45 protein-coding genes and 1 pseudogene (1 of these 46 only partly in view) are annotated in these 53161 nt (G+C 42.0%); 11 read left to right on the plus strand and 35 right to left on the minus strand.

Features of this window, described 5'->3' with window-relative positions:
• Together Q1W14_RS18000 and Q1W14_RS18005 are read left to right on the plus strand one after the other, a co-directional pair.
• Positions 1-102: the 3' end of an ATP-binding protein gene (locus Q1W14_RS18000; RefSeq protein WP_300703929.1), read on the plus strand. It extends 1074 nt beyond the left edge of the window; 102 of the gene's 1176 nt are visible here — the last part of the coding sequence; its start codon lies beyond the left edge, outside the window; it ends in the stop codon at positions 100-102.
• Positions 103-107: 5 nt separating this feature from the next.
• On the plus strand, positions 108-3218 hold the full coding sequence (locus tag Q1W14_RS18005) for an ATP-binding protein (protein WP_300703932.1): 3111 nt from the start codon (positions 108-110) through the stop codon (positions 3216-3218).
• Between the two features lie 121 nt (positions 3219-3339).
• Here Q1W14_RS18005 and Q1W14_RS18010 read toward each other — a convergent pair whose 3' ends face one another.
• The 22 genes from Q1W14_RS18010 to Q1W14_RS18115 form a co-directional block, all read right to left on the minus strand.
• Positions 3340-3435 carry a smalltalk protein gene (locus tag Q1W14_RS18010; protein ID WP_300703934.1) on the minus strand — a complete coding sequence of 32 codons (96 nt, stop codon included), beginning with the start codon at positions 3433-3435 and terminating at the stop codon, positions 3340-3342.
• A gap of 32 nt (positions 3436-3467) precedes the next feature.
• Positions 3468-3968, minus strand: coding sequence for an HU family DNA-binding protein (locus Q1W14_RS18015; RefSeq protein ID WP_300703935.1), 501 nt, complete (start codon positions 3966-3968; stop codon positions 3468-3470).
• A 279-nt stretch (positions 3969-4247) separates the two neighbouring features.
• On the minus strand, positions 4248-6410 hold the full coding sequence (locus tag Q1W14_RS18020; protein WP_300703937.1) for a DUF4906 domain-containing protein: 2163 nt from the start codon (positions 6408-6410) through the stop codon (positions 4248-4250).
• A complete protein-coding gene (locus Q1W14_RS18025; RefSeq protein ID WP_300703940.1) occupies positions 6379-6612 on the minus strand; it encodes a hypothetical protein in 234 nt (77 codons plus the stop codon). Before Q1W14_RS18025 ends, Q1W14_RS18020 begins: the two co-directional genes overlap by 32 nt.
• A gap of 129 nt (positions 6613-6741) precedes the next feature.
• Positions 6742-8301 carry an ATP-binding protein gene (locus Q1W14_RS18030; protein WP_300703943.1) on the minus strand — a complete coding sequence of 520 codons (1560 nt, stop codon included), beginning with the start codon at positions 8299-8301 and terminating at the stop codon, positions 6742-6744.
• Positions 8302-8391: 90 nt separating this feature from the next.
• Positions 8392-10707, minus strand: a complete 2316-nt coding sequence (locus Q1W14_RS18035) for a DUF4906 domain-containing protein (RefSeq protein ID WP_300703945.1) — start codon at positions 10705-10707, stop codon at positions 8392-8394.
• A complete protein-coding gene (locus Q1W14_RS18040; RefSeq protein WP_300703946.1) occupies positions 10601-10861 on the minus strand; it encodes a hypothetical protein in 261 nt (86 codons plus the stop codon). The genes Q1W14_RS18035 and Q1W14_RS18040 overlap by 107 nt, the downstream gene beginning before the upstream one ends.
• Positions 10862-10985: 124 nt before the next feature.
• Positions 10986-11171 carry an HTH domain-containing protein gene (locus Q1W14_RS18045; protein WP_300703949.1) on the minus strand — a complete coding sequence of 62 codons (186 nt, stop codon included), beginning with the start codon at positions 11169-11171 and terminating at the stop codon, positions 10986-10988.
• Between the two features lie 168 nt (positions 11172-11339).
• Complete coding sequence (locus Q1W14_RS18050; RefSeq protein WP_300703950.1) at positions 11340-13850, minus strand: DUF4906 domain-containing protein; 2511 nt, start codon at positions 13848-13850, stop codon at positions 11340-11342.
• Between the two features lie 23 nt (positions 13851-13873).
• Entirely contained in the window at positions 13874-14989 is a 1116-nt protein-coding gene (locus Q1W14_RS18055; protein WP_300703952.1) for a DUF4906 domain-containing protein, read from the minus strand.
• A 17-nt stretch (positions 14990-15006) separates the two neighbouring features.
• Positions 15007-16059 carry a hypothetical protein gene (locus Q1W14_RS18060; RefSeq protein WP_300703957.1) on the minus strand — a complete coding sequence of 351 codons (1053 nt, stop codon included), beginning with the start codon at positions 16057-16059 and terminating at the stop codon, positions 15007-15009.
• 15 nt (positions 16060-16074) lie between these two features.
• Positions 16075-17112, minus strand: coding sequence for a fimbrillin family protein (locus tag Q1W14_RS18065; RefSeq protein ID WP_300703958.1), 1038 nt, complete (start codon positions 17110-17112; stop codon positions 16075-16077).
• Positions 17113-17130: 18 nt separating this feature from the next.
• Entirely contained in the window at positions 17131-17937 is an 807-nt protein-coding gene (locus Q1W14_RS18070; protein WP_300703961.1) for a fimbrillin family protein, read from the minus strand.
• A 16-nt stretch (positions 17938-17953) separates the two neighbouring features.
• On the minus strand, positions 17954-18793 hold the full coding sequence (locus tag Q1W14_RS18075) for a fimbrillin family protein (protein WP_300703963.1): 840 nt from the start codon (positions 18791-18793) through the stop codon (positions 17954-17956).
• A gap of 23 nt (positions 18794-18816) precedes the next feature.
• A complete protein-coding gene (locus Q1W14_RS18080) occupies positions 18817-19887 on the minus strand; it encodes a fimbrillin family protein (RefSeq protein WP_300703964.1) in 1071 nt (356 codons plus the stop codon).
• Position 19888: 1 nt separating this feature from the next.
• Positions 19889-20911 carry a fimbrillin family protein gene (locus Q1W14_RS18085; RefSeq protein ID WP_300703966.1) on the minus strand — a complete coding sequence of 341 codons (1023 nt, stop codon included), beginning with the start codon at positions 20909-20911 and terminating at the stop codon, positions 19889-19891.
• Between the two features lie 21 nt (positions 20912-20932).
• Entirely contained in the window at positions 20933-21919 is a 987-nt protein-coding gene (locus Q1W14_RS18090; RefSeq protein ID WP_300703969.1) for a fimbrillin family protein, read from the minus strand.
• 24 nt (positions 21920-21943) lie between these two features.
• Positions 21944-22954 carry a fimbrillin family protein gene (locus Q1W14_RS18095; RefSeq protein ID WP_300703971.1) on the minus strand — a complete coding sequence of 337 codons (1011 nt, stop codon included), beginning with the start codon at positions 22952-22954 and terminating at the stop codon, positions 21944-21946.
• Positions 22955-22998: 44 nt separating this feature from the next.
• Positions 22999-23961 (minus strand): fimbrillin family protein, encoded by a 963-nt coding sequence (locus tag Q1W14_RS18100; protein ID WP_300703974.1) that lies wholly within the window; start codon positions 23959-23961, stop codon positions 22999-23001.
• A 9-nt stretch (positions 23962-23970) separates the two neighbouring features.
• Positions 23971-25275, minus strand: coding sequence for a DUF3575 domain-containing protein (locus Q1W14_RS18105; RefSeq protein WP_300703976.1), 1305 nt, complete (start codon positions 25273-25275; stop codon positions 23971-23973).
• A 22-nt stretch (positions 25276-25297) separates the two neighbouring features.
• On the minus strand, positions 25298-25672 hold the full coding sequence (locus Q1W14_RS18110; RefSeq protein WP_300703978.1) for a hypothetical protein: 375 nt from the start codon (positions 25670-25672) through the stop codon (positions 25298-25300).
• Positions 25673-26077: 405 nt separating this feature from the next.
• A complete protein-coding gene (locus Q1W14_RS18115; RefSeq protein ID WP_300703981.1) occupies positions 26078-27088 on the minus strand; it encodes a site-specific integrase in 1011 nt (336 codons plus the stop codon).
• Positions 27089-27651: 563 nt separating this feature from the next.
• Between Q1W14_RS18115 and Q1W14_RS18120 the strand changes: the two genes are divergently transcribed.
• The 3 genes from Q1W14_RS18120 to Q1W14_RS18130 all read left to right on the plus strand — a co-directional run bounded on the left by Q1W14_RS18120 (position 27652) and on the right by Q1W14_RS18130 (position 29952).
• Positions 27652-27936, plus strand: coding sequence for a hypothetical protein (locus Q1W14_RS18120; RefSeq protein ID WP_300703984.1), 285 nt, complete (start codon positions 27652-27654; stop codon positions 27934-27936).
• Positions 27937-28323: 387 nt separating this feature from the next.
• Entirely contained in the window at positions 28324-29457 is a 1134-nt protein-coding gene (locus Q1W14_RS18125) for an AAA family ATPase (RefSeq protein WP_300703987.1), read from the plus strand.
• Positions 29458-29544: 87 nt separating this feature from the next.
• Positions 29545-29952 (plus strand): HsmA family protein, encoded by a 408-nt coding sequence (locus Q1W14_RS18130; RefSeq protein WP_300703989.1) that lies wholly within the window; start codon positions 29545-29547, stop codon positions 29950-29952.
• 7 nt (positions 29953-29959) lie between these two features.
• Here Q1W14_RS18130 and Q1W14_RS18135 read toward each other — a convergent pair whose 3' ends face one another.
• A complete protein-coding gene (locus Q1W14_RS18135) occupies positions 29960-30334 on the minus strand; it encodes a YccF domain-containing protein (protein ID WP_300703992.1) in 375 nt (124 codons plus the stop codon).
• 121 nt (positions 30335-30455) lie between these two features.
• On the opposite strand from Q1W14_RS18135, the gene Q1W14_RS18140 reads away from it, so the two are divergent.
• Complete coding sequence (locus tag Q1W14_RS18140) at positions 30456-31430, plus strand: alpha/beta fold hydrolase (RefSeq protein ID WP_300703993.1); 975 nt, start codon at positions 30456-30458, stop codon at positions 31428-31430.
• Here the strand turns inward: Q1W14_RS18140 and dinB are convergent.
• The 5 genes and pseudogenes from dinB to Q1W14_RS22020 all read right to left on the minus strand — a co-directional run.
• Positions 31425-32519 (minus strand): DNA polymerase IV, encoded by a 1095-nt coding sequence (dinB, locus tag Q1W14_RS18145; protein WP_300703996.1) that lies wholly within the window; start codon positions 32517-32519, stop codon positions 31425-31427. The genes Q1W14_RS18140 and dinB overlap by 6 nt on opposite strands.
• Before the next feature lie 29 nt (positions 32520-32548).
• The gene (locus Q1W14_RS18150) at positions 32549-33895 is read right to left on the minus strand and encodes an MATE family efflux transporter (RefSeq protein WP_300703999.1); all 1347 of its coding nucleotides are present in this window, start codon (positions 33893-33895) and stop codon (positions 32549-32551) included.
• 47 nt (positions 33896-33942) lie between these two features.
• Positions 33943-34659 (minus strand): murein L,D-transpeptidase catalytic domain family protein, encoded by a 717-nt coding sequence (locus Q1W14_RS18155; protein ID WP_300704000.1) that lies wholly within the window; start codon positions 34657-34659, stop codon positions 33943-33945.
• 84 nt (positions 34660-34743) lie between these two features.
• Positions 34744-35787, minus strand: coding sequence for a L,D-transpeptidase (locus Q1W14_RS18160; protein ID WP_300704003.1), 1044 nt, complete (start codon positions 35785-35787; stop codon positions 34744-34746).
• A 114-nt stretch (positions 35788-35901) separates the two neighbouring features.
• Positions 35902-35961, minus strand: a pseudogene (locus Q1W14_RS22020) (AraC family transcriptional regulator); the annotation flags it as partial.
• A gap of 106 nt (positions 35962-36067) precedes the next feature.
• Between Q1W14_RS22020 and Q1W14_RS18165 the strand changes: the two are divergent.
• Together Q1W14_RS18165 and Q1W14_RS18170 are read left to right on the plus strand one after the other, a co-directional pair.
• Positions 36068-37714 (plus strand): alpha-L-fucosidase, encoded by a 1647-nt coding sequence (locus Q1W14_RS18165; protein WP_300704005.1) that lies wholly within the window; start codon positions 36068-36070, stop codon positions 37712-37714.
• A gap of 20 nt (positions 37715-37734) precedes the next feature.
• The gene (locus Q1W14_RS18170) at positions 37735-38118 is read left to right on the plus strand and encodes an L-rhamnose mutarotase (RefSeq protein ID WP_300704008.1); all 384 of its coding nucleotides are present in this window, start codon (positions 37735-37737) and stop codon (positions 38116-38118) included.
• A gap of 66 nt (positions 38119-38184) precedes the next feature.
• On the opposite strand, the gene Q1W14_RS18175 is transcribed toward Q1W14_RS18170, so the two are convergent.
• Complete coding sequence (locus Q1W14_RS18175; protein WP_300704010.1) at positions 38185-39273, minus strand: 2-aminoethylphosphonate--pyruvate transaminase; 1089 nt, start codon at positions 39271-39273, stop codon at positions 38185-38187.
• 30 nt (positions 39274-39303) lie between these two features.
• Complete coding sequence (gene phnX, locus Q1W14_RS18180) at positions 39304-40095, minus strand: phosphonoacetaldehyde hydrolase (RefSeq protein ID WP_300704012.1); 792 nt, start codon at positions 40093-40095, stop codon at positions 39304-39306.
• Between the two features lie 197 nt (positions 40096-40292).
• Here phnX and Q1W14_RS18185 point away from each other — a divergent pair, with 197 nt between their 5' ends.
• The 3 genes from Q1W14_RS18185 to Q1W14_RS18195 all read left to right on the plus strand — a co-directional run bounded on the left by Q1W14_RS18185 (position 40293) and on the right by Q1W14_RS18195 (position 43624).
• Positions 40293-41174: a hypothetical protein gene (locus tag Q1W14_RS18185; protein WP_300704014.1), complete on the plus strand. Its 882-nt coding sequence runs from the start codon at positions 40293-40295 to the stop codon at positions 41172-41174.
• A 76-nt stretch (positions 41175-41250) separates the two neighbouring features.
• Positions 41251-43197, plus strand: coding sequence for a heavy metal translocating P-type ATPase (locus Q1W14_RS18190; RefSeq protein WP_300704016.1), 1947 nt, complete (start codon positions 41251-41253; stop codon positions 43195-43197).
• A 7-nt stretch (positions 43198-43204) separates the two neighbouring features.
• Positions 43205-43624, plus strand: coding sequence for a transcriptional repressor (locus Q1W14_RS18195; RefSeq protein ID WP_300704019.1), 420 nt, complete (start codon positions 43205-43207; stop codon positions 43622-43624).
• Positions 43625-43633: 9 nt separating this feature from the next.
• Here the strand turns inward: Q1W14_RS18195 and Q1W14_RS18200 are convergent, their stop codons facing one another.
• The 5 genes from Q1W14_RS18200 to Q1W14_RS18220 all read right to left on the minus strand — a co-directional run.
• A complete protein-coding gene (locus Q1W14_RS18200; RefSeq protein ID WP_300704020.1) occupies positions 43634-44623 on the minus strand; it encodes a serine hydrolase in 990 nt (329 codons plus the stop codon).
• A gap of 234 nt (positions 44624-44857) precedes the next feature.
• Positions 44858-46972, minus strand: coding sequence for a glycoside hydrolase family 3 C-terminal domain-containing protein (locus Q1W14_RS18205; protein WP_300704034.1), 2115 nt, complete (start codon positions 46970-46972; stop codon positions 44858-44860).
• Positions 46973-47248: 276 nt separating this feature from the next.
• On the minus strand, positions 47249-48994 hold the full coding sequence (locus tag Q1W14_RS18210) for a RagB/SusD family nutrient uptake outer membrane protein (RefSeq protein ID WP_300704023.1): 1746 nt from the start codon (positions 48992-48994) through the stop codon (positions 47249-47251).
• 12 nt (positions 48995-49006) lie between these two features.
• Entirely contained in the window at positions 49007-52285 is a 3279-nt protein-coding gene (locus Q1W14_RS18215; protein ID WP_300704026.1) for a SusC/RagA family TonB-linked outer membrane protein, read from the minus strand.
• 150 nt (positions 52286-52435) lie between these two features.
• Positions 52436-53161: FecR family protein (locus Q1W14_RS18220; RefSeq protein ID WP_300704029.1), on the minus strand; the 726-nt coding region annotated here is incomplete at its 5' end.

The following is a 53161-nucleotide window of genomic DNA, read 5'->3' on the forward strand; positions in this document are numbered from 1 at the left end:
CTTAGTAACGACGGATATATAATACGAAATAAGGAAACAAATAAATATCAATTTCGTTCTTTCCTTTTAAGAGATTTTTGGTATAACAAATTTATAGCCTGATATTTATGAATATGGATAAACTTACTTTGACCCAAATTGGATTGTACAACACTCAAAGAGTAACGGACGAACAAGCAAAGAAGCTATTTATAGCTAGAAAAAAGCAGTTTGAAATAATCATGGATACGCTTGATCGTACTCAAGAAGATGACATGCCACAACATCAGCTCATTATTGCTCAAAGGGGAATGGGCAAAACTACTCTGTTGAAACGAATTGAAGTGGAACTTCGTACCGGCCCATGGAATAAGAGATTCATTCCATTACTTTTTCCGGAAGAACAATATAATGTAAGAAACCTATCTGAGTTTTGGCTCAATTGTATTGACGCTTTGGCTGATGTAATAGAGTTAGAACATAAAAAAGAAATGGTCAGTGAAATAGATCAGGTGGTAGGCAATTTGGCAGGTATCACCGATGATAACGAAAGAGCTAACGAAGCATATGGATTTTTGATTGCTGCTGCAAAAAGATTAAACAGAAGACCAGTTTTGCTTATAGATAATCTCAGTTTAATTTTTGACCGAATGGACATAAAGGAGCAGCATACTCTACGATCCTTAATGAGCGCAAATGGTGCACCCCTTATTATAGGTGCCAGTTCTATTATGATGGAAGGAACTACCGACTATCAAGCACCATTTTATGATGCATTCCGTATTCATCATTTAAATAAACTCAAAATAGAAGAGTTAACTGAAATACTTATAAACTTAGCTAATATAACTCACGAATCTCGTGTTATTCCCTCTATTCATCTACATGCCGCCCGATTAAGAGCGCTATATCAACTTACTGGAGGCAACCCACGCACCGCAGTAATGCTATTCAGGCTTATTCTCAAAGGTTTCTCTTCCGATATCAACGATGATCTTGAAGCCTTACTGGACGAAATTACTCCTATCTATAAAGCTCGCTTCGAAGAATTGTCCGATCAGATGCAAATCATTCTCGATGCTATAGCAATGAATTGGGAACCAATTACATTAGAACAATTAAGAGAAACGACTCGATATGAAAACAGCCAACTTTCTCCACAACTTAAGAGACTAGTTGATTCCGGTTGGATAGAGAAACCAACGAATAGGCAAGGTAAAAATGGTGCTTATGAGATAAGTGAACGAATATTCAATATTTGGTTTCTAATGAGAAGAAGCAGTAGAAGGCAAAAAAGAAGTGTCTTCTGTCTATCGAAGTTTATGGAAGCTTATTATGGAGAAGAAATAAAGGAAATAGCAGAACGCTGCCTTACATCTTCTTTTACTTGTACTAAACAAGTTATTGAAGCATTAGCCGCAGCTAAACTAACTCCGGATAAAAAGACTAGTGAGCAGCTTTATATGAAATCTAGAAAATTCATCTTCGATCATTTTCAAAAACAGCCAGAGCTATTAGATATCTTCGATCAAAGTGATCTATATGAAAAGAGTGATTTATCCTCCCTATTTAATGAATTAAAGGATAAGATTGACAATAAAGATTGGACTACATCTGAATTCTTAGCAGAAACTCTTATAAACAGGATCAAAAATCCTAAACTAAAAGCCAGCATATGTCTCTTAATTGCTGATAGTCTGATAATTTCAGAAGAATTTGATACTGCAGAAAAATGGTCTAAAAAAGCTTTAAAGCTAGATAATAATAATGTAGAATCATATATCAATCTTGCAATAATTAGCCACGATCATAAAAAAGATTATAATGAAGTTGAAAAGTGGTGCAAAAAAGCACTAACAGCCAATCCCTCCAATCCAATGGGAGCTTACTTTTTGGGGAAATTATATCATGAAAACTTAGGCAATATTCAGATGGCAGAGAAAATGTTTTTAAAGGCTATTGAGCTAAAACCGGATGATATAGAGTTCTACAATTCACTTGGATTTGTGTACTTTGAGAATCACAACTATGAAAAAGCACAAAAAGCATACAGTCAAGCACTTTTAATAAATTCCAACAATCCGATTTCTCTTTTCTATTCAGCCTATATTTATCATGATATTGGAAACACATCCAAAGCTATCGAATTTTACAAAAAAATAATCAAAAAAGATCCACATGATGAAATAGTGCTTTATAATCTTGCAACAATTTATAAAAATCTAAAAGAATATAATAAAGCGGAGAAACTGTACAAAAAAGTTATCAAGATTAATCCAAATGACAGTGATGCATATTATAATTTAGGAGACTTATATGAATTAACTGAATGCAATGAAAAAGCTATCAAAATATACGAAAAAATCATTGAATCAAATCCTCAAGAAATTGATGCATACATCAATTTAGGAGCACTTTATATAGTTAGCAATGACTTCTCTAAATCAGAGATAATACTCAAAAAGGTCATCGAAATAGATTCAACTAATGTACAGGCGTTAATAGGACTGGGAATAATAAGCGAACAAAAAAAGGATATTGAAAAAGCTATTAAGTGGTATGAACAATCAATAAACAACACACCTAGTTCACTAGCTTACTTGTCTTTAGCCAATTTATATGAGAATAATCAAGAATATTCGAATGCAGAGAAATATTATCTAAGTGCATTAGATTTAGAACCAGATAGAGCTGATATATGGGAACAATTTGGAGATTTATATCAATATCATATATCAAACTTTGCAAAAGCAGAAGAAGCCTATTTAAAAGCGCAAGTAATAGAAAACAGCAATTCGCTCAAATATAGTCTGATTGATTTATATCGTGATAGGATGAACCGAATAAAAGAAGCAGAAGAGATCTTCTTGAGTATAGATAAAGAAGAATTTCATAACTATATATATATTCTCAATCAAGTACTATTTGAACTTTACAATAAAAATGAAGGGAGTGCAGGTGACCTTTTATCTACATTACTGAAAAAGGAAAATGCAACCAACATAACAAACGAATTAGATAATTGGATTTATTTCGCTGGACAAGTTTATAAATTGGGATACGCAGATTTTCTATTAAATCATTTAAGTCAAAATGAGTATAACATAAGCATGGCTCCTTATTTTTATGCCATTAAAGCTTTGACAACAAAAGAACCTCTTCTTTATCTTGATACAGTAGCAGCGGAGGTTCGTGATATATCTATAGATATTGTAAATAAAATCAGATTAAAATTATAGTACTTCATACAAGAAAATGCTTGAACCTCCTTTTCCGAGCTTCAAGCATTTTCTTTTTTTCATACCCAGTTATAAACAAGTTCGTTACTTAATTCCGGGTTTAGCACATTTACTTCTTAATTCATTTCATCGTATTTACGCCAAGTGCTCCTAAAACAGCAGTGGCTACGGCGACTAAGACTTTCAGGATATTAGTCCAAATTGTTTTTTTCTTCATTATAATTCATGCTTTAATGATTCACTAATCTTTTATCCAAGAGGATGATCATTTTCATCACCACCACTACCTGAGTTACCACCATTTTGATCATCATTCGAAGGAGAATCATTATTACCAAGACGGTCGAGATCTTTAAAGGTAAGACCATCGGAACGAGTAGTGCCGGAAGTATGAATACGAATGTCATTATTTGCACGAAAACAGATACGAAGTCCATTGATGTTACTTACAGTGAAATCTTCAAATTTATCCGTGCCCTCACTACTGGCAGCAAGATAGAAATATCCTAAGCCGTCAATATTTACCGAACGACCGGAAAGAAGATTTTTCTTCAACAAAGTACGAAAGTCTTTGAGAACACTAATCGTTTCACCTTCACTAACTCCTGATTGAGTACTAATTTCATTAGCTACTTCTTTCAAGGTTGCCGGGTTATCATACTTGTACACTAATTGAGCATAATACTTCTTTCCCGAATTGGGATTGCCTAAATCAAATAGGCGGTTTACTCTTCTAAATCGAATTGCCATAATTTTACGATTTTGTTAATTAATTGAATGGTTAATAATCTCTTTGTCAACGTTAACGCTGCAAAGATGGGACAACTCGTAAAAAAGTGAAAGGACACAAATATTTATGCATATTTTTGTCCTTTACAATATTCGGAGAAGGAGTAGAACAACAATTTACAGTACAAAAGAGGCCAATCGAGTTAAATAAAGGACAAAAGGCAGGTGACTATAGCTGTGTTTTTGTTACTCCAGCATTTCAAAGATCGAAAAATCTATCTCCACAACTCACCTGTAGTATCAGTCAGTACGTTCCTGAATGCAACGAACCGTATGGGCATCACTTTTATACATACTGGGAGCTTCATACACTTTATCTGTATCCAGTCTTGTAGCATAACCGCTATCTATATTATACTGATTACAAGACCAAACAGTGCATAAGCTACCAATAGACACAAACGTATTGAAATATCTGCCATATCCTGTAAAACGGAAATAAGAAGTGTGACCACTGCCTTGTGCTTCATAATAGATCAGATAACCTCCGTCTTTACTTTTCGTGGCGTCATTGCTTACATTCTTCCCCTTGTTGACCACGGCCCCCATCTCTGCTTTCGATGCTATCCGCCACCCGGCAGGACAGGGGTCCGACAGTGTTTTGGTATTACCCCATGTGGCAGCACTCATTTCATTAGTCCATGCCGGACCAACACCCATACCTACATATGCACCGGTACCTTCTTTGGCATAAAATACGGTAGGATTCCGACAAGTGTATTGTATGTTTCCAAGGCTCATACTACCTCCGTTTACTATATAAGTCATTCCATTAGCTCCATAACGGTTCAGCATACCCTCAGGTGGCGTTGTTGAATTCTTATTATCAATAGTAGAAATATCTTTCTCCGTATAGCTACTAGGAAATGGATCTTTGCGTCCCCATTGGTAATGCAGCCCATTTGTTTTCGACTTTTCCAGATAAGTGGCCGGAGCTGCATCCACATATCCTGCCATCGCTCCCAAATTACGGTCCATCATAGGATACATACCGTTATTGCCCAAAGTAAAGCGTAATTTACGCTTATTGACAGGCTCTAATATCTGTTCTGTTCCATTTGTGTCCGGATTATAGTCAGTTATCCATACATGCCAGCTCCATATTATGTTGCCCGTACCATTCGGTCCGTCATACGCTGCAATCGCTCCGTTACCGCCCGAAGTATTTGCCGCCACACGGCAATATATCAGGCACTGCCCCTTACTATTAGCAGGAGAGACAGTTATATCACTGCCATCCATCCGCCTGATATCCACAATATTCGTGTGGTCGTTATCAGAGTTCGCAAGTCCCATCACCGGATCACCCACATCGCCATTCTCACGGGTTTGCCAAAGCAATTTCACAGACTTTATTCCTGTACCGGCAGTGCTATACCAACTAGTCATCCGTGAATTGGTAATTTCCGAACCATTTTGCTGAAACGCAAACGGGTCGAAACAGAATGCCCCACCCGGTGCCACCATAAAGCAGTTGGCAGTAGAAATTAAATTATTATTATTCTCCGAAGCCGGAATAGGGTCTATATAGGTCACGCGGCGGTCGCCCGTAGGAATACCTACATGATTAAAATTCACTTCATAAACGTAATCCTTATTCCGGTACATATTGAAGTCATTTGATGCACCGGAGCCGATATGGACTCGGTAATCCAGTTTCTTTTTAGCATCTGATGTGTTCACTGCTACAAAATTCAGAAAAGCGCTACCTGTCGGGGCATTTGCTTTCGTACGCTGTATATCCGATGTAGCAGCAGCACTTTCACCTCTTACATTAGCCGGAACCCAATAAGAATAACTACCTTTTGCTGCATTAGTATCGCTGACCGGGATTTCCAATGTAGTGAATTGTGATAGTAATGAAGGATAAGTTCCATCACTTTCCTGCTTGTCTACCACCGCATAATTCAGTGGAATACTTTGTAACAAGAGTTGCTTCAATTTATATCCCGACACATTGTATTCCCAATTCACTGTCAGTCTTGTAGCAAGCCGTTTCAGTAGCAAACGGATATCATAACTGCCTTCTTTACTCTGGATAACGGGATTACCGCCAACCACAGCCACTTTTACATGTTCCAGATGAAGCACATAAGGCATCGCATTCATACTTCCTCTTACAGAAGGGTCTATTCCGTTCATAATCGACGTACTCACTGTCATACTCTGCACATCTTCTAAAGACTTACTGCCTAAAGCAGCTACCGCTCCACCACTTCCACGTGCCACAAGTACCAGCTGGCAATCACTACGTTCTACCAGATTAACACTCAAATGTTCTCCGATTCCTACATCGCCAAAGTCATTCCCCGTTCCTGCTATATAATCTCCATTTGGCTCATATTGCCTGATTTCAAGGTTATAAAGTTTATCAGGCGTATCCGTAGATGCACGTGTTAACACAGGGGATACGAGGCTCGCGTTGCGGCGAGCCGTTGCGGTACAACCCATCATCATTATCTTCTGCAAAACCAAAGTTCAGCGACACCGCCACCAATTTTTCACCCGTTGATGGAGATACAGGTTCATCAATCCGTTCCTCACACCCTGTCAGTCCAATGAAAATAACAAACAAACTCAAAAAGTTCAATAAAATCCATTTCATATCATTATTATATTTATATCATTCATTTATATCTATCGGAACAACAGAAAACAATCCGTCCCGCCTCATACACATTACAATGCACGAAGCGGGACGGAAAACAATTAAATTAAATAAGAAAAAATATATTTATAGCAACCAGCGACCCACATTACGAGTTTCAGCGCTGAACTCAACGCCGACCTTCACTACTTCGCGACTGTCAGTCTGATAAGGTATCAGATAACCTTTCTCATCAATCTGCTGCAAAGCTTGTTCGGCAGTACCGTTCAGTTTGAATTCGAATATATAAATGTATTTGGGAGTCTTCACCACGGCATCTGCACGACCACGCGCACTGCGAACTTCAGCATCCGTAAATTGCCCCATCAGCTTGAAAACTAAGTAGAACACCACCTGATAATGACGCTCAGTTTGGTCATTCAGTTCGTAAGGAATATCCGCAAAGAAAGCTTGAAGACGTGTGAGGAAAGAATCAACATCACCTGCACGAAGCTCTTGAACGAACTTACCGATATAGAAATTCTGATCATTATCTTTCAATGAAGTATAGTAAGGAATCACAAAGTTCATAAAACCATAACGTACCTCATCGTTAGGAAAAGCCAACCAATAATTGTCAAACTCTTTATCGTATCCCTTAATCGTCAGATACCCGCTCTGATAAATAAGAGGAATCGGATTCATCACATTCATGCGATATTCCATAAAGGAAGAAGCAGGAGCTTCGATGCCATCAAGTAGAGTGCGCAAATCATAATCGCTCTGTTTAAGCAACTCCACCAAAAAAGTCGGGGTACCGGTTTGAAACCAATAACTGCCCAATTCCTTTTTACTGAAAGCATTCAGTACGCTGAACGGGTTGAAAACCCCGTCGCCTTTGGGATGGAAATGATAACCGTCATAATTCCGTTCCATAGCAGCCACCGTTTCTTCAGGAGTTAACTGGTTAACTTTACCAAAAGATTCAATTTCAGGTACAAAAGTATCCTGTAACTCTTGTCGGGTAATCCCACAAAGGGTGGCATAAGAATAGTCAAGACTGATGTCGTTCAACTGGTTCAAATCGCTGAACACGCTCACCTGTGCAAACTTTGTCACCCCCGTAAGGAATGCGAAACGCAAGTAGCGGTCAGAGCTTTTCAGTACACCGTAGAAAGCTTTCAACGTCTGGCGATAATCTTCCAGCAAAGGTAAATTAGTCAGACTCTGTAACAGTGGTTTATCGTATTCGTCCACAAGAACCACAACTTGGCAACCCGTCTGCTCGTAAGCACGTTGCAACACATAAGCAAAGCGTTCTTCCGGACTTCGACCTTTCTTTTCATCACCGTACAACATCTCCCATTTCTCCAGATGCTGATTCAACATTGCTACCAAATCTGCCGGAGTTTCGTACTTTTTCGCATTCAAATCCAAATGAAGCACCGGATGCTGCTTCCATTCCGTTTCCAACCGTTCTACGGCAAGCCCCTTGAACAACTCCTTCTTCCCGAGAAAATAAGACTCGAAAGTAGAGAGTAGTAGGCTCTTACCAAAACGGCGCGGACGGCTCAGAAAGTAGGGTTTACCTGTATTGGCTATCTGCCACATCAGAGCAGTCTTATCCACATACAAATAATTACCCTTTCGGATATCCTCAAAAGTCTGTATGCCTATAGGTAATTTACGAAGCAACATTGAATCCATAGCTTATTTCTTTGTATCGTTAGTGACACAAAGATAGCAATTGTTTTCCGTTATTCCAACATGTCAAAGATCAAAAATTATCTGTCATAATTAGTTCTGCACACATCGTACGCTGAAGCCGTATGCTTTGTCTACCGTTCCATAATCACTTCCGGGAGGAGCGTATTTAAACTCGACATAGTAACCATAAATGCTACTTGATTCAGCAGCGCTGTACATCGTAAAAGCAGGAACTAAGCTTGCCGCAAAGGCTTGAGTTTCTCCAGTAGCGTTACTCCGGTATGGGTCACGAAGTAATCCCGTTCCATATTCACGCATTCGAAAAAAAGGAAACCAGACCTTATCTCCTCTCGGAGTTGTATATTCCATACCATTTCTGATATTGAAAACGCTTTCAGTTATAGATACATTGCTATTTCTCCATTCTATCCCGGTCAGCATCCTAAGTGTACTCCAACTAAATTCAGAGAAAATATTTTTTGTGCCATCTGCTTTCTGGAAATCAGGAACCCTCCACCCCGAAGGACATGGATCATAAATCTGCTTTATCCCCGATCCCCAACAATTATCTACATGAAGGGCTTTATAAAAAGCATCCGGGTGTTGTATAGCCAGTTCTAAACTTCCGTTCGATAATTTTCGCAGCTCTATTGTTTTTCCGACCGCATCAAACATCAAGCCGATATCATCCCGTCCTCCATCGGCCGAACCGGGCATCGGATCTTTGCGTCCCCATTGGTAGATATTCCCGTAAGCACGGGCCGATTCAAGTGCATTGTTTTCCGAATAGGTGTTGCGCAAGGCACCTAAAGCTCTATCCATTATAACTTTGCCATAAAATTTTCCGGAACTATAAGCCCATGCAGGTCCACCATATTGATGGACAGATCCTCCGGAAGTGGCGTTCACAGCTTTTGTCAGCTCCGCTTTCTGAGTTTCAGTACTGCTGATTGCGGTGGCATTGATACGTGCCGGCACATAATCGGTTATCCAGAGGTGCCAACTCCAGATAATTGTACCGCTGCCATCATAAGCAGCTATTACAGCATTGCCACCTTGCGTTTGAGGTACTTTAACGTACACCCGTGCATTATCGTGGTCAGTAATGTTCTCATAATTGACCAAATTTTGATGGTTATCGGCATCTATCGCATATCCCATTACCAGTTCCCCCGACGTTCCGTTATCTTTACTTTGCCAAAGTAACTGCACCTTCGCAATACTCTTTCCGCTCAGATATGTGTTCAATCCACCCTCACCTGCTTCATGTTTATACGGATTGAAGCAGATATTTGTACCCGGCAGCATCATCAGGCAGTTCGATGTAGGCACAAGGTTCGTACTTACCACCGGCGTCTGGTCCAGCAGCTGGATACGTCCGTCCAACTGGTAGTTTGCAGAGTTGATATGAACCGTCCATTCATAATCCGTATTTTCATAAAGATTGAAATCGGTAGTCTCCTTGCCTCCCAGATAGACACGATAATAAAGACGCTCCTTCTTTTGGGAGTTATCCACCACAAGTTCCACATATGAGGCAGCAACAGGTGCATTCTCTTTCGTACGGTAATAAGCCGAAGTAGCATTGGCTGATATTCCACGTACATTGGCAGGTATCCAGACCGTCTTTGTACCGTTTGCATTTGCCAGTTCAGTATCCATCAGACGGTAGTAGTCCACAAATTCCACAACCGTAGAAGGATAAGTTATATCCCATTCAGTTTCTTCTTTATTAGGCAGAAGCCGATAATCAGCAGGCACTTGGCAAAGCTTTACTTCCTTTAGTTTGTAACCAGCAGTAGTAAATTCGCCGGATACATCCCAGTTCACCGTCAACCGTGTCGCAAGCCTCCTCAATAAAAGACGGACATCGTAATTACCTTCCTTGCTCTGAATGACAGGGATACCGCCAACCACAGCTACCTTCACATGCTCCAGATGAAGCACATAAGGCATTTCATTGATACCTCCCGAACCAGAAGGGTCAACCGCGCTTATAACTGACGATTTTATAATCATGCTCTGTACCTTTCCTAAAGAATTGCTACCCAAAGCACTCACCGCTCCGCCACTTCCGCGTGCCACAAGTACAAGTTGGCAATCACTACGTTCCTTCAAATTAACACTTAAAGATTTCCCAATTTCCACATTTCCATAATCATTTCCTGTTCCCGTTATATAATTCCCGTTTGACTCATACTGCCGGATTTCAAGGTTATAAAGTTTATCGGGAGTACCTGCCGAAGCACGTGTTAACACCGGAGGTACGAGGCTCGCGTTGAAAGCAGCTATGCTGCTTTCAACGCGAGCCGTTGCGGCGAGCCGTTGCGGCGAGCCGTTGCGGCGAGCCGTTGCGGCGAGCCGTTGCGGCGAGCCGTTGCGGCGAGCCGTTGCGGTACAACTCATCACCAGTATCTTCTGCAAAACCAAAGTTCAGCGACACCGCCACCAGTTTTTCACCCACAGATGGAGATACTGTTTCATCAATCCGTTCATCACATCCCGTTAATCCCACACAAGTGACCAATACCCCCCAAAAAATCAATAATATCCATTTCATATCATTATTATATTTATATCATTCATTTATACCTATCGGAACAACAGAAAACAAGCCGTCCCGCCTCATGCACTTGTTATGCACGAAGCGGGACGGAAAACAAACCCCATGTCTCGTTACTACTTTACTCTACATTTTTAATTATCCATTCCCCATGTCTATACCCACCTTTACGACCAATCAAATTTAAAGCTTTTAAATCTGCTATAATACGCGTAATAGTTCTCTCACTAACGCCTATATTATCAGCCAAAGTTGCAGCTTTTATTTTAGGATTATATTTTAAAGCTTCATAAACATTCCGATGCAAAGGTGTCGGTATTTCTATTCCGCCATTTATACGACCAATTTTCCTAAACTCAATTTCTTCTGCACAATGGGAAATCTTCTCTATAACTAAAAAAGTAGTACCCTCTTATAAAGATACTAATTGTTTTCCGTTATTCCAACATGTCAAAGATCGAAAATTATCTGTTATTTATTCCTGTACACACCGTACAGAAAACCCATACCCATCTTCCACCGGATGCTGAAAAGAGAGTTTTCCTGTTTGAATTTGATAGATATAATGATTAGCTGTTTTCGACAAAGTAGAAGCCCAAAGAAAGACCGAATTGTTACTTACCGAACTTCGATACTTGCCGGAAGTCGTTTCGCGCAAAGACACCCCCGGAAAGAAAGCAGACTTGTTTGAATAACTGCCTGCACTTTCACCGGAACCGCCAAAATATAGAAAACCGGCTCCCGGTACATCTACTCCATTCGCTGAAATGCCACCGTTACTTTTCATCGAAGTAAGGTTCTCGCCATTCCAATACATGATGTTATCATTATTTCCGTATGCATCTTCATAGACAGTGGAAGCATTCGTTGATCCAAATCCTGCACACAAAGAATATTTAGCACTATTTGTCTTGTATTCATTCAAAGGAACCTTCCAGCCATCAGGACATGGGTCGTAAATAGTCTTGTTCCTACCATTCCAAGCAGAACTTTTATCTGAATTTAGAATACCGCCTCCTCCCGGATAATAAAAATTAAGCGGAAATTGTATCAGCGTCTGATAAGGTACACTGCTCCTACTGATTTTCCCTATTTCAGTTGTTTTCCCATATCCGTCATAAATTGTCTTCACCTCATTAGTAGTACCATCAGCCGTACTGAAGAACGGATCTTTCCGCCCTCCCTGATAAAGCAATCCGAAAGTACTTACCCTGTCTATCAAATTTGCCTGCAAACCAGCTTTCGTTGCTCCTAAGTTACGGTCCATTATCACCGACTTATAGAAAGCACCGTCGGAACTTGTCCATGAAACACCTCCATATACCTGTACCATACCGCCCTGAGTTGCGTTTTGAGCAGCCGCAATAGCCATGCTCCGTGTAGCATCATTGGTTATATTGCTAACATTCATCACAACAGGTACATAATCACTAATCCAGATATGCCAACTCCAAACTGTTTCTCCCAAACTATTTTTAGATTCAATTACCGCATTTCCTCCTTTGGTTATAGGTACTTTCACATGTACTAAAGCATTGTCCTTATCCTCAATATCCGATACATTTACCAAATTTTCATGGTGATTGTCATCAATCACATACCCCATCACCAAATCGCCCGATGTTCCTGCGTCTTTTGTTTGCCACAATACCTTTACCGAACTGATTGCTTTATTTTGTAATATTACGCCGCCTGATACCAATTCATCATTCCATCCACCTGTCCCGGATGTATGTTTATACGGATTGAAACAAATATTCGTGCCGGGCTTCATCATCAGGCAGTTCGATGTAGGCACAAGGTTCGTACTTACCACCGGTGTCTGGTCCAGCAACTGGATACGTCCATCTGTACGATAGTTAGCGGAATTCACCGTGAGCGTCCAATCATAATCCGTGTTCTCTTTCAGATTGAAGTCGGTAGTCTCTTTACCACCCAAATAGGCACGGTAATAGAGACGCTCCTGCTTCACCGAATTGTCCACCACCAATTCTACATACGAAGCAGCGTCAGGAGCATTCTCCTTCGTGCGGTAATAAGGCGAAGTAGCCTTTGCCGAACTGCCCCGCACATTGGCAGGTATCCATACGGTTTGCTTTAGGGTCGCCAGTTCTGTAGCATCTGTTATTCGATAAGTATCGCCAAACTCTGATACAGCCGACGGATAAGTCGTTCCCCATTCCGTTGACTCGGTTGTCGGAAGAATACGAAAGTCAACCGGCACCTGACAAAGCTTAACCTCCTTCAGTCCATAATGATCCGTTGTCAGTGCATCCGACATTTTCCAGTTTACGGTCAACTTCACAGCAAGGCGTTTCAGTAGCAAACGGGCATCGTGAGCACCTGTCAAGCTTTGTAATTTGCCGTCGCTCGTTACGTTTACATGCGGCAAATGGAGGATGTAAGGCATCTTGTTCATCTGCGACTGCGTTGCCCCACTTGTAGGAATATTCTTAAAGACTTCGCTCGGCATTATCAAGCTCTGGAAATTGGAAAGATTACCCGAAACGCTGGGTTTCGTATTACCCTGCCCCCGTGCAAAAATTACCAGTTGGCAATTATCCGCTTGCGTCAAAGTAAAAGTAAGCTTTTCACCGATGGTGGTAGCTCCGGCAGTATATTTCACACTTCCAATCAATCCCCCTGCTTGTGTATATTGTATCACATGAAGTTCATACAACGCATCCGGCTGAGTAATCTCCGTTGTCGTTTCTCCCGACCGCGTCCGTACTTTTGGAGTAGGTGTCACTACAAAAGCATCACTCTGTGCCTCCACCACTGCCGTGCCACTTACCCGGGTTGTTTCCGAAAGGTCATACCCGTCTTCTTCATCGGCAAAGCCAAATGATAATTCCACCTGTACCTCTTTCCCGTCAGGTATAACCGGAGCAGGTGCATCCAGATAATCTACACAAGAAGCTGTTCCTGCGAGTAGAACGATTGCAAACAACCCTTTCATTAAGCCTATCCGGTATATATGTTTCATTAGTCCCATTTTTATCCTGTCATTTATTTGAACTCCACTTCCTTCTTAATCGTCTCCACATCATCAAACACCACAACCGCCCCGTCAGTGATCGTCACACGTATATCGCCACTATTAACGCCACTGATGTTTACAGCCAGTTTATATTCATATCCCCGTTGTATATTGTAATCTTTCAACAAGTTACCTCCCAGATAAATACGATATTCCACTTTTACGATACCCGGATATTGTTCCGTAGACGTCTTGGGATATTTATAGTTTCCTGTCAGCACCACGCAAGTACATCCTGCCAATGTACCATTCGGCCCTTTCTCTTCCAGTCCTTTCTCCGGAAAAGAGGTTGCCGTGCCTGTACCACGCAAATTTTCAGGCATATAAAAAAAGCAAGGAGTTCCAAAATCGAGTGAAGAGTTCCTGATAACAACAAAACCAGTCGCAATCTCCGATAATACCGGATAAGTGTCCGATAATTTTCCTCCTCCACGGCTGTAAAGCGCCATCTTTTGGGGAAGGTTTTTCACTTTCACCGAATCTATCTCTATAGATCCTTTAAAATCAGCCGTCTTATTCCATTGTACGGCAATACGTGCACACGGATGCTGCAAGGGAGCTACCAGCACTACCTTACCGGTCGCATCGGGGGAATACTTCAACGGACCGCAAGTCAAAAGTGAAGGTTGGACCGTTTCTCCCAGATTAAGGTTGACGGTCTTCTTTTTCAGTGCCGCCTCACTTCGGTCTGCTGTTGTTGCTTTGATAAAGTCCGTCAGAAAACCAGTACCTGCATTGACTATAATATAAAAGTTACTTTTCACATTGGAAAAATTAGAGGTGGTAACCTTGATTGTCTGGTTAGTCTCCGTATTTCCAATGGCATCACCGGAGAAGTTGTTCCCCATAATGAAGGCTCCCGTATTTTCATTATACTGCAATACCCATACATCACTAATGGTAATATAATCTAAAGCTCCGCCACGAGTGGTTATATCCAAAGCAGGAGGCAGTGAAAGTTGAAAAGTAATCATTCCTTCCTCCTCCGGAATTGTTATCTCTTCGGCACAACCACTCCAAACAACGGAAATCATTCCCAAGCAAAACAGGAAAAGCCATTTACAAATATATCTTGTCTGTTTCATATCCGAAAGTTATTAGTTCAGTTGCCTCCCAACCCATCTGAAGAAAGGGTGATCGTATCATATTCTCTCACTGCCAGCGTCAAATCGGTAGGCGACAATATTCCATAAAAAGTCAAGGTAAATTCAAACTCGTACGTCATACCAGGCAATAACGTTTTCTGTATGGAAGCTTCATAGGAATCCGTAACAGATTTGGTTTTATTCTCATACCATACTGTCAGGTTAACATCAAAATTCAATAACTGCGACCCATCCACCGGAAGTACCACAGATGGTGCACTCACCCAAGGTATTCTGTAGTCATTTTTGTTCTCACTTGTAAATCCGCCAAAAGTATAAGAGTCCTTATACACATCTGCAGAAGATGCAGCCGGTATAGCATCCCAATCCGAATTACCCAAGCCATAAATCAGCGACAAAGGCAATCCGGTTATCTTGATATAGTTCGGCTGGTCAATCCCGGTAATTGCAACCGGAGAATTAGAGTTTCCTTTCACCTTTACCTTCACCTGCGCACCCAAACGGGTAAACGGATTGTTCAATTCTACGTCCAGCTTGCTGTCACCCGTGCTGTTAGGTTGTACCACTACATTCTTCAATATGGTGTACATTACGTCTTTACCGTTTCCGGTTTTAATATTACTTGTTCCGGCTATCAGTTCCGGTGTTTCACTTTCCAGATTATAAGACACTAGATACAGGTCGTACGCACCACGATACAGATAAAGGTCCCCCGTTGCCATGGCAGACGTGGTGACTGTAGCAGCAGTAATTACCGTATAAATAGCGGTCGCTTTTGGTGAAGTCAGATCCGTAGCATCCTTCGGATAAGCATATACACGGAATGTTTTTCCCACTGCCATATCCTGCCGTACCTCTTCGGCACGCGTGTTCGCTTTCTCTTCCACTTCTGCCGTATAGCAGTAAAGTGAGAAACTCACAGCAACCGGCTCTCCTGCATCGGGTTCGGGCACAGGAGGCAATATATCTGCAGAGCTGCATCCGGCAGGTACTACTACGCCCGCAGAAAGTAAAATCCAAATGCCTATCATTAAAAGTTTTCGTTTCATATCCACCTTTCCTTACTAAATACCAATATTCGTATTCTGGTTTGCATCACTTTTCCAGTCATCTATCTGGATGCCGTTCAACCCTGCTTTCATCTTATCCACCGTAATGGTATACACATAGTGGTTACCGGCAGTCCATTGCACGGCATTCACCACCTTTGTTTCAAAAGTACGGTCTGCCGTTTCGCCGTCGACACGTACCGTCAGACGAAATGAGAGGATAGACTCCGATGCCGTCATCGGTGCAATGAGGCAGGTCACGTTCGGGTTAGTCAGCGTGGTGGTCAAAGTTACTCCTGTTGCATCGGTCAATGTCAATGAAGAAACAGATGCCAGACCGTTCAAAACACCCGTACGCAGGTTCATAGTCCCTACACCCGTTTGCAAACGGTTTGTGGCACTAAGTATTTCTACCGATTTCAGTAGTAATTTCTCTGTAGCGGCAGTCGATTTCTTCACTTTAAAACTAACCTTGGCAAGGGCATGACGCATCGAAAAGCTAACGGTTCGTAGCGACGAAGTGACATGGGTATATTCAACGGAAGATACCGTCACCGTATTTTTACCACCTGTAACAGGACTGGCATATAAGTAATCGTCCTGATCCGTTGCCTTAAAGTCCCTAGAACCGGCAGTTACGTTAACCGATGCAGCTACCGTATGATTGCCATCCGTACGATTGGACACGCTGCTCACCACCGGATAGCAGGCATACAAATAGGCTTCTCCGCCATTCTCGGTCGCTATCAGCGGTGCATTATCCGAACTCCAGCTACCTCCCGATAAAGTATATTTTGACAACGGATTACTGCCGTATTCCGCATGAGTGGTTTTCGTTGCATACACACTGATTGTTTCAACAGAAGTCACAGCAGCGCGGGTAGATGCAGCGGGATCTCCCGCCATGTCCACCGATTGTAATTGCAGTACCTCCTCTTCCGGTTGCGGTACATCCGGTAAACCGCTTCCCTCACAGGCTCCCAACAGCAGAGAGCCGAGGAAAAGACAACCTATTGTTTGTATGAAGTTTCGTTTATCCATATCTGTTTCCATTATAGTTCATTTTCCATATCAGGTAGCACTACCGCTATCCTCTTCTATCGGTTCGCTGAACGGAAGTACCGTTACACCCGTCAAAATCAATTCATTCGTCGAAGTAAAGGTATATTGATAATTATACCCTGCCTTCATTGTCAAAGAGGTAGATTGGTTATGACTCTTTGTACCATCTACATCGGCAACCAAAGTAATAATATATGTCCTGCTGTTTCCCGGCTCTATAATACCTGCAAAAGAATAGCGTTTCTTATTGGTAGAAACACTGGTTTGCAAAAGATTAATAGTCTCGCTTCCACTACCTCCGCGTATAGCGGTTCCTGCTACCGAAGCGGTAACTGAGTTCTGTACATCGCCATAGGAAACTACCACACTTATCTTTGCCACTGCCGGAGTAAAACTGAAAGTCACTTTATTTCCATTCAGTTCTCCTGTAGAGGTTAATTTCTTACTTTTCCAGAAACCGGCAAAAGTATTTTGGTCTTGCAGTATCCCTGTATAACCGGTAGGATAAGAAGCTGTAAATAGATCACTGCTACTGGTGGTAGTAATGAAAGTATTTGCATCCTTGGGCTTCCATGTATTCGTACCTTTCGTATAAGTTACTGCCGTTTCGCTATTCTTCTGAATCAGAATTTCATCAGTGTTGTCAAATGTCAGTTTGTCGTAATCCGACGAACTGACGGTACTTTCCGTCGTGCGGGTAGTAGTTTGCGGGGCAATCTCCGCCGATACCTCCAGCATGCGTGGCGCATCGTCCTCCTGTTGCGTACAGGAAACCAAACACCATACACCGAACATCATTATAAGTATCTTATTCATATCTTCCATACAACTTTTAAAGACTTCCGTCAAAGACAGATTCATTCACCCAAGGTTTGATTGTTTCACCTACCGGAACCAGTACATCATTCTGTATCGTCAACGTATAGATATAATTCTTTCCTGCAACCCTGCCGCAGGAGACTTTACATTTATAACTCACCCCATTCGAAGTAATTACCGTCACATTTATATCCGTAGCCACAGCTTTCGGAGCAATGATAACATGCCAGTCATGTTTCGTATCGTCCGGACGGAAGGGATAGACATTCTCATCGCTGCTGCCACCGGAATAGAGTCCGACTCCTTGTACAGAGAAATCAGAAGTGGCGGGTAATGTAACCTTACCCTCAAACTTCAATGTAAGTTTCACATTTTTATGTACAAACCAGTCCGGATTTTTAAAGGACAGCACACCCGTATTCGAAGCCTTCACCGTTGCCGGAGTCTCCAAGCGGTTGCTCAAGCGGTAATTCTCCACAGTCTTCTGGTCAGAACGGACACCATTATAATCCAATGGATAAACTGCCTGATAGGTAGCACCGGACTCAAACAATAAATCACTGCCTGAAATAACAGGTGCCCAAGCCGTGCCATTATAGATGTAATCCACCGTTGAAGAAGCACTACCGCTACGGGTACGGGTAATACGGATGCGGTCGTTAACCTTGAACGTACTGCGGTCATACTCATTCTCAGCAGTAGCACGGGTAAGCGTTTCGTTGGACGAAATGCTTTCAATACCGGCAACAAGGGTCAGCGGACTGCCATCCGGCAACGGCAAAACATCACTTTCGGTACAAGCCGCACATAGCACCACCCAACAAGCCAAGCATCCAATTATATATTTTCTCATACATTTCATCTTCCAATACATTCTTAATTCAACACCGGAGGCATATCTGCACTATCTTCAATCTTCCCCCAACTCTCAATCTCCGCATCAGAGATAGTAATGCCGCGCTTTCCTAAAGTCAGGGTATAAACATAACGTTTTCCCTTTTCCCAAACCTGATTGAAAGCATCGGTACTCTCAATGACCAAGAGGCGTTCCGTATCTGTCTTACTCAGCGAGGCTTCACCCAGCAACAGAGAAAGCTTGATGGTAACACCGGTAGTTGCCGCAGCCTTAGGAACTACCAACCCGTATGCTACGATAGCAGGACTACCCACAACACCCACCTGTTTTGGGTTTGCCGAAGGGGTAAAAGTCAGTTCGCCGGCGTTTGCCTGCCCGGACAGTGTACCGGCTGCCAATGTCATGGAACCACTGCTGACCACCTTAAAAGGTGTCGCGCTATTGTTAGCGGTCAAAGTAACCTTCTTCACATAATCATATGCAGCATCCGCAGGGCGGTCAGCGGCATTCACCATGCGAAAAGCAATCTGTGCCAGCGCGTGTTGCATATAGATCTTCGGAGTGAATGCAGTGTTACTCACTGAGATAGCCACTTCCGAGCCGGAAAGCCCCGTACCTGCACCATACATATAGTCGTTCACGGAGCACTCATACTCGTTCGCCCCATTGAAGGTTTGCGCGGCAGGTATACCTACAGAGATGGTAGGTCCTCCGGACGCATTTCCCTTCACAGTCTGTGCAGAGGGCGACCAGGCAAAGAGTCTTCCCGCTATGCCGTGTACATAAACTTTAGTTGCCGAAGTCCACACATTTCCTGCTACCGTAGGTACAGTGAAAACCGTACCTGTAGCCGAAGTTCCGGGATAAAGAGTCATATCCGACGCACGGCCCACATAGATGCCAACAGTATTAATCCGATCGGCGGCCATACCAACGTTATTCACGATGGAACGGCTGTCGGCAGGACTTGTGACAGCGGTAGTAACACCGGGTTGCAGGGCAATACGGTCACCTTCTTCAATCAAATTGTTTTCCTCCACACATCCCCCTATAAAAAGGGGGATGCAGAGGAGTAAAAGGGTTTGTTTCATATTATTTTATATCAAGATCTCCACCTGCCACTTCAGTCCATTTTGTAACTTCAACCTCAGTGATACTAACTTCCGTACCGCCCAGTTTTACCGTATAAAGATGGTTTGATCCGGCAAGCCATTTACCTGAATTAGCCGTGGGTTGTTTCAAGTTCACCGAATAATCGGCTCCGTCTACCGTAAAGGTTGCTTTTATCTTGTCAGTTCCTATTGCATCATTGATAGGCAATACCAGAATACTAAACTTCCTAGAAGTCCCTTTATCAGCAGTCAGTGTATATCCATTTAGAATAGTACGTGTGTACTTGGCATTCTGTGCAGCACCGGGGGTAAGCATACCGTCGGTTATCCTCATTTTCGGATTGGTGCCTTTACTTAACACATTGCTACTTGCCGCATTCTCCACTACAAATTTTGTCAAACTGCCCGCACCTTGGTAAGAGGCGTCTTTATATACCTGAAAACTTACCATAGCAAGAGCATGATTCATCACAAGCTTCACACTGCTTTTTTCCGATGCATTCGATACCTTTTCGACTTTTTTTGCCCACATACAATCTACTTCACCAGCAGCAGAAGCTATAGCCGTACTGCCACTTGCTGCATTATCGACAGCGGTAATAGTGGTAGCATCGGTTCCCTCCAATAAAGTAACGGATATATTCAAATCGGCATCATGCTTTGGTATGGTGGGATAATAACCATAGATAGTAGCTTCTGCATTCGTCAGGTAAATCTTATCCGTTCCGCTATTACCCCATTTGCTACTACTATATGTATATACCGCATAATTATTAGTCTTAGCATCGGTATAATCAGTACCTGTAGCATATACGGCTACCTTCTGCATAGACGTCGCTTCCTGTATGGCGCTGCGTGTTGTTGCCACCATAGGATCTATCTGCAATTCCACCGGTTCCTTATTTTCGGTATCCTGCGAAATTTCATTTTCGCATCCGGCAAACAGCAACATGCAAGGCAATGCCCAATACATATACCGGAGATTCATTTTTTGCTTATTCATACTAATCATCTCTTCTATTTCTTAATTTCTCTCTCCTATCTCCACATCACCCGCCTCTACCAGAGTCCATTCTTTCACCTCTACTGAGGTAATGGAAAGAGATTTATCGGCAATACTCAAAGTCACTTCGTGGGATATACCTGCTTTCAATATATCCGCCGCAGACACTCCGCCATAGGAAATTTCGATATTGCTAAATGTACCCACAGAGGTTTCTACCGTCAACGTGTATTTACCGGTATTACCGAGTGGCGGCAGCATCAGATTGCCCACTGCCACAGCAGTAGTACCCGTAACGTCCTTACCGCCATCTTTAGGTGTCAATGACAGGCCGGGAGTTGTAGCCGAAAATGCCGGTACTCCCGTTGCCAAGGGAACCACCGCCTGCGTCAGGGCCTCATTCACCGTGATACGTGTAATCTTCACTGCCAGTCCATCCGCCTGCTTCTTGCATGCCTTAAAGCAAAGGCGTGTAAGAAGATGGTTGAATGTGAGGGATTTGTCCTTATCGGACTGCGTATTTCCTGAGAACTTTTCGCCATCCCAGCAGTTACCTTGCAACTCCTTTACATATAGTAAATCTTCTTGCCCGGTCAGCGTGTAAGAAACCTCTCCATTGGTTGGTACAGCCTGGGGGGAATAGGCCACCAGATAGAGGTAAGCTCCATAACGAGGATAAAAAGGAGAAGCGGACGTAGTGCTTCCCTCTTTAGATGTCCACGTCATAGTCCCCTCCGCACCGACAGATGCCTTCCAGACGCCTTCATATTCGTCGTCACTCAGGGAAGTATAGTTCCCCTGGGTTGTAGAGAAAGCAACCGAAGCAGTGAATGCCTCTTTGGGTTCGGTACGGGTAACCACCGAGCCTTGTATTGCACCTCCACGGGCACAAAGACGTATCGGAACTACCGCCTCGTCCGTATCAGGCAAAGCGGTAATGTCCGCACAACCTTGCGAAAGCAAGAGCAGGCAATAGCTTGACAAAATTCCAAGTAGTTTCCGTTTCATACACATGACACAAGGTTTAATACATTATTTCAAATCGGCATTACCGGGAGTTCCAACTACCCACTTGGCTACAGTAGCAGTAACGTCAATGATAGCAACACCGGAACCGGAAGCCGCTTCAGGTTCAGTCACATTCAAAGAAATAAGGTGTGAACTTCCTGTTACAGTAACTAAGTCGGAAGTAGTATCTTTAATGGGCACATTAGAAAATAGCAAATCAGTTCCGCCAACAGTCAAGGTTACATCCAACTTCACTAAAGATTCTCCCTTAATCATAACCGGATTGCCTATCTTGGCAAGTGTTCCACTCAAAGCAGGATTGTTAATGCCAGGTACAAACAGTGGTGATGCACTGCTCCAGGTAACAACACCATCTGCTGCATTTACCGATTGGGGAAGCTGTGCGCTCTGAACCTTGATATTCTTTACAGTCACGGTCTTACCATCCCAATCACCGGTACCGGAAGCCTCAGTCATTTTCACTTGAAAATTCAATTGGGTAGTGAGGTGGTTGAAAGACAGATTAATAGGAGAAGCCGGTGTGCCTTCGCTACCTGCATCCACAGCCGTAGCATACATCACGTCCTGTTGTCCGTCTACATCGTTCATGGTAACAATTGTACCCGAAGCAGCCAGACTACCGGTAGGAGCCACTGCCGCCAGATAAGATTTCATTGTGGACGATGTATTATCATAGTAAAGCGTCGGGTTCAAAGAAACCTCTGTACTTGTTCCAGCCTTAAAGGAAGCTGTAGATGTGTTAGCACGGACTTTTAATTCACCGATACCGGACGTAATATCATTTGATCTTACCGCAATGAAGCTGCTCCAGTCTGCACTTGCTCCGTCACACATCAGCACGGTTGCCGACACATTATTACCATCCGCTACCACAGCACGGGTCAATCCCTGCACACTCTGTCCGATACGGATTGCTTTTGCATTCACCTGAACATCGGGTGTGTTTGTGTTTTCACTCTCACTACAGCCGACTGCCAATAGCGTCAATACTGCCAAACCAATTCTTGTTTTCATTTCTAAGTTCGTTTTAGTTAATATACTATTAAATATAAAATTCTTTATTCTTTGCTTTTATCCTTATCCGGAACAATTTCGCCACTACCGCCGTTGCCATCTTTCCACGAAGTTACCGCAGCTGTAACACTGATCTCCACAGGATCGGGAGAAACAGGATCAGGAATGTCAACCTTTACTGTATAGGCCACTCCACCCTCGCCCGAGCCGCCTTCAAAATGAACGGGAAGTTCCGTATAGACCAAGTCATGGGCCGGTTCGTTATCAACAGCCAAATGAAGGTCTATCGTAAATTCAGCATTCGGCTGCACAAACACATAGCCCGGAAGATCGGCGGCACCGTTCTCGAAGGGGAAGCCGGAACCGTTTCCCGTAGCGTCATAAACAGTGACGGAAATCGTGGAAGCGTCGCTGCTCAGTTCTTCAGTCAACAGGGAAAGTGTCACCTGACGGGTCAAGCCATTCAAGTGAAGTGCACGAATACTGTATTTGTCGGTTTCGGCAGCATCCAATTTCAGATGGAAGCTGAGTTTAGTCAGAAGATGGCGATGGGTAAGCCGCCGCTCCTCCTCCATCGTGAAAGGATTATCCTGCGAACCGGCAAGTTCAGGACTCATTAGCAGATCTTCTTCTCCCGTAAGGGTATGGACCAGCGTACCGTCCGCGCTCAAAGGTGCGGGAGGATAGAAACTGCGCAAGTACAGGGGACTACCATCCAAGGGATAATAACGTACAGGGGTAAGCACTATTTCGTTATCAGTGGCCACGCCATCCCAACACTCCGTATAGCTGCTCGTGGCAGTTCCACATGCCACACAGAGAGGCGTACCGTCGAAAGCGTCAACGGCGGCGCGGGTCTGGATGCCGGTATAGAGACGAACAACAACCGGTTCGGGATCAGGTTCCGGTTCGGGACGCAGTTCGAGGGAGCGCTCCGTGCAGGAGGCAAGAAGTGCCAGAGATAGCAACAGCAGATATAGCTTGAATATGTATTTCATACGTTCCATAATATCCTCCTATTTGGTTAACCAGCGGTAGCTGATACTGAGGTTAATACCCGTGATCCCCCAATGTTCTGAAGAGAAATCATGATGATAATAAGCATGCGGAGGCTCGTATTCGTAAGCCTTGCAGGAAGCCTTACGGTAACCACCACGTAATCCGGCTTCAAGACCCAAACGGCGAGTTAGGGGTACATAAATGCCCAATGAAAGCCCGGTGCTCCAATAAGTACCGGTAGAACAGAAGTCTCTTGGGATAGTATTATTGTCCGAAGCCGTGTCAGCATCGGGGGAAATACGATAGTCGAAATCTCCTGATTGCCCGTAAGTGCCGATGTAAAGCCAACGGTAGGTACCGGTACCGCAAAGCCAGAGACGAGGTTCGAAGCTATAGCCTGAAATCCCCCAAAACTTATTACCCTTGCCGCCTTCCCAACGACTGTATTCTGCGGAGGCTTGAACCGACCAGCAGTGGGCGAAGAAAAATTCAGCCGCAAGATTAGGACGAAAAGAGGCAAGGTCACCCTCTGAAGTGAGCCCCGCCCATGCAGACAGATTCGTTTTCAGTGCAATGAGGGGAACACCCGTCAATTTAGGACGGGAGACTGCCAAATTCGTTCTAAAAGTTTCCGGTATGACAGGGATGAAAAAGGTATTATTTTCATTATATATACCTTTGTCGTTAGATACAAGGGAGGTGTTTCTTTGCTCCGCCGCAGTTACGGTTAGCACTAAGGGTCGGGTGTCCGAACTTTTAAGCTGTACCGTACAAACTGCCGCGTTACGAAGCAAAGGAAGTAGCTTTTTCTGGATGTAATCGTAGGCGAAACCACAGTTTAGCCGTTTCAGCAGAAACTTGCAACGCTCCCTATCGAGAACCTCAGCCAGTATCCGTAACACGTCTTCACGATCGGGAACGGAAAGATCAGCAGTCACCAACTGGCGAAGCCCCGTCCAATTCTCGCCCTGCGGACGGATAAGGATACGGTGTTGATCAAGGTGCGGATATTTCCACAGAAGATAACCTTTTACAGCAACGGCACGTGTATGTGCCAGACGGAAGTTATAATGAGCATTGCCATCGGGTGAGGCATAGGCAGCAATGACCAGAGTGTCAATACGGGTAGCGGCAATGCTATCCGAAAAAAGGGAGCTAAACGCTTCCAAAGTATGTGGATTGTCCATATAGTCATATTCAACCAAAGAACGGTCGAAACGGAAATGGAGCAGTAAGGGACTGCCACAAAGCGTGTCGCTACCGGAGGACCAAGCGGAAGCCGGTAACAGGAAAAGGCATACTATCAGAAGGGCTCTTATCATCACTGTTTATTTTGTTCGATTCTTAAAAATCAGTCATCTTAATTTCCGAAAGGTAAATGCGAGTCATCTGATTGATGACGCCCAAACGGTTCGCAGCACCTCGAAAGCGGGTATATAATTCCTCCTTCGTAGGCTGGTTGCAGTTCAAGTGTTCGCCGGTAGCTTCCAGAACGTCCAAAAGAGATATGGTTCCATAAGGACGGCAAAGCAGATAGGACGACGGAACACCGGAAACGGAGTCGGGCGACTTCAAACGGATGAGCCCACCCGATACAAGTTTACATAAAAGCAGGTAGAGATTCTCCGGGGAACACATACAAGTTTCCAAACGGTTGGAAGAACCGCAAGAGATATCTCCTAAAAGTGCTATAGCTGTTTGAGTCAGAGGGGTTAACATGGCTTTTCTCGTCTATTATTTGTTTGTTTATCGTTTGTTACTTTTACTGTTACTCCGTAAGTAACAGGTAATGAGTATTATTACTCCGTAAGTAACGGAAAGTCACAAATACAAGAAATATAAAGCGTTATAGGCACGGAAAATATCAAAAAATAAGAATTACGTGAGAAATGAGCGTAGGAAGTGTAGAGTCCATGTTGAGCACAAAAACGTGGAAGGGAGAAATGTGGTGTTCTCATAGCAAAAAGGATGCACAGTATGTCTATTTATTGTTTGTTTGTCGAGGTTATAAGCTGAAAAACGTTAGTTCTGTATAAAATTTTAATTTTTATAATTTGTTTTTACGATTTTATTCATATCTTTGCCAACAATTAGCTTTCCGTTACTTACGGAGTAACACAGAATTTAAGCCCTATTCCACAAGGTTCTTCGACCTGTATATATGTAATCAATTATTATCCGATTTACTTTTTCGAGTTCATCACCCTCAAAGCTTTTCAGATAAGTCCGTGTGACCTCAAGGGAAGAATGCCCCAAACCTTCCGAAATAATTTCTTCGGGAACTTGGCAATACTTGGCAAGAGTTGCCCAAGTATGACGAGCAGTATATGAACTAACCTTCACTCCTTCCAGGCCGCAATACCTCGGAAGTAGGGAAAGCCCATAGTTCAGATTGCGGAGTTGGCTACAATATTCGTGGTAGATGCTTTCACCGGAAACCAAACCGTCGAAGAAACGAAACAAGTAAGGCGAGGCAGGATCAGTACTTCGATAGCTGTCTATCAACTTCATAGCCTCAGCTGTAACTGTAACCCTTAATCCGGTTCCTGTCTTTTGGCGGCGGTATTCAAGAAGTGTATGCCCGGAAGCATCCGTGTGGAGGTCGTCACGATGAAGATGCAGTAGGTCAACGTAAGGTATGCCCTGTAAATGAATCATCAAGGAAAATAAATCACGGGATTCACCCACAATAGCAGGCAAATTCTCCTCACCCGACAAATCCGCATCCAACAGACTGTGCATTTGTTCCGCTTGCAATGCACGCTTCTGTTCAGACTTTACACCGGTAAACACCCCACTGAAAAGGCGAAACTCTCCGGGAACAAGCTCGTTATCTACTGCACGGTTATAGATCGCACGTAAGGCACGTGCATACGTAGAAACAGTATTCCAACTGCAAAGCTTGGCACGAAGATGCTTCTCAAATAGTTTAAGGGAACGTCGGGTCAAACCTCCGAAGAAGATTTCACCACCGCCCACATACTCTGTAAATGCACGTAGGGCATACTGATAAACATGCGCCGTACCAAAGCGCTCTTCTTCTTTCAACTCCTCAATGACACTAAGCATATAGTCCGTAAGACTCAAAAGCTTGTTTCCTTTCTTGTTGTTCTCTTTTTTGTTACTCTCATTCATAATTCTTTCGTCTTAAAGGTAAAACACTTATTTTTTAATGATACATAGATTAAAAATACCAAAATGATATCAGAAATCATGAGACAACACAAGAGGAGATCAAAAGGTTTTGATAGTAGGGTAGGTTAAGCATCGTTAAAGTATTTAGGCATAAAACAGGAAATAATCAAGACAAAAAAGCCTTTTTTTACTATAACGGGCGCGCAAAAAGAAAGGTGAATACCAAAAAGTAATATATATCCACACACCATAAATACTTCCATATTGGTATGTGACCCTCCTCATTCATTTTTTGTATAGCTTTGTGCAAGACTATAGAGTGAATGCCTCGAATCTCGTAGAGAAACAGAGCGTTCATCGTAGAGAAACAGCCCGATTATCGTAGAGGAAACGACCGTTTATCACAAAGAGAATGCAAACCCGTGTAACCATTTGTATAACAATGCTTTGCCAGGCATCCGTCCTACAAATCCTTGTATGGATTTTTATGATTGAAGCAGATACTGAAATCCTTTGTCGAAAGACTCAGGAGCAAAACATTATAATTTACAAATAAACAACAAATGGTTACAATCACACTGCCGGTAAAGAATTACCTGGCAAAGTACATTCGTGTACATTATGAGCAGTCAACGGAAGACGGTGCCGTCCGTCTACCCAGTTCCGGAATCCTCTACAACTCCCTGTACCAACTCACCACCAAGCGTCCGAAAGGCGCTTCGTGGAAAGACGAAGGCAATCTGACACTCATTCTGCCCCACCCCGCTATCGGCAAGTCACCCGACATTTACAACTACCTAAGCCGGGAAAATGCCCAAATTCTGGAAAAAAAATCGAATGGCAGTTAAGAATCGAATTCTACGAATTCCTGCTAATGAATAAATTTAAGCAAGGCATCATGTATAAGAAATCAGTTCTTCTGTTTATGGAAAAATACAGTATAACAGAGGAGGAACTTTCGCCGGAGACACTGATAAAGAGTTTCCAGAGGTGGAGAAAAAAGGTGAACTAAACATTTATTTAACAGTTAATAACACTACAAATATACTCAATAAAACTAAATCTATTCGTTTTTTATATATAAAGATACACATCGAACAAGAGCATATAAATGTGATCATACTATGGCTATTCGAACATTATTATTAGCACGGAATTCTTATCAAAATAATCCTAGTGATAATTTTCCTCAACGAAGAATAATTGAGTACCTTTGCCCCACTAATATAAAAAAAATGAGTAAAGAATATGTCCTTTCAGACCCAGCTGATATTTTTGACTTTTCAAGTGGTTGGTTCAGTGATAGCAGTACCAGTAGTTTATTTTATCAGTTATTCAAACGTCTCCCTTCACTTCGCAAAATAAAATATAAAATCAATCCAAGCTTTGTTGATGATATAAAGAAGGAATATCAACAAAAAAGTTCATTCGATATACTCGACCATGTGTACTCTAACAATTTTGAGAATGAAGCACCAAAAGAAGAGTACGGGGAGGAAGATGAAGAAGGAACAACTAACAAATCGGAAATTTCGGTTAAAGAATATTATGATGCAATCATAATCTGCAAAGAGAATTTACTAATTACCTATTTCGATGAATGTATAAAAATCGCTTTTTCAGATATCGATGAAAAAGAAATTTCCCATATCAAACAGATATGCGAAAACCATAAGAAAGACTATGAAAACCTGAATAACTTATTCATCGTAACGTATGCCCATAATTATTTCAGTCTGAAACAATCGCAAATCAACAAAACATCCATTCAGATAAACCAGCACTATAACGATGATTTTTCCCCGGTTGCCACAGAAATAGAAAAATTTCTGCTTGAGGACAATAAGAGTGGACTAGTCATCCTTCATGGCAAGCAAGGAACTGGAAAAACATCTTATATCCGCTACCTTATCAATTTAGGCAAAAAGAAAATGATCTATATGGGTGGTGATTTGATAGACAAATTGTCCGACCCTACTTTTATCACTTTTATCCGCCAACAGAAAAATTCCATTCTCATCGTAGAAGATTGCGAAGAACTACTAGCAAGCAGAAATAGTGGTAACCGCATGAATGCTGGATTGGTAAACATACTGAATATCAGTGACGGACTGTTGAGTGATGAACTATGCATCAAGTTCATTTGTACTTTCAATGCTCCACTCAAAGATATGGACCAAGCTTTGCTACGAAAAGGCCGTCTGGCCGCCCGCTACGAATTTAAAGAGCTTACAACTGACAAAGTAAATAAACTCATTGAAGAGGAAGGATTAAATATTCCTCGACAAAAAGTCCCCATGACATTGGCAGAAATTTACAACTATGGAGATATAGACTTTTCATTAGGAAAAAACAGAGTGGGATTCTAAAAAAGTCCTGCGTCATTTCAGATAAATAATACGGACGATTAGAACTTTCAACCACTAAATTTGTTCTCAGCTAAGAAAATTAAGTTTATGGGAACATTCAACCAAGTAGATATTCATTTTTTGATAGCAGCGATATGTGTTATATCTTCTGCATTGGTATTCTATACCATCGGTGTATGGTCTGAACGGATTCAGAAAACATTGAAAGGGTGGCATCTTGTCTTCTTTATCTTAGGACTAGGTGCAGATGCCGTAGGTACTACTTTAATGGAACATATAGCCCACCTTACGCATTTGCATGACGAAGTGCATACCATTACAGGAATGCTTGCCATTATATTGATGTTTATCCACGCCATGTGGGCTATCTGGACTTATTACAAAGGTTCCACGAAAGCAAAAGAACATTTCAACCGGTTCAGTATTGTTGTATGGTTTATCTGGCTGATACCTTATTGTATCGGGATTTATATGGGGATGAGATTACACAGTTAAAGATTTCCTATACTGTAACAATATCCTTTCCAAAAGGTGTTAAAGCCAATGCTGCAAGCTTAAAATGCTGCATACCAAAAGGAATACCGATAATTGTAATGCATAGGAACACTCCAAATGCCAAGTGGGAAAGGCTGATCCAAATACCTCCCAGGAATATCCATAACACATTCATCAAAACATAGAGGCAGCCTCCTGAACGTTCTCCGCTACGAACTTCTTTACCGAAAGGCCATAATGCCAATCCTGCCATCTTTAAAGTTTGCATACCAAAAGGAATACCAATGATAGTAACCATCAACAACAGACTTGAAATAAGATATTCCACTGCCGTGACAATACCTCCGAATATCAACCATAAAACATTCAATAAACAACCCATAATCTTTGATTTTAGTTCTATACGCAAATATAGTGTTATTTCTTAGATAATAAACTTATAGATAAATATAGTTGTTGTTCCATTATGTATTATTTTTGTGATTATAAATCCGATTCCGACCATGGCAACAATAGATTCCAGTCATTCATACAAAGGTTCATCCGGTGATTATACGGCAGAAAGTCAGTGGGACACTGCTTTTGTAGAAGTTGATATTCCTTCAAGTATTGATGGAAAAACGCAAAAAGCTTATATGTACAGGAGCAAAAAGGAAATGCCTCAACCCCTGATAATCAGTTTGCATACCTGGAGTGGCAACTATACCCAGATGGATCCATTAGCAAACGAGATCCTCAATTATGAATGGAATTACATCCATCCTGACTTCAGAGGTCAAAACTGGACACCTGATGCCATGTGCAGTTCATTGGCTATTGCTGACATTGAGGATGCCATACATTATGCCTTGGCAAATACATGCACCAACCCGCAAGACGTGCATATCATAGGACTCTCCGGGGGCGGATTTGCTACGTTGGCAGCTTATATGCAAATAGAATATCCGGTAAAATCTTTTTCGGCATGGGTACCTATATCTGATATTGAAGCTTGGTACTGGGAGTCAGTGGGACGAAAAGAAGGATATGCACAAGATATCTTAAATGCCATATCTGCAAAGCGAACTCTTAATCAAGAAGAAGCCATACGCCGTTCTCCTTTAAAACAGGCTTTTCCTAGAGAAAAACGCAAGAACGCCCAATTATCCATTTATGGTGGTATTCACGACGGTTATGACGGACCAGTCCCCATCACCCACTCTATCTACATGTATAACAGAATTGTAGGAGAATTAAAGTACGGAATATCCGAGACCGACGAAATCTTAGCCAAAGCTATTTCCGATCCTGATTTAGTTTCAGAAAAAAACATTATAAATTTACTAACCAAGCGCATCAATCCGGAATGCTCGAAAGAAGGAATGCTTTTAGACCGCAACATTCATTTTTCCCGCCAATATGACAACATAAAGTTAATTATATTTGAGGGAGAACATGAATTACTACCACAGGCACTCCAACTTATACCTAGTTTATGAATCCCAATCGCTAAACTCAAAACTCAACTGCTCCCAAACACTTCCTTTCTCCTCCCCTTCCTCACGAGGGTTGGAGACAGAAAGCCCTATCAGGCGAATAGGGTGATTTTCATACTCCACTTCCTTCAGAAGCTGTTTCGCCAGAGGGAGTATGACATCAAGTGTCAGCAGTTCTTTAGATTGTGTGATACTACGGGTAATCTGGCTAAAATCATGGAACTTAATTTTCAGAGTCAACGTGTTTCCACGAAAGTCTTTACGATCCAAACGTCCTACCAATTCTACAGCAGTATGATAAAGTTCGATAATAACTGAAGAACGCTTATTTATATCTCGTTCCAGTGTATGCTCACAACCGATAGACTTACGAATCTGTATTGTTTCGACCGGACGCAGGTCAATACCACGAGAAAAATCATAGTAGATAGCTCCTACCTTTCCAAACTCACGAATCAAAGTTTCCAAAGTACGAGCTCGTAAATGCTCGCCATTATGAATGCCCAAAGAGTGCATCTTCTTTGCCGTTACAGGTCCCACACCCCAAAAGTTTTCGATAGGAAGGCGGGATATAAACTCCAATGCTTGATTAGGATGAATGGTGCACAATCCATCGGGCTTGCGGTAATCAGAGGCTATTTTAGCAAGAAATTTATTGTAAGAAATGCCAGCAGAAGCAACCAAGTTCAATCTTTCTCTAATTTTCAGTTTTATTTCTTTCGCAATATCTACAGCCAGCGGAATGCCGGGCTTATTCTCCGTTACATCCAGAAAAGCCTCATCCAAAGAGAGAGGTTCGATGATATCTGTATATTCATGGAAAATTTCGTGTATCTGACGAGAAACAGCACTATACACTTCCATTCGCCCGGGAACAAAAATAAGATGCGGACAAAGCCGTTTAGCCTTTTGGGAAGACATAGCCGAACGTACTCCAAAGCGACGGGCTTCATAGCTGGCTGCTGCTACCACACCCCGTTCTTCCGCATGCCCTACGGCAAGCGGTTTGCCCCGTAGTTCCGGATTGTCCCGCTGTTCTACAGAGGCAAAAAATGCATCCATATCTATGTGAATAATCTTACGCTCGATCATTTGTGCATTAACTCCGATACAAAGATACACTAATTTTTCTTCATCCGAAGTATTCGCCGATAGACATAAATAAATGCCGGAATCAGAAATGCGACTGCAAAAACCCATGCTGTAGGATCACCGAAACAAACCGCAATATAACCAAAAGTGGGTACAGCAAACAAACTAACCAATACACGTGCAATCATCTCCGATACTCCGGAAAGCATGGCAAGATTGGTATAACCAGCTCCCTGGATAGTGTATCGCAATATGCAGAGTAATCCTAAAATCGGGAAGAAGGATACGGAAATATGCAAGAACAATTCCGTGTTATCCAAGATCTCTAATTCAGTAGGTTCAATAAAAAGCAAAGCAAACGCTTTGGCGCCAAACATTAATATGCAGAAGGTAAACGCCCAATAAATCATCATCATCAATGCACTCGCTTTGACTCCTAACCAAATGCGTTCGGGCTTACCGGCACCATAATTCTGTCCGCTATAGGTTGCCATTGCCATACCTAAACTTTCGAGAGCACATAAAAAGACCATCTTAATGCGCATGGCAGCCGTAAATGCTGCGACACAAGCTGTACCCAATGCGTTATTGGCACTTTGCAACATAATGCTGCCGATAGCAGTAATAGAAAATTGAAGTCCCATCGGCACACCGATATACATTAATGTCCTTGCCAAAGCGCCATTGAATTTTCGTTCGGCGGTAGTCATTTTTAATATCTCAAAACGCCGCATCATATAGAAGAAACACAATACCGCCGAAACACCTTGCGAAAAGACAGTAGCAATGGCAGCTCCCGCCACTCCCCAATCTAAAACAAGAATGCAGAATAGGTCGAGCAGAATATTCAGCACAGCTGAGAGTAACAGAAACCAAAACGGAGTCTTGCTATCACCCAAAGCACGAATAATACTGGAAAGTAAGTTATAAAAGAAAGTACAAGGAATACCTATAAAAGTAATCAGCAAGTAATAGTAAGCTCCTGTAAATATAACATCGGGAGTACGCATCATGTGTAAAATATCAGCACAAAAGATACTTGTAATCACTGCCAACACCACCGACATCACTGCCGCCAACTGTAAACTGACTGCCACATACCTACGCATCGTACTATAATCTCTTGCTCCGAACTTCTGTGCTACCGGAATACCAAAACCACCGCAACATCCATTGCAGAATCCTAAAATCAAGAAAACAACAGAAGTGCTTGCACCTACCGAAGCCAATGCATGAATACCCAAAAACTTACCTACAATAGCCGCGTCTACCAATGAATATGTTTGTTGCAAAAGATTGCCCAGCAATAAAGGCAGCGTAAAATTGAAGATCAATGGAAGGGCTTTGCCTTCCGTCATTTCTTTAGATGTCGCCATAAATCCAATACCCCTTAAATTGGATGCAAAAGTAGTAAAAGTTATGGTTATAAAGATTGATTCACATCATAATCTAATACCGTACTTTGTGCAAAATAGCTTGGAGCCTCTGCATAGATATACATCACACTACCTCCTTTAATAGTATCAATGATAGGACGAGCCAATGCTTGCGGCACAGCCGGACAACCAAAACTTCGGCCCAAACGTCCACCTTTACTTACTACCGAGGGATTGGCGTATGCAGCACCATGCATTACAATGGCGCGCTCGCGAGCACGATCGTTTATACCTTTCTCCAGCCCATCCAGAATGAGTGAATATCCATTCTTTCCCTGATAAGTAGACTCTGTGAGATAGAAACCTAACGAACTTTTATAGGAGCCATATTCATTGGAAAAGGAAGTAGCATAATTCTCGCCACTGTTTTTACCGTGGGAGACGACAGAGGAAAATAGCATTTTGCGTTGCCGCATATCGAATACAAAAAGACGTTTCTCAGTAGAAGGGCGGGAAAAATCAATCAACGTCAAAATATCACGCTTACGGTTCCCTATTTTATGATAACCTGCCACTGCTTGACGAAAAGCTTTCCAGCTCACAACCCCTTCCAAATCCATAGAACGGTACAGAATAGCACAAGCTTCCACCTCAGCCGTAGTTACAGTTTCAGGAACCTCAGCCGTACAAGCCGACTGACCGTCAAACCAAAACAGGGAACAAGGAATAAACAAGAATAAAACGGATAACCAAAATCGCAGCATAATCTTTTTCTGAGAAATAACGGGTACAAAATTAAGGTTTTCCTTCCACACACCTATTACACAGATAGTTAAAAATAGAAATATCTACTCAATAACTACTACTAAAGTACGTCCGGTAGGTGCCCAATCGAAAACAAACTTAGAATGAGAAGTAGCATTACGCACGCACATGTGCGAGCGTGGCGTAGTGCCCAATGACCAGCTATATTCAATCATTGCAGTAGCCGGTACATTAACAGGTACGCCATGAATATAAGCACCGTTTGTAAAGCGACTGGCATAAGGAGCATATCCACCCGTTGCAGTAGATCCATCTTTCAAAAATACCATACGCGATTTCTTATCTTGAAGCAAATACATTCCTAAAGGGGTTTCCTGTGCGTATGGTGGAGCATGCCGACCGGTTGTAGCCGGATTCATACTTCGTATTTTCCATTCGCCTTCAGAGGTTCGTTCCAAAGTTGCAATATTCTGGTCCAGGCGATCCACAAAGATTACATGATTAAAACTGGTACTATCGTCCAATTGCTTGAAGTAACGGATAGGACCCAGCCATTCATCCTCAAGAGTAGCCGGACGTATCCGGTAAAAACTCCCTTCCTTCCCCATGAGATGCGCCAAGGTACCGTCTCTACCATAAATTTCAGGTGCCAATGTATCATTAAGTAGGTATAAGGGAACCGATTGATAACGCTCCACTCCCAATGTATCGGCTACCCGGCGATAAGCATCACGGACAAATTTACGTACTAAGGGCGCTTCCCGATTCAAATTTTTATAATTCTGAAGTACCACCCATTTGGCTGTATCCCGCTGCATGTTCTCTATAAAGGCAAGACAATTGCGGATAACATCCCACTTAAAAGAACGTACAGTGTCTTTATAAGGATAGGTATCTTGCAATGTATGCTGATCATAAAGCAAATCTTTTGTAAGGGTGATATCAGCAGCCGACAGTAACTTCTGCTTAAAGGGAAGAACGATCTCTGTAGTATCTTGAGTAGACGTAGAGTCCGTAAAAACAATATCCTGCACAACCGCAGTCACAGATTCATCCGGTCGGTTATGACATCCGGTAAACAACGAACTGATAACCGCCATACTTATATATAAGGAGAAACGCTTCATTATAATCACATCTTTTTATAAGTTATTATTCGTAAACTTGCCAAGCATTTGCCCTATCAACAAAGATATTACTTATTTTGATTAAAACAAGCGAAATTACTTTTTATATGTTTCTCAATATTGTTGAGGAGTTACACCTGTAACTTTCTTAAAGAGTCTGTTAAAATAGGCGTGGTCTTCATAAAAATCCTATTAAAATCGCTTCATTGTATAATCATAAAAAGAATTCATTCTCTATCTTTGTATCGAAATAAGAGAATAGAAACGAAACGTTTATACTATGAGAACAAAACATTTAATAATAGCCTCAGCCCTCTTTTGCTGCACGGGAACTGTGACAGCTCAAAACTATCCTATACCCGTTTCGGAGAAGAATGAGAAAATGATGGAAGGAAAGTTCAAACCTACTTGGGAATCTCTGAAGAACTACAAAGTACCCGAATGGTTCAGAAATGCCAAGTTTGGTATATGGGCACATTGGGGTCCGCAATGCGTAGAAGGTTCGGGCGACTGGATGGCACGCTCCATGTATATGGAAGGTACTAATGAATACAAACACCATGTGGAACATTACGGTCACCCGTCTGAAGTAGGATTTAAAGATATTATTCCTTTGTTTAAAGCAGAGAAATGGGACCCGGACAAGCTAGTGGCACTGTATAAAAAGATTGGTGCACAATACTTCTTTGCCTTGGGCAACCATCACGATAACTTCGATTTATGGGACAGCAAGTATCAAGCTTGGAACTCCACAAATATGGGTCCTAAACACGATATTCTTGCCGAATGGGAAAAAGCCGCCCGCAAGTATGGTCTTCCTTTCGGCATCAGCTTCCATGCCGACCATGCCTGGAGCTGGTATGAACCCTCACAGCGTTACGACCGTAATGGACCGAAAGCAGGTATCCCATACGATGGTAAATTGACCAAAGCCGACGGTAAAGGCAAATGGTGGGAAGGCTATGACCCTCAAGAGTTATATGCCCAAAACCATCCGATGAGTGAAGGAAGCTGGAGTGATGGAATGATTCACAGACAATGGGGATGGGGAAACGGAGTAGCTATGCCTACACAAGAGTATTGCACCAACTTCTATGACCGTACGCTGGATGCTATTAACCGTTACAATCCCGATTTAATCTATTTCGACGTGACCGTAGTTCCTTTCTATCCCATCAGTGATGCCGGATTGAAGATAGCCTCTCACTTCTACAATCATAACATGGCAACCCATAAAGGAAAGTTGGAAGCTGTAATGTTTGGCAAGATACTGGATGAAGAACAACGTAAAGCACTGGTTTGGGATGTAGAACGTGGTGCTCCTGATAAGATTATCGATGAACCCTGGCAATCTTGCTCATGTATCGGTGGCTGGCACTATACCACTTCCATTTATGAAAACAACTGGTATAAATCGGCCTCTACCGTAGTGAAACTACTAGTTGATATCGTAAGTAAGAACGGCAACCTCCTGCTAAGCGTTCCTTTACGAGCCGACGGAACTTTTGATGAGAAAGAAGAAGTTATTCTCAACGATTTGGGCGACTGGATGACTGCAAATAAAGAATGTATCATCGATACCCGTCCATGGAAGATATTTGGCGAAGGCCCCATTGCAGAATCGGCAGTACCCATCAATGCACAAGGTTTCAATGAAGGAACTTATGACAAAGCAACCTCCAAAGAAATCCGTTTCACACAAACCGACAAGAACCTTTATGCCACCGTTCTGGCGTGGCCCGAAGCCAAACAGATACTTATCAAATCATTGGCTGCTGATAGTGACTTGTATCCGGGCAAGATTAGCAAGGTAGAATTGATTGGTTACGGTAAGGTTCTATTCACTCGCACAAACAAGGGTCTTCTTATTAACCTACCAGACAAGCAGGTAAATAAGATTGCCCCGGTATTCAGAATCAAAAAGTAAACACATTAATAAAATACAAAATGAAAGAAGAAGGATACAAAGTAAAGCAGTATAACTGCCCAGTGAAAAGGTATTGTCAGACATTGGAATTAATAGATAATCCTGAGCTGATAGCCAAGTATAAAGAATGCCACAGTAAAGAAGGTGCCTGGCCTGAAATCAGAGAAGGTATTCGCTCGGTAGGCATACTGGAGATGGAAATATATATAGATAAGAATCGCCTGTTTATGATTGTAGAAACTCCACTGGATTTTGAATGGGATACAGCCATGGAAAAATTGGCATCCTTACCCCGCCAAGCCGAGTGGGAGGAGTATGTCTCAGCTTTCCAACTATGCAAGCCCGGCGAATCTTCTGCCCAAAAATGGACGTTAATGGATAGGATGTTTTATCTGTATGAATAATATAAATCTTGCCCAAGTATTATATTATTCATACTTGGGCAAGACATCTTATTTAGCTCAATACAATTAATATTTGCAATCCTTAATAACCTCAATCAGTTGTTGGAAATCTTCCGGATGAACATCACCAATGTTACCTATACGGAAGGTATCTGCCTGAGAAATCTTTCCGGGATAGATTACAAAACCTCTTGCTTTCAGTTGCGTATAAAATAAGTTGAAGTCAAAGTCGGCATGAGGATAGAGGAAAGAAGTAATAATAGGAGATTGCATCGCATCGGGCAATAATGTCTTGAAGCCTAAAGAGCGCATGCCGTTTACCAATACATCGTGGTTGGCGCAATATCTCTTGTGACGTGCTTCTACCCCACCCTCTTCGGCCAGTTCATCCATAGCTTGTTTGAAAGCGCGAACTACGTGTGTGGGAGAGGTGAAACGCCATTTACCATGACCTTTTTCCATCGCTTCCCATTGGTCGTAGATGTCGAGTGATAGAGATTTGGATATGCCTTTGCAATGCAACAGTTCTGATTTACGGGCAATAATGAAGCCGAAGCCCGGAACTCCCTGAATACATTTATTGGAGCTACTGATTAAGAAATCTATACCCAATTCCTGAACATCCAACGGTACTCCACCAAAGCTACTCATAGCATCTACAATAAGTTTCTTGCCATGCATCTTCACAATGTGTGCTATCTCTTTTAAAGGATTCAGCACACCGGTAGTAGTTTCGCAATGTACTACGGCTACGTGAGTAATCTCAGCATTGTGAGCAAGATAATCATCTACATAACCAACTGACACTTGTTCGGTTTCTTCAAAAGCAAGCATATCGTAGTTAATGCCATGATATTCGGCGATATTTCCCATGCGGTCACCATAAGCGCCGTTGCTTAGAATAAGAAGTTTGTCACTTGGTTTGATAGCACTCCCTATAACACCTTCCACACAATAGGTTCCGCTGCCTTGAAGCAATACGGAGGTATATTCGCCGGTATGGCAGGTAGCCATAGCTACAAGTGATTTACGGATTTCTTCTACAATATGTACATTATAGTCGGCATCCCATGTACACCAGTCGGTGAGCATAGCTTCTTTTACTGATTCTGAAGTGGTGAGTGGGCCGGGAGTTAATAAAATATACGGTTTCATATCTATCTATTTTTTGAGTTAATAGGATTGTTATTTATTCAATATTTTGTTTATTTCGTCAATGACGGTGGGAAGTTCTTCGATGGTATCAACCACATAGTGTGCTCCTGCATCCAGCATGCGGCGACGGACTTCAGTCTTACGACACTCCAACTCAGCAGCAGGCATTGCTATGGTTTCTTCTTCGGTCAGTCCCATTTCGTTACTGCCCAAAACTACGCCTACAGTCCAGACTTTGGCATTGACACCTTCCTTGATGTCAGCAATAGTATCACCATATTTCAGAACATTATCTACAGAAGAGATACCCAAGTCAATCATATTCTTATAAATCATATAAGGATAAGGACGACCACCGGGAAGTTGATTAGGAGTTACAAGATTCTCAGTCGTATAACCCTTAGCTGCCGCATTCGGTACAACAACATCCATCATTGCCTGAGTATATCCGGTAGTGGAACCGATCTTGATACCTTGTGCTTTCAGTTTGGCAAGCGTATCAATCACTCCTGGAATAGGAGTAGTATAATCGGCCAGCGAAGCGAACAAATAGCCTTCGAACTTCTTGTTCATGGCAACTACATCTTCTTCACCCCAAGCACGTTGATAAAGTTCTTCAAAACGCTCTCCCACACCTTCCATTTTGAACAGTTCGCGGATATGATCTATCTTTGCCATACCCATAGGACGACGTGCCTGCTCCATCGAAATGGTGATTCCTATCTCATCGAAAGCTTTGAGGAAAGCGGCTACGGGAGCAAAACATCCGTAATCTACTGCCGTACCGGCCCAATCCATAATGATACATTCAATTCTCTTCATGACACTAATATTCTATTTGAATTTTGATTTCGACGGCAAAGATAGAGGGAGTCATTGGCACCTAAAATGAATTTCCATTATTAATAATTTTCATGAAATCAAGATCTTATAATGTAACATTAATGAAACATTCATGTAACGGAAGCATAACATAAATCCTTTTTCTTTGCACACATTTTAATTACATTGCCTATATTATGAACGATTTACTGGATATCTATAAACGCATTGAATACCTACGTAACAAAGGAGTGAAAATGAAAGAAATTGCCGATCATACCAATATGGCGGCAAGTGTATTGTCATCGTTATATTCAAGCGTACTTCCTACTTTTATTAGTAGCATAAAGAAAGGGAACACTGAAGAGGAAGCTTTGGATTACGCCCTTTCGCAAGTGAACAATGTATCGAAAAAGCGCCTGCTTGGTACTTTGAAAGAACTGAAAGAGCAGCTGTTCGAACTTGAACCGGCTCCTACCGTAGGACAAAAAGATAATCCTTTTCTGGACATGATGACGGAAGAAATGCTTCGCTCGGCGCAGGAAGTATATAATTACAGTGGTATTTATATCAGCTATAGCCTCTCTTCTTCATCCAATGCCCTGAAAGTAGAACCTTATCTTATCACTTCTTCCGAAAACAATGACTACGTAAAAGTGATACACATGAGTGCTTACAATACCACTCACTCAGGCATCGGCATTTTCAATAATCATCAGAATTCCTATATGATGTTTAACGAGCGGGAATCTCCGCAAATGGCTTTATTCACCATCTATCTACAACTTCCCATGTACGACTTCCCGCACATGCTGAAAGGACTTTACCTCTGCCTGGATTACAATCGCAACCCTATAGCGCGAAGAATTATTTTCATCAAACATTCTGATAGTACCAGCATGGACGATTTCCTTGAACTGAAAGGAGAACTCGTAGCACAAGAGAATCTTACAGATAAACAAGTATCTTATTATAATTATACTTGCCAGCCGGGAGATTATATCAAAACCTGTTCAGTACCCTCTCCACTACTGAATGAGAAGGATTTAGAACGAGAGAAAAAGATGCTTGAAATATAAATGATAGACTTTGCAACTTGGTTGCATCCGCCATTCGCTACTTTTGTAGCAGAAAACAAAAAATGGAGGAAATACAATGAGTTGCAAATGTTGCTGTACACACGAATCTACTTCAAACCATGAGGCAGTAAAAAGAAACAATATATTAAAGGATTATTGGATGATTTCGCTTTCCGCCCTGCTACTTTTCAGCGGGATAATCATGAATGCATGGGATGTTCCTTTTTTTCAAGAGAAATATACGGCTTTCTGCTGGTATCTGCTAGCCTATCTGCCGGTAGGTGTACCGGTTATGAAAGAAGCCTGGGAAAGTATTCGGGAAAAAGATGTCTTCAGTGAATTCACGCTGATGACTATTGCCACACTTGGGGCTTTCTATATCGGAGAATACCCCGAAGGTGTAGCTGTCATGTTGTTTTATTCTTTGGGAGAACTTTTTCAAGGCAAAGCAGTAGCCAAAGCCAAACGCAGTATCAGTGCTTTGCTGGATGTTCGCCCTGAGACGGCAACAGTAGTCAGAGATAATGAAACCATCTCTGAATCCCCCCGGAAAGTACAGGTAGGCGAAACCATTGAAGTAAAAACCGGCGAACGAGTTCCTTTGGATAGTGAAATGCTTGGCGAAGTTGCCGCATTCAATACATCGGCATTGACGGGAGAAAGTGTACCCAGAGATATCCGTAAAGGAGAGGAAGTGCTTGCCGGTATGATTGTAACCGATAAAGTTATCAGGCTGAAAGTAACTAAGCCTTTCGACAAAAGCGCACTGTCACGTATCCTCGAAATGGTGCAGAACGCTTCCGAAAGAAAAGCTCCGGCAGAATTATTCATACGTAAGTTTGCCCGTATATATACGCCCATCGTTACAGGATTGGCGGTATTGATAGTGCTGCTTCCTTTTCTCTATTCATTGGTAGATACACAATTCGTATTTTACTTCAATGATTGGTTATACAGAGCATTAGTATTCTTGGTTATATCTTGTCCCTGTGCATTGGTGGTAAGTATTCCGTTAGGTTATTTCGGAGGTATCGGGGCAGCATCGCGCTTAGGAATCTTGTTCAAAGGAGGGAATTATCTGGACGCTATTACTCAGATCAACACTGTAGTATTTGATAAGACGGGTACACTGACCCAAGGAACCTTTACAGTACAATCCTGCCAAACACAACCAGGCATATCCGAGGATAAGTTAATACAATGGATAGCATCAGTAGAGTGCAAAAGTACGCATCCTATAGGCAAAGCCATTTTGAGCTATACGGAGAAAAAGAATATAAAGCTTGTTTCTACAGCAGAAGTTACTGAAATAGCCGGTTATGGACTATCCAGCCATATAGATGGTGCTCGCGTCTTAGTAGGTAATACCCGTCTGCTGACGAAGTTCGGGGTGAAATTCCCCGAAGAGTTGTCAACTATTCCCGATACCATCGTAGTTTGTGCTGTCGAAACAGAATACGTAGGATATTTGTTATTATCAGATACACTGAAAGAGGATGCCTTTAAAGCAATTGAGGAACTAAAAGCTTTAAATATCACTAATATTCAAATATTATCGGGTGATAAACAAGCCATTGTCACTACTTTTGCAAGTAAGCTTGGAGTAAAGAAAGCGTATGGCGATTTGCTACCGGACGGTAAGGTAAAGCATATAGAAGAACTGAGCCTGATTCCCGAGAACCAGATTGCTTTTGTGGGCGATGGCATCAACGATGCCCCGGTTCTCGCTTTAAGTAACGTAGGTATCGCAATGGGCGGACTCGGTAGTGATGCTGCCATTGAAACAGCAGATATCGTTATTCAGACCGACCAGCCAAGCAAAGTAGCCACCGCCATCCGTGCAGGCAGATTGACCCGACGGATTGTCTGGCAGAACATTGCATTGGCATTCGGCGTGAAACTGCTCGTATTAGTCTTGGGCGCCGGCGGACTTGCTACACTTTGGGAAGCTGTATTTGCCGATGTAGGCGTTGCACTTATTGCAATTGCAAACGCGATACGTTTGCAGAAACTTATAAAATAAAAGCCAAATGGAAGAAAACAAATATGTAGACATATTAACTCAAAGGGATATACAGCCTACAGCCATCCGTATCCTTGTATTACAAGCAATGATGCAGACCAACCGCACTGTATCATTGCTCGACTTAGAGAATATACTCGATACCGTAGATAAGTCGAGCATCTTCCGTACCCTCACTTTATTCTTATCGAATCACCTCGCACATAGCATAGACGATGGCACTGGGTCATTGAAATATGCAGTTTGCGGGGAAACCTGTTCTTGTGATGTAGAAGACTTGCACACACATTTTCATTGTGAAAAGTGTAACAAGACATTCTGTTTGAAAAACATCCCCACCCCGGTAGTAACCATGCCCAAAGGGTTTACACTAAACAGTATCAATTATGTTTTGAAGGGTCTGTGCCCGGATTGTGCGAAACAATAGTAGTAAGTATTAGTCTTTATAAATACTACTGAACACTCCCAGTAAAAAATCGGCGAACGAAATAGTTCCTCCATTCATATTCACAGCAATAGAGACACCGTCCTGTTCATTATAGACACCGATAGAATGAACCCCAAAGGTATCTCCTGTATGTCCATAGAATTTATGCTCTTGGTAAGGTATATACATCATTCCTCTGCCATGACGGTCAGTACCGAAAGGTTTCATTATTTGTTGCAAATGCTCTGATGAAATGAGTTTTCCGGAAAATAATGCATGCAGAAAGTGATTGACATCTTCGGGAGTAGAGGCAAGTTCTCCTACTCCTATCACATTGGGGAAATAGAAATCAGGAACTTCGATCCACTCTCCTGCCTCATTCTTTTGGTAAGGAGTTACAATCTCAGTAGCATTGATAATGCCGGAGTATGTATTCTGTAGTTTTAACGGGTGAAAAACCGCCTCTTCTACAATCTGAGGATAAGGTTTCCCTGTAATCTTTTCAAGGATGTTTGCCAACAAAAAATAACCGCTATTAGAGTATTTGAAACCCTTCCCCGGTTCATATAAAAGACCTTGCCGAATTATTTCTTTCATTATATCTTCATGGGGCACCTCAGAAAGCATCCAAGTGTAAGAACTATCGTTTTTCATGATATAGTTTCCCAATCCTGCCGAATGTTCCAAAAGCTGATAAATGGTAATATCCTCTGCACGTGGCACTTCAGGAAAGTAATGGGACAGCTTATCGTCCAACTTCAACAATCCTTTCTCAACTTGCTGATAAATTAGAACCGCCGTAAACATCTTCGAGATAGACCCTATCCTGTAAAGCGGAATCTCAATAGCATGTTCTTTAGGAATAAGATTTTTTCCTAATCTACGGGTAAAAACCGTTTTCCCATCTTTCATTACGGTCAAGGAACCGATAACTTGCCCCTCTATCTTTGATAGATAATCGGATAATTGTAGGGTATCTATATTTTGTTGGACCTTCATACATTGCGAGGCAATGCACAAAAGGAGTAATATACAATATTGCTTCATATAACTTGTGGTATTTAGGACTCCACAAAGATACAGAAAAGGGAATATATAAAAAGGAAAGAGATGAGCTTTTACACACCTAAGTGCGTAGGCCTACGCCTATAGGAGCGTTGGCTTACACTTATAGGAGTGAGAGGCAACACTCCTATAAGTGTGATTGATAACTTCGCTCGGAATACTACAATTCTACATTTTAAAATCAACTTTACTGTTTTCTACTCCCAGCTCCTGACTCCTTGTTCCAGGTGCCGCACTCGAAACAGTTATCGTATAATCACCTTTTAAAAGTTTGAAAGTTCCATCCTCTTGTACCATCTTCAATTCTTCGGGTTGAATGGTAAAATCAACTACTTGCGAAGAATTGGGTTGAAGTTTCACACGTTTAAAACTTATCAATGTTTCATAAGGAACCGTCTGCCCAGCCCCGGGAGCAGACAAATATACCTGCGCTACTTCATCAACTTCACGACTACTTTCATTACGCAATGTAACTCGTAGCTGCAAAGGCTCTTTACCTTTATATTTCTTATTCAGCATCTTTGCATCGCTATATTGTACTTTACTATAAGTCAATCCGTAACCAAACGGATACATAATGTTATCATTCATATACTTATAAGTACGTCCATTCATGGTATAATCATCGAATGCAGGTAACGCATCTACTGATAACGGGAAAGTAATGGGCAAACGACCGGAGAAGTTTGCATCACCGAACAGCAAATCACCCAAAGCGAAACCACCCTCTTGTCCAGGGTACCAAGCCATGACAACAGCATCGGAAATCTCGGAGATTTCTTTTACATCAATAGGGCTACCTCCTGTAAGAATAGTGACCACCTTATTATTGTTATCTTTAGTTACTTTACGCAGGAATTCCATTTGATGTTCGGGCAATGAGATATGGTCACGATCACCACGGGCAGTAGAAGCTATAGCATCACCTTCCTCACCTTCGTTAGCACCCGAATTACCTAATACTACGACACAGACATCCGCACCACGTGCTTCGCCAAGTGCCCAGTCCATATCATTGATATTAGGAGTGGTAGGCAGAAAACCTAATTTGTAGTTTATGCTTGTACCTTCGCTTACTTTATCTACTATACCTTGCAGATAAGTACTGTAGCGGTTGGACACTCCGAAGTAATTACCCATCAATACAAAAGCATCGGCAGCGTACGGACCAATGACATACATCGTCTTTATCTCTTTATTAATAGGTAAGGTATTGTCATTTTTCAGCAATACCATACTCTCTTGAGCTGCCTTACGGGCAATTGCCGCATGGGCGTCGGATGCAACAACAGATTCCGGTATGTCATTATACGGACATTGGCTGTCAGGAAAAAGAATACCCAGTTTCAAGCGCGTCATCATTAAAGGCATCAGTGCATTATCCAAATCTGCTTCCGTCAGTAAGTTCTGTGCCAAAGCTTCTTTCAATGCATGAAAACTTCCACCGCATTCCAGATTCAATCCATTCTTTACAGCTATGGCAGCAGCTTCGGCATGACTTTTTGCAATATTGTGACCGGTAAAGATATCTGTTACAGCACCACAATCAGACACAACATGTCCTTTGAAGCCCCAGTCGTTTCTTAAAACATCAAGCAGAAGTAGTTTGCTTCCCGAAGCACTTTCGCCATATACCCGATTATATGCACCCATAATAGCTTCTACATGGCCTTTCTGCACCAACATTTTAAAAGCCGGCAGATAAGTTTCAAACAAATCTCTCTTACTTGGGATAGCATTAAAAGAGTGGCGGTCTTTCTCCGGCCCGGAATGAACAGCATAATGTTTGCCACAAGCGGCAGCTCTCAGGTAGAATGGATCGTCGCCTTGCATACCTTTTACATAAGCAGTTCCAATGGTACCGCTTAGATAAGGGTCTTCGCCGTATGTCTCCATACCTCGTCCCCAACGAGGATCGCGGAAGATATTAACATTGGGCGACCAGTAAGTCAGTCCGGCATAAATGGAATAGTTATTTATTTTCTGTGCCACATTGAATTTGGCACGACCTTCGGTAGAAATGGCAGCACCTATTTGTTGCACCAGCTCCGGATCGAAAGTAGCTCCCAGCCCAATAGGTTGTGGGAAGACCGTGGCTCGACCGTTACGACCTACCCCATGCAAGCCTTCGCTCCACCAATTGTAAGGTTTGATACCTAAGCGCTCGATGCCTGGTGCATCATTCATCATCTGGCTGATTTTCTCATCAACCGTCATTTGTGAAATTACCTCACGTGCTTTCTTCTGCATTTGCTCTTCCAACGAAGTAGTGCTTTGTGCCATTACTTGCACTGAAAGACACAAACCACATAATGGAAGAAGAAGTTTGTTATTCAAATTCATACGTTATATATTTGTTATGTATTAAGTTTACTAATCAACAAAAATATTGAAAAGAGAGTAAGTCAATGTAAAATCTATTATCATCTTACTCAGTCACATTTTTGATACATTTCCTTTGAGTGCTAAAAGTAAGCAAAGTCAATGAGAAAAAAATGGCATGAAACGATCAAAAAAGGGATATTTTTGTCTCAAAGCCTATATCAAAAATATAAATGATCAATCAAGTGAAGGATAACCCGGATTCTGTTTCAGTTTCGGATTTGATCCTAACATAGTACGCGACAGAGGAACCCACATCGTGTGATTATCAGCATCCGGTTCTTTATCCCACCAAGAGCCTGAATTATAAACACCGAAGCGACATAATACACGTCTACGCTGACCTTCTCCTAAAAATTCACGTCCCCACTCATCCAATAACTCCTGTTTAGTTATCTGAGTACCATCTTCACTATATAAACTTGCTGAACCAGTAGGATAATAACGTTTACGAACATAGTTCAACAACTTCGCAGCACCTGCTTTGTCTCCTTTATTAAACTTTATTTCAGCAAGATAATAGTAGATTTCAGCAAGACGTATTACCGCATAATCAGCCTCAATCTTACCAATATCACTAGAACGATAAATAGGATATTTTATTAAGCACCAACCTGAATTCTGGTCACCATAAGGCATAGCAGACTTAGGAGTTTCCTTACCACTTGATGGCCGAGGAACAACACTAAGTGGATCTGTATCCTGAAAGATTCCAACTTGATCACGGATATACAACTGATAAGCATCATTATCCGAGCGAACATATTTAACTTTACCATCGGCTTCAGTATAAGGCAGATTTCCATACAAGAACATTCCTTCCCGCTTACTATTTCCCAGATTTACATACTTCTTCAGACGAATATCGTCCAGATACTTCATAAACTTGCGGACGGGCTTTCCATTCTCAAAAGTATATTCTTTGCCTTCCAAGTCCAAACCTGGCTGTAAAGCATATTTAGGATTGCAGTTTCCCCAATCGGTAAATCCAAAGTAAGGAGATGCCTTGAACGGAGCAACCTGCCAATGGAGTTCATAATCATACCCCCAATGCGCTCCACCATAGGATGAAGGAAAGGCATAGATCAGTTCCTCACAATTATCATTGTCCCAGTCAAAAGGAGCATCCCAACGATCGGCTATATCATAAGAACCATATTTCCCGGCAATAATATCCTCACAGTACTTTTCACATTCAGCACTCTTGTCTTCATCAATCCACCAACTCGCGTTCATATAAAGACGTGCCAAGAGGGAAGCAGCACCTGCTTGGTTCCATAAGCCCTGATTTTTACCATTTCCTCCATTTCCCTCCTTGACAAATAAGTTAGGGAGTGCTTCGGTTAACTCTTTCTCCAAGAATGCAAACGTTTCTTTAGGAGTAGATTGATCCGGCAAGTCATAAGAAGGGTAATCCGTCACCACAACGATATTATGTACCAAGTCAAATAAAGTCATGTACATCCACGCACGCAGTACTCTTTGCTGGGCAATAAAATCCTTAAACTCTTGATCGGAGAAACCAAATTGGGCAGGATCAAGTTTGGAAAGATCGGAAATAACAGAGTTACATTGCACTATACCCCGATAGATATCTTCCCAAGTTGAATTGACATACCAGTCGTCAATCGTCCAAGTATGGTAATGTAAGCGGAAAAACTCTCCTCCATTATACCAGTGCTCTTCGCGCTGTACTGTCATATAATGATCTGCTGAAAGTTCACCAAACAAATAAGATGTACGAGAACACAACCAAAAAGCATGTCCGAAGGGACGGACAAAACTTTGAAGTACATTCTCTTTGGTCTGATAGAATTTATCTTGTGGGATGATATCATAAGTAGTCTCTGTTAAATCGGTACAACCTGTTGCTATCAACATACCGAGACCGGCCAATATAGATTTAAAGAATCTCTTTTTCATAACATGAATGATTTAAAAATTAAGTTGAACACCTATTAAATACTGACGTGAAGATGGATAATAACTCGTCTTACTACTTGGAACACCCGGCTCCATACCATTTACAGCAAAAGCGTCCATATCCAGTCCTTTGTAGCCACTAATGGTAAAGAGGTTGCGTGCGGTAAAGTAGATACGCACCTTTTCGAGCCATTTAGAGTTTACATTCCAGTTATAGCCCAATGTTGCTACATCCAGTTTCACAAAGTCTCCGTTATGTACAAAATAGCTATTGTGTACATTCTTTCCTGTTGTAATAGCGGAGTTTTCTTTATAAGCAGTTTTCAATACGTTTGTATTAGGAGCAGCCGACTGCAGACCGTAATACAAATTGTGTACATCGTAAATCTGGAAACCAAAGTTACCACGGAAGAACAACGTCATATCAAAGTCTTTATACCTCAACGAGTGGCTCATAGACATGGTGAATTTAGGAAGACCATTGCCCACAATACGCTTGTCTTCATCTACACCTTTATCTATAGGAATCACTTCGCCGTTCTTTGAATAAATCAACCAGCCGCCTGCCTCATCTACTCCTGCATACTTGAAAGTATAGAAGTTACCGATACGTTCGCCTTCTTCAATTCGTTGCAATGGACCGGGATTGCCGGGATACAGTGGGAATGAACCCATCCAATAAAATGAATTTCCTTTATAAGTCTGGTCAGAGAAAGAGACAAAGCGATTGTCGGAAGTAGCCCCTATCAGACCAATGGTATAATCAACATTCTTATTGCGAACAGCATTCCAGTTCAAATCTATTTCAATACCAGTATTCTTCATCGTTCCGACATTTACAAATGTATCAGGAGAACCATTAGGAGGAAGGGCTACCTTATAAGTACCCAGTAAATCAGCCTGCTGACGATAGTAATAGTTGAAACTACCATAAAGACGATTCTTGAATAAATTGAAATCTACACCCACGTTCCAATTCTTTCCTTTTTCCCATTTCACATTGGGATTAGGATTATTGGCAAATGACCATCCTTTGATATACTGACCTTTGTAATAGTTGAGGTCATAGCTTGCCATTGTTGTAAGAGAAGTATAGTTGTCGAAGTCTTGATTACCAGTAATACCAAAGTCACCTCTTATCTTCAGTTCATCTATCCAACGAATATCTTTCATAAAATTTTCTTCACTGATTCTCCATCCGGCTGATACGGCAGGGAATGAACCCCACTTGTTATTCACACCAAACTTTGAAGAACCTTCGTGGCGTAATGAGAAAGTGGCAAAATACTTATCTGCCCAATTATAGCTAATTCGTCCGAAAAAGGCTATCAGCTTGGAGTCATTTTTATAAGAACCCATGCCTAACCGACCGATAGCTGCACTATTGTATGTGCCCGATCCCAAATTGTTATAGCTAAGAAGATCAGAAGCAAAGTCTTTATTTTCAGCATTAAAGCCTGAGTTCACAAAATACTGGTAGGAATAACCTCCCATTACTTTCAGGTGATGGTCGCCTTTATCAAACATATAGTTCACTAACCATTCTAAAGACTCTTGCTTACTTTTCTCATATTTTCTACTGGCTTCTCCTTTGAATCCGCTCTGTTCGGCATGGGTGGAAGTAGAGGGACGGAAGAAGAAAGCATCTGTATCTACAATCTGTTGGGCAATGGTAATCTGAGTACTGAGGTAATGGGATTTATCTTTGCACAGTAATGGGAATAAATTCAGTTTGAAAGTTCCATCCCAGTTCAGAATCTTCTTTTCACCTCCATTTTCTTCTAATTTCAAGGTTTCTACTGGATTGTAAGTATCCCATCCCGTCAGTTTATAGTATTTGTTCGGTTGGTCTGGATCCATTACAGGCATAGTAGGATTTACGGTCAATGCTGTCCAGAACACGCCATAATCGGAGCTATTATACTTCATTGTGCGGGGCGCTACGTTGACATTGATGGTATAAAGTTCGCTTTTGGCTGTATGGTTGAAGCTTAGACGAGCACCTACTTCTTTCTTATCTGAACGCAGGTCAATGCCCTCGGAGTTCTTGACATCCACTGTTCCTTTGTAGTTATTCTTAGCATTACCACCTGTAACTTGTAAAGTATGGCTGTGAGACACACCAACTTTAGTTATTTCATCAAACCAATTGGTATTGGCACCGTAATCGTCTCCTCGTTTGTTCTGTCTGAACTCGTCAGCGCTAAGTACTTCCAGTTCGGTAATAGGAGTGGCAATATTTACAAAACCAGAATAGAAGGTATGGATATTACCATCGGCAGAACCTTTCTTGGTAGTAATCACAATTACACCATTAGAACCGCGAGTACCATAGATCGCAGAAGCTGCACCATCTTTCAAGACGTCGATAGATTCAATATCATTTTCGTTTACATTGTCCAAACTACCACCAGGAATACCATCAATAACAATTAACGGACCTAACCCGGCAGTACGCGAACCTACGCCACGAATCTGAATATTTGGCCATCCGTTAGGGTCTGCCGAAGCTGTATTATCTATATTTACACCCGGAACCTTGCCTTGAATCTGCATGGCAGGGTTACCATTACCAATCTTCAACATGTCCTTGCTGGAAACATGAGATACAGCACTAGTTAACTCTTTCTTTGAAACAGAGCCATAACCAATAACCACTACTTCATCCAGCAGTTCTATATCTTCGTTCAATGTTATACGAAGAGATTTCATATCTTTCAGTTTCACCTCTTGTGAGTTATAACCGATGTAGCTCACTAAAAGTACATCACCAAGTTTGGCAGTTATAGAGAATTTACCGTTTGCATCTGTCACTGTTCCTTGAGAAGCACCTTTCAACATGATGGTAACACCAATCAATGGTTCCCCTGACGCATCGGTCACAATACCAGTTACTCCTTGTTGTTGCTGTGTGGTTAGTGCTTCATTATGGGTCAGTATAATATGATTTCCCTCCATCTTATAACGGATAGAAGATCCTGACAGCAAATTTTTCAGCACATCCGCTACCGGTTTACTATTTACACGGATGCTTTTACGAGTATTCACATCCACTACCTCTTTATATATAAAGAGGTAGTCGGTTTGAGACTCTATTTCACTAAGTATCGATTCCAGTTGAACATTGTTCCGGTTGATAGTCACCCGGGCGTTTTGCGAGTGGCTATTCTCTGCCATCAGGCTAAAGGCACAGAAGAATAATAAGAATATAGATATTCGCATGATTCTAAATAATTGGTTTACGTCCGGATTTTTAGGGCAATAAATATCCGGCAAAGGAATGTTTTTCATATCTTTGCAAATGAGTTATTAATACGATTGATTAAAAAAATTGTGTTAGTACGAGGCCGGTAGATGGGGCAAACATCTGTCGGCTTCTTTGTTTTTCATGATGTATTACTGCATAGGCTCTACTCTAAATTAAAGGGTTAGTACCAAGGGTTACTTTATATAAATGACGTCATTTTCTTTATCTCTTCTATACGTGAAGGCTACATCGTTCTGCAAAACACGCAAGGCATAATCCAGTCCATCGGAGATGCGGAACTTTCCGGTCAAAGCCACTTTAGCTATGCTCTGCTTATCGAGTTGAATCTTCAAATCGTAGTATCTTTCCAAGTCTTGCATAATTTCAGCAAAGGGTTTACTCTTGAAGCAGTACAGCCCTTCCTTCCAACGATAGACATTATAATCATCTATTTTACTCACTACGAGTTTGCCACTTTTTAAAGTCGTTTTTTGATTGGGGAGCAGTGTTACAGAGATATTTTTATTTTCAGGTGATTTCACTCTGACCTTGCCTTGCATCAGTGAAGTTTCAAATACTTTCCGTTTAGAATAGGCTTCCACATTGAATTTTGTGCCCAACACTTCTACGTCCAGCGTACTGGTATGAACTACGAACGGGCACTTCTCATTATGAGCTACTTCAAAGTAAGCCTCTCCATCCAGTATCACTTCACGTTTATCTTTCATAAACGAAACGGGATATTGCATCCGGGTACCGGCATTCAGCCAAACGTTTGAACCATCGGGTAAATCGAGGTTCACACGCTGACCTGCCGGAACAGTAATGGTCTGCATTGCTATATTTACATTGTCTTTATCTTCGCCTATTGAAAACAAAGCAGCCGTTACACCTACCGTTATTATTACCACAGAAGCTAT

It is taken from the genome of Bacteroides sp., assembly GCF_030151085.1.
Taxonomy (GTDB): domain Bacteria; phylum Bacteroidota; class Bacteroidia; order Bacteroidales; family Bacteroidaceae; genus Bacteroides.

What these genes read in the sequence shown, in the direction of transcription:
- Q1W14_RS18005 (WP_300703932.1), top strand. Translation starts at nt 108, where the DNA reads ATGAATATGGATAAACTTACTTTGACCCAAATTGGATTGTACAACACT.
- Q1W14_RS18010 (WP_300703934.1), bottom strand. Translation starts at nt 3,435, where the DNA reads ATGAAGAAAAAAACAATTTGGACTAATATCCTGAAAGTCTTAGTCGCC.
- Q1W14_RS18015 (WP_300703935.1), bottom strand. Translation starts at nt 3,968, where the DNA reads ATGGCAATTCGATTTAGAAGAGTAAACCGCCTATTTGATTTAGGCAAT.
- Q1W14_RS18025 (WP_300703940.1), bottom strand. Translation starts at nt 6,612, where the DNA reads ATGAAATGGATTTTATTGAACTTTTTGAGTTTGTTTGTTATTTTCATT.
- Q1W14_RS18030 (WP_300703943.1), bottom strand. Translation starts at nt 8,301, where the DNA reads ATGGATTCAATGTTGCTTCGTAAATTACCTATAGGCATACAGACTTTT.
- Q1W14_RS18035 (WP_300703945.1), bottom strand. Translation starts at nt 10,707, where the DNA reads ATGAGTTGTACCGCAACGGCTCGCCGCAACGGCTCGCCGCAACGGCTC.
- Q1W14_RS18040 (WP_300703946.1), bottom strand. Translation starts at nt 10,861, where the DNA reads ATGAAATGGATATTATTGATTTTTTGGGGGGTATTGGTCACTTGTGTG.
- Q1W14_RS18050 (WP_300703950.1), bottom strand. Translation starts at nt 13,850, where the DNA reads ATGAAACATATATACCGGATAGGCTTAATGAAAGGGTTGTTTGCAATC.
- Q1W14_RS18055 (WP_300703952.1), bottom strand. Translation starts at nt 14,989, where the DNA reads ATGAAACAGACAAGATATATTTGTAAATGGCTTTTCCTGTTTTGCTTG.
- Q1W14_RS18060 (WP_300703957.1), bottom strand. Translation starts at nt 16,059, where the DNA reads ATGAAACGAAAACTTTTAATGATAGGCATTTGGATTTTACTTTCTGCG.
- Q1W14_RS18065 (WP_300703958.1), bottom strand. Translation starts at nt 17,112, where the DNA reads ATGGAAACAGATATGGATAAACGAAACTTCATACAAACAATAGGTTGT.
- Q1W14_RS18070 (WP_300703961.1), bottom strand. Translation starts at nt 17,937, where the DNA reads ATGAATAAGATACTTATAATGATGTTCGGTGTATGGTGTTTGGTTTCC.
- Q1W14_RS18075 (WP_300703963.1), bottom strand. Translation starts at nt 18,793, where the DNA reads ATGAGAAAATATATAATTGGATGCTTGGCTTGTTGGGTGGTGCTATGT.
- Q1W14_RS18080 (WP_300703964.1), bottom strand. Translation starts at nt 19,887, where the DNA reads ATGAAACAAACCCTTTTACTCCTCTGCATCCCCCTTTTTATAGGGGGA.
- Q1W14_RS18085 (WP_300703966.1), bottom strand. Translation starts at nt 20,911, where the DNA reads ATGAATAAGCAAAAAATGAATCTCCGGTATATGTATTGGGCATTGCCT.
- Q1W14_RS18090 (WP_300703969.1), bottom strand. Translation starts at nt 21,919, where the DNA reads ATGAAACGGAAACTACTTGGAATTTTGTCAAGCTATTGCCTGCTCTTG.
- Q1W14_RS18095 (WP_300703971.1), bottom strand. Translation starts at nt 22,954, where the DNA reads ATGAAAACAAGAATTGGTTTGGCAGTATTGACGCTATTGGCAGTCGGC.
- Q1W14_RS18100 (WP_300703974.1), bottom strand. Translation starts at nt 23,961, where the DNA reads ATGGAACGTATGAAATACATATTCAAGCTATATCTGCTGTTGCTATCT.
- Q1W14_RS18105 (WP_300703976.1), bottom strand. Translation starts at nt 25,275, where the DNA reads ATGATAAGAGCCCTTCTGATAGTATGCCTTTTCCTGTTACCGGCTTCC.
- Q1W14_RS18110 (WP_300703978.1), bottom strand. Translation starts at nt 25,672, where the DNA reads ATGTTAACCCCTCTGACTCAAACAGCTATAGCACTTTTAGGAGATATC.
- Q1W14_RS18115 (WP_300703981.1), bottom strand. Translation starts at nt 27,088, where the DNA reads ATGAATGAGAGTAACAAAAAAGAGAACAACAAGAAAGGAAACAAGCTT.
- Q1W14_RS18120 (WP_300703984.1), top strand. Translation starts at nt 27,652, where the DNA reads ATGGTTACAATCACACTGCCGGTAAAGAATTACCTGGCAAAGTACATT.
- Q1W14_RS18125 (WP_300703987.1), top strand. Translation starts at nt 28,324, where the DNA reads ATGAGTAAAGAATATGTCCTTTCAGACCCAGCTGATATTTTTGACTTT.
- Q1W14_RS18130 (WP_300703989.1), top strand. Translation starts at nt 29,545, where the DNA reads ATGGGAACATTCAACCAAGTAGATATTCATTTTTTGATAGCAGCGATA.
- Q1W14_RS18135 (WP_300703992.1), bottom strand. Translation starts at nt 30,334, where the DNA reads ATGGGTTGTTTATTGAATGTTTTATGGTTGATATTCGGAGGTATTGTC.
- Q1W14_RS18140 (WP_300703993.1), top strand. Translation starts at nt 30,456, where the DNA reads ATGGCAACAATAGATTCCAGTCATTCATACAAAGGTTCATCCGGTGAT.
- dinB (WP_300703996.1), bottom strand. Translation starts at nt 32,519, where the DNA reads ATGATCGAGCGTAAGATTATTCACATAGATATGGATGCATTTTTTGCC.
- Q1W14_RS18150 (WP_300703999.1), bottom strand. Translation starts at nt 33,895, where the DNA reads ATGGCGACATCTAAAGAAATGACGGAAGGCAAAGCCCTTCCATTGATC.
- Q1W14_RS18155 (WP_300704000.1), bottom strand. Translation starts at nt 34,659, where the DNA reads ATGCTGCGATTTTGGTTATCCGTTTTATTCTTGTTTATTCCTTGTTCC.
- Q1W14_RS18160 (WP_300704003.1), bottom strand. Translation starts at nt 35,787, where the DNA reads ATGAAGCGTTTCTCCTTATATATAAGTATGGCGGTTATCAGTTCGTTG.
- Q1W14_RS18165 (WP_300704005.1), top strand. Translation starts at nt 36,068, where the DNA reads ATGAGAACAAAACATTTAATAATAGCCTCAGCCCTCTTTTGCTGCACG.
- Q1W14_RS18170 (WP_300704008.1), top strand. Translation starts at nt 37,735, where the DNA reads ATGAAAGAAGAAGGATACAAAGTAAAGCAGTATAACTGCCCAGTGAAA.
- Q1W14_RS18175 (WP_300704010.1), bottom strand. Translation starts at nt 39,273, where the DNA reads ATGAAACCGTATATTTTATTAACTCCCGGCCCACTCACCACTTCAGAA.
- phnX (WP_300704012.1), bottom strand. Translation starts at nt 40,095, where the DNA reads ATGAAGAGAATTGAATGTATCATTATGGATTGGGCCGGTACGGCAGTA.
- Q1W14_RS18185 (WP_300704014.1), top strand. Translation starts at nt 40,293, where the DNA reads ATGAACGATTTACTGGATATCTATAAACGCATTGAATACCTACGTAAC.
- Q1W14_RS18190 (WP_300704016.1), top strand. Translation starts at nt 41,251, where the DNA reads ATGAGTTGCAAATGTTGCTGTACACACGAATCTACTTCAAACCATGAG.
- Q1W14_RS18195 (WP_300704019.1), top strand. Translation starts at nt 43,205, where the DNA reads ATGGAAGAAAACAAATATGTAGACATATTAACTCAAAGGGATATACAG.
- Q1W14_RS18200 (WP_300704020.1), bottom strand. Translation starts at nt 44,623, where the DNA reads ATGAAGGTCCAACAAAATATAGATACCCTACAATTATCCGATTATCTA.
- Q1W14_RS18205 (WP_300704034.1), bottom strand. Translation starts at nt 46,972, where the DNA reads ATGGCACAAAGCACTACTTCGTTGGAAGAGCAAATGCAGAAGAAAGCA.
- Q1W14_RS18210 (WP_300704023.1), bottom strand. Translation starts at nt 48,994, where the DNA reads ATGAAAAAGAGATTCTTTAAATCTATATTGGCCGGTCTCGGTATGTTG.
- Q1W14_RS18215 (WP_300704026.1), bottom strand. Translation starts at nt 52,285, where the DNA reads ATGAAAAACATTCCTTTGCCGGATATTTATTGCCCTAAAAATCCGGAC.